The sequence below is a fragment of the Ochrobactrum sp. MYb379 genome (assembly GCF_037479515.1).
In the GTDB taxonomy this organism is placed as follows: Bacteria; Pseudomonadota; Alphaproteobacteria; order Rhizobiales; family Rhizobiaceae; genus Brucella.
In genome coordinates this window covers 113,941-170,459 of sequence record NZ_JBBGYW010000002.1, presented here as the reverse complement: position 1 = coordinate 170,459, position 56,519 = coordinate 113,941, and the positions used below count along the sequence as shown (strand labels likewise).

Here is a 56,519-nt window from a genome sequence, read left to right as displayed (position 1 = left end):
TTAACGCAGTCGAAGAAGCGATGGGATATCAACAGCTTATCGATAATCATGATTATACGCAGAATGATCTCGCACAGGTGATCGGTAAAAGCCGAAGCCATGTTGCCAATACGCTCCGCCTTCTGAAACTGCCGCAACGCGTGCAGGACTTTATCTCGGATGGCGCTCTTTCGGCCGGTCATGCGCGCAGCCTGATCACCATGGAAGATCCGACCGCATTGGCGGAGCGCGTGGTCAAGGAAGGCTTGTCCGTGCGTCAGGTTGAAGCTCTGTCGCAGGCACGCAATGGTGCAGAGCCGAAGCCAAACAAGAGTGCGCCAGTTGAGAAAGATGCTGACACCAAGGCGCTTGAAAAGCTGTTGTCTGATGTTACCGGTATGAAGGTTGAAATCAATCACCGTGAACGCGGTGGCGAAGTGAAGGTGCGCTATAGCTCGTTGGAACAGCTCGATGAGATTTGCCGTCGCTTGCAGAGCTGATCGTTTCTTTTGAGCGTTTGAAATCTGAAGCCGTGGAACAGTGATTTGTTTCACGGCTTTTTCTTTATCGTGTGCGTGCCTTGATGAGCGCGAAGACGACAATGATCATGGTGATAACACCAATGATAGCACCCACCGCACCTCCCCAGAAAGCTCCGTAGTCGCCGCCAATCAGCCAGCCGAGAGTTGCGCTGATCATGATCAGGAGAATAGGAGGGATGCAGCCAATCATGCATTTATTCCAATGGCTTGTATAAAATATTCCTCAGACCAGAGAAGCGGAATAGCGAACCAGAATAAGGGAATTGTCGATTATTACGTTGGCTCTAATATTGCTGAACAGAACTGCAATCTCAAGATCTCGATCACGGTCTCACAGCCTGTTGAACGGGTTCTTGACCTTTGTACTGTGCCTGCTTTTAACGGCTTTTCATCGAAGCGCTAAAAGTCCTATATGATTGAGAGTCAAAGTGCCCGGATCAGAGGGGCGGGGAGAGAGCGCAATTCATGGAACTGCTGACGCAAATCATTATTCACACGCCTGTCTATGTCTGGGGATTGCTTGTCTATCTGATCATAACAGGGATAAAGGGGCGTGAAACACAAACGGTTTCGCTCTGGAGAATGCTTTTTGTGCCGGTTATTTTCATCGGCGTTGGCTTTTTGCACTTTGATGATACGTCGGACCAATTCAGTTCGTTTCTAATCGGCTGGTTTGTAGGGTTGGCACTGTTTACACCGCTGGGTTTTTTGACTGGGCCGCGCATTCTGGCGGTTGATCGTGAAACCAAGCGCATAGAACGCGCAGGCACAACGCTGCCTCTTATTCGCAATGTGATTTTCTTCTGCGCGCAATATGTGCTGGCAGTTCTGAACGCGATTTATCCGCAGGAACACACGACGTTGATGTATGTAACCGCGGTGGTCTCAGGTGCTTCAGCGGGCTATTTCGGCGGCTGGCTCATTTCGCTGTGGCGGAAATATCAGGAAAGCCCGCAGCTTAAGCTGGGCTAGATGTGAAACTATAGCCTATTTGCGCGATAGTTTCACGGCTTCCACCGAGATTGCTAGCAGGCACTGACGGATGATGGGCACTGCCAGAGCTGCATTCTGACGGCTTTCCAGAACTGCGCGTTGCAGGCGTTCCATGACACGCGAAAGGCTTTCTGCAGTCCAGCGACTGACGGCATTTTCAATCAGTTTTTTGCGGTTGAAGAAGACCGGCGGACGCGCAGAGGCGACCACGACAGAGACACTTTTACGCTCGGTATCTGCGATATGACGAAGCGTCTGAATCTGCTGGAACTGACGTGCAGCAGTATTGAGCACTAGGAACGGAGCAGTTCCCGATTTCACAACGCGGTCAAATGTCGTCTCAAAACGGCGCAGATCGCCCGTCAGAACCGCATCCACCACTTCATCGGTCGAAAGCCCTGCTACATCACCCACGGCTTCGCGCACATCGTCTATATCGATGCGTTCTTTGCCACGCGCATAAAGGCAAAGCTTTTCCAGCTCACCACGCGTGGCCAGCCGGTCACCGCCCAGGCTGGCGCGCAGCAGCTGGCGGCCGTCCATGGTGATCTGCATTTTCCACTCGGCCAGCACATCGTCGATGACACCATCAATGCCACGTGCATCGTCTGAATAGCAGGGCAGTGCCATGCCAGCTGGTGCGTTTTCAACGGCACCGCGCAGACCGACACCCTTTTTCAGATCGCCCGCTTCGACCAGAATATATGTTTCACGCGGCGGCTCGGTCGCCAGAAGTTTCACAGCTTCGGCAAGCTTCTTTTGTCCGCCAGCATTCTTGATCCAGATCAGCCGCTCGCCGCCAAACATCGAAATTGTACGCGCTTCATCGGCAAGCTTTGCCGGATCAGCGTCGATCTCATCGGCTTCCATACGAATGACCGCGAAGGGATCATCAAGCGGCAGTTTTGTGGCCTTTGCATAGCGACGTGCGCGTTCGTTCACCAGCCCCTTATCAGGGCCATAGAGCAGCACAACCGGAAACGAGCTGCTCGGTTTGCTGATGAACTGATCTACTTCGTGTGCTTTCTTCTGCGCCATTAGGATATATCCATATTCAGGTTATGTCGGCCTGCAAATGGCGCTTTTCTGCGCTTCCAGTGCTCATGTACTCTTAGTACACTGCGCGCTGGGTCTCGAAAAGACACCATTTTCGGCTGTCCCTAACCTGAATCTGTATAATCCTGCCTATAAACAGAAACAGCCGCCGGTCAAACTGAGCGGCGGCTGTGAAACAAAGCTGTTTGCAACGCTATTCGATCAGCAAAGCATCGTCATCAAGCGTCTGTCCACGCACCTTGCGGAACATTTCGATAAGGTCTTCCACGCTGAGCGTCTTGCGCTTGTCGCCGGTCACGTCGAGCAGAATCTTCCCGCCATGTAGCATGATGGTGCGGTCGCCATAATCCAATGCCTGACGCATCGAGTGTGTGACCATGAGTGCTGTGAGCTTGTTTTCGGTAACAAGATTGCGGGTCAGTTCCATGACAAATTCTGCCATGCCCGGATCAAGCGCTGCGGTATGTTCATCAAGCAGCAGCACTTCTGAACCCGAAAGCGTTGCCATGATCAGCGAAAGCGCCTGGCGCTGACCGCCGGAGAGAAGCTCCATGCGATCCTGCATGCGGTTTTCGAGACCGAGATTAAGGCTTGCCACGCGTTCACGGAACCATTCACGGCGCTTGGAATTGAGCGCATGGGTCAGACCACGGCGTGTTCCACGCGATGCAGCCAGTGCCAGATTTTCCTCAATCGTCAGTGTTCCACAGCTGCCAGCAAGCGGATCCTGAAACACACGCGCCACAAGACCGGCACGGTCTGCGGTTGATTTTCGGGTCACGTCCTGCCCGCTGATCACCACCTTGCCAGCGGTCGGGATGACATCGCCTGCCAGAACGCCGAGCATGGTCGATTTGCCCGCACCATTGGAACCAATCACGGTGACGAACGAACCCTGATCCATTGTCAGGTTGATCTTGTTCAGAACCTGTTTTTCGAGCGGTGTTCCACGACCAAAGATAACTTCAAGATTGGAGACTTCAATCATGATGATGCTCCTCCACGGCGCAGGCGCGGCAGGATAAGCGCGAAGGTCACGAGAAGCGCCGTTGCGATGTTGAGATCGGAAGCCTGAAGCCCAACCATATTGCCGTTGGAAAGTGCGAGCTGGATGGCAATACGGTAGATGATCGAACCAAGCACACAGCCGATCAGGATCACGAGGATCAGACGCGAGCGCAGCAATGTTTCACCGATGATCACGGCGGCAAGGCCAACCACGATTGTACCCACGCCGGAAGTTACGTCAGCAAAGCCGTTTGTCTGGGCGAAAAGCGAGCCACCAAGCGCCACGAGCGCGTTGGAGAGTGCCATGCCTAGATAAATCTGGCGGTCGGTGCGCACGCCCTGCGCACGCGCCATTTTCGGATTGGCACCGGTTGCCCGCATGGCAAGGCCCATGTCGCTTTCGAGAAAGCGCCAGACGAGGAAGACCGTGATCGCAACCAGCACGAAAAGGAAAGCCGGGCGCACATAATATTCAGGAATGCCATGGCCGAAGAACGGCGACAGCATGGTATCCTGATTGATCAGCGCGATATTCGGACGGCCCATAATGCGCAGATTAACCGAGAACAGCGCAATCATCGTCAGAATGGATGCCAGCAGATTAAGGATCTTGAAGCGCACATTCAGCGTTGCGGTGACGAGACCGGCAAGCGAACCGGCAATCATCGCAACACCTGCGGACAGCCATGGGTTCCAGCCAGCAAGGATCAGAACGCCGGTTACAGCTGCACCCAGCGGAAACGAACCATCCACGGTCAGATCGGGGAAATCGAGCACGCGGAAAGCCAGATAGACGCCGATGGCGACAAAAGAGAAGACGAGGCCCAATTCGACCGCACCCCAGAAGGCGATCTGACTCACATTGAGATTCCTTGTTCTTTGCCGTGGCTGAACATGAACATGGCCTTGCGGCAAACACTATTCATTGGCCTTCAAACATGATGACTTCTGCCACTCATGCCCGGAGGACTGTTTCAATCACGACCGGTTTTGATTTGAGTTCGTTTCGTAAGCTTATGCCTTACGAAACCAGTTCCCGGTTTTTCATGCGCAATCGCATCGATTGCGATTGTTCTGGCTAGTTATCTTTTCCGATACAACTCAAAAGTTTCAACGCGCAAGCATTATCGATGAAAAAGCGCTGAAAAGCCGCGTTCTGTGGGCGTGTTACAACATTTGAGGCGCTTATTTCAGCTTACACTTCTCCGCGTGCGCGCCACAACTCCCATGCAAAACGCGCACGAACGCCAATATCAAGGAAAGGGCGTGGCGGAAGTTCGGTTGGGGATCCCAGTTTCAACATGTCATTAATCAGCGAATTGTCGATATCACAGGCCATGTCGGCTGCGAGAATACCGCCGATAGTGCCCTTGGTGATGCCGACACCGTTCTGGCAAAGCGATGTGTAAACATTCTTTGCAATCTGCCCGAACCCCGGAGCGCCATTGCGTGACAGGCAGATAAAACCTGTCCATGTATGTTCCATGTTCACATTAGCCAGCACCGGGAAACGCTCGTCAAACAGGCGTTTGTGTTCACGCTTGATTGTTTCACGGCGCGCATCCGACTGACGCAGCGACGGGCAGAAATGCACATTCTGCCGAACGAGAATACGTCGGTCCGATGTCAGGCGCATGGTGATGCCAGCAAAGGAATTTGCAGGTGTCAGCCCCCACGGAGCGACTTCGCCGATCGCTTTATATTCAGCATCGGTCAGCGTGCGGCTGAGGCTGGCATGTGCTGCGAAATTCAGCAGTTTTCGTCTGAAAAAACCGAACTGTTCGCCAAAGCCATTGACAGTCAGGATCATCGCTGGCGCCTGAATGCTGCCTTTTGCCGTGGTGATGAGAATACGCTCGCCATAATCAATTTTGGTAACAGCCGAATTCTCATAAAGCGTCACATTGTCCGGCAGGCTGTCGGCAAGGCCGCGCACCAGAGCAGCCGGATTTAACAGCGATGTGCCATAAGTGAAAATCGCCGCTTTGAAATGATTTGTTCCGAGTCGTTTGGCCAAAGCATCGCCTTCGAGCCAGTCGAAAGGCTCTTTGAGGCGTTCGAGTTCTTTAACCGTTGGTTCCAGAACTTCACGCATACCCTGATCGGAGACGGCAGCGTGAAACTTGCCATCCTGCCGCCAGTCGCAGTCGATACCATGCTGATCAACCTGCTGTTTCAGATGATCAATCGCTGCACGCGCTAGTGCGCGATAGCTATGAGACTTCGCCAGTTCTTCCATTGAGGAACTGACATTATGCGGCAGATCAATCGCAAAGCCGGCTGCCCGACCTGACGTGCCTTTGCCGACTTCCTGCGCGTCAATCAGTGCTATCTGGTCGTTCGGGCGGTTCTCTGCCAGCCGTCGCGCCGCAGCCACACCTGCATAACCCGCTCCAAGTACAATCCAGTTAGCCTTGATGTCACCTTTCAGCGATGCATTCGGGGCGCGAGGGCTAAGAATTTTGCTCCAGCCATTGGTGTTGTCATCGGCTGGAAGGATGCGTATTGCGGGCATTTCAGAAACTCGACAGGTTTAAAATAAAAAGGCGGGAATTGATCCCGCCCTTCTCATTTACAATATAGATCGCAATCAGTCGATCTTGCTGGTGGCGCGGTCGATGACAGCCTGCGGGAATTCAACGCCCATCTTCTTGGCTGCACCAAGATTGATGACCAGATCGGTACCCTTGGCGATTTCAACCGGAATATCGCCCGGCTTTTCACCCTTCAGAATGGCCACGACCTTTTCGCCGGTCTGCTTGCCAACATCGTAATAGTTGAAGCCGAGAGCTGCAACGGCACCGCGCTTCACGGAATCCGTGTCAGCAGTGAACAGTGGCAACTTGCTTTCTTCCGCCACACCGACAGCGCTTTCAAGCGCTGAAACGATGGTGTTGTCGGTTGGGACATACATTGCATCGGCACGGCCAACGAGCGCACGGGCTGCACCCTGAACTTCTGCTGACTTAGTGGCCGCCGATTCAACGATTTCGATGTTTTCAGCGCTCGCGGCTTCTTTCAGTGCTGCAAGAAGTGAAACCGAGTTTGTTTCGCCGGAATTGTAGAGATAGCCGAGCTTCTTGATGTTCGGCATTACTTCCTTGATGAGCTTGATGTGCTCGACAACCGGCGACATGTCGGAAAGGCCCGTGACGTTGCCGCCCGGCTTTGCCATGTCCTTGACAAGCTGCGCGCCAACCGGATCGGAAACTGCGGTAAAGACAATCGGAATATCACGCGTTGCAGAAACAACAGCCTGAGCCGAAGGTGTCGAAATTGGAACGATGACGTCCGGGCCATCACCAACAAACTGACGTGCGATCTGTGCGGCGGTTGCCGGATTGCCCTGTGCCGACTGATAGACGAAGGTGAGGTTTTCGCCTTCTTTGAAGCCAGCAGCAGCCAGCGCATCTTTAACACCGTCGCGCGCAGCATCGAGTGCCGGATGTTCGACGATAGCAGTGACAGCAACCGTCACATCCTTAGCCTGCGCCGACGTGGCAAGAGCTGTTGCGGCCAGCAAGGCCAGAAGCATAGAACGCATGAAAAATCTCCCCTGTTTTGGTGCGTTGCCTGTGAAGGCATTTTGTTGGCTTACACCCGAATGTTCAACAACGGCTATCTGCCGGAATTGAAGGTTTATCCACCTGATAACAAGGCTTAATCGGGTCCGTATAGACTGTCAACGTGTCCGCATTACCTGTTTTAATACGCCGCTATATTCTGTTTCATGAACACTGTGTTCAGCCCACTTTCAATGGCTATCGTGCAGAGCCATATTCTGCGAGAACACTTTAAAAGTGCCTCCCCACGCACAGGACGGGCGCTCACAGAACGGGCACTTGAGGAAAATGAATATGAAAAAGATAGGTTTCCTTTCATTCGGACATTGGTCGCCTTCGCCACAGTCGGGCACCCGCTCGGCAAGTGATGCGCTTTTGCAGTCGATTGATCTGGCAGTTGCAGCTGAAGAACTGGGCGCAGACGGTGCTTATTTCCGCGTGCATCATTTTGCCCGTCAGCTTGCATCGCCATTTCCGCTGCTGGCAGCTGTTGGTGCAAAAACCAGCAAGATCGAAATTGGCACGGCCGTTATCGACATGCGCTACGAGAATCCGCTTTACATGGCGGAAGATGCGGGTGCCGCCGATCTTATCTCGCAAGGCCGCTTACAGCTTGGTCTGAGCCGTGGCTCGCCAGAGCAGGTGATCGATGGCTGGCGCTATTTCGGCTATGCGCCTGAAGACGGCGCAAGCGATGCGGATATGGGCCGTAAACATGGTGAGGTTTTCTTTGACGCGCTAAAAGGCGAAGGCTTTGCCAAGCCAAACCTGCGTCCGATGTTTCCGAACCCTCCCGGCCTGTTGCGTCTTGAACCGTATTCGGAAGGCTTGCGCGATCGTATCTGGTGGGGTGCCGGTTCCAATGCAACAGCACGCTGGGCTGCAAAGCTTGGTATGAATTTGCAAAGCTCGACGCTGAAAGATGATGAAACGGGCGAGCCGTTCCATGTCCAGCAGGCCGCGCAAATTCGTGCTTATCGTGAAGCTTGGAAAGAGGCCGGGCATACCAGAACGCCACGTGTTTCAGTAAGCCGAAGCATCTTTGCGCTGGTTGATGATCGCGACCGCGACTATTTTGGTGGTGGCAGCAAAGATCAGGACTCTGTCGGCTATATCGATGAGAATACCCGCGCTATCTTTGGTCGCTCCTATGCGGCTGAACCGGATGCGCTGATCAAAGAGCTTGCACAGGACGAAGCGGTTGCTGAAGCCGATACGCTTTTGCTTACTGTGCCAAACCAGCTTGGCGTGGAATACAATGCGCACGTGATTGAGGCGATCCTCAAGCATGTGGCACCCGCTCTCGGCTGGCGCTGAGTTGCTTTATCAGAGCGCATCCCGAAAGCTGTTTCACAGTTTTCGAGACGCACAACCGCCTCGCAGGATAACATTCTGCGAGGCTTTTTATTGGGTGCAAACCTTTGTTCTGACATGTTTAAGAGGATCGTTTAAAACCTGCCAGAAACTCTGGCGGTTGCTCCAAGCGCATTTTCCCGGGTTGCAGTACGAATGAGATAGGGCGTGAATGACAGATCGACTGTGTCATTGATAGCATAGATCAGACTTGTGGATGCCGAACCTCGAGTGTGGGCAAAGTCAGAGCTGAATACCAGTCCGCCGATATAGTCTGCTCTTGCGTTAAACTCCGGATCGTCGTGCGAAAGATCTTGTTCGATTTCGATATTGGCGGACCAGCGAAGCCGGTTGTTGAGCGTTGCCGTATAATTGGCTCCTGCATAAGCAGTCGTGAGCCGATAGGTCATATCGCTATATGTGAACGGAAACTCCGCATTGGTTTCGGTGTAGCCGTCCATGGATACATCGCTATAACGAAGGCCACCATAATAGCCGAAATGCGCATCGTTAAAGTTTAGATTTTCAGTGCGTCCGGCTTCCAGCGTCGTGCTCCAGCCTTGCACGCGGCTTTCGCCGGTTCCGGCTTCGGTATAGTTCAGGCGGGGTCGCATAATATCGGCATCGTAGCGGTTGGCGGCGAGGCTAAAACGCATATACCATTCGCCGGATTTGGTCTTGTCTTGCCACTGCGCATAAGCGCCGCCGCCGAAATTGTCGCTGCCGGAATTATAACCGTCTGGTTGCTGACGCCAGAATGAATGCGCCAGCGTCAAACCAGCTGAGAAGTTTTCTGTAAAGCCATGGCCCAGAGTTAAGCCAGATAAGAGGTCTCGCTGATCGCCAAATCCGCTAAAATCCGTGAATTGCGTGAAACAGGTCTTACCTGCTGCATCTACATTGCAGACCCCTTGCAATTTATTGAGTGTGAGGCGCTGCGCTTCCATTGCGGAGAAACCAATATTGGCCAGCTTAAGAACTGTGGCAACCGTGTGATCGACGTCGATGATCACAGGCGCCTCAATTGATGGTTCAGTTGGCGATGGACTAGCTATGGGGCCAGTGCCGGGATTTTCTTCAGGTGTTGTTCCCTGATCGGTTCCGCCTCCGGTTTCAGGTTTCGGCTCAGCCCCGGGATCAGTTGGCGGGGTTCCAGGGTTGATCACTGGATCAATAGCAGGTTCACGTTTGGGGAATTTCCACAAGGTCGCATGAAGATCGCCATCTGCCGTTTCCGCCATTCCTGCGATGACGCTGCCGTCGTCAGAAATATCCCATGCAACTGCGCTGGTGCCGCCAATGGTTCCAAGGTCGACCATGCCGTCACGTGCGGTCCAGTGGAAGGCATGCATTGCCATAGTGTCTGTATAGCTGTAACCGACCACGGCACTGCCGTCAGCGGACGTGCTCAGAGCCTGAGAAATCCCCCCGCCAAACGAGCCGAGGCTAATCATCCCCGTTTGTGCGGTCCAGCGAAATGCCTGATTAAAGCCGTTATCGAAAATGGCCGCTCCGGCGACAACATTTCCATCGCCAGAAACCAAATCTGCGATGCTTTGTTGAGAACCCAGAAGCGAATGTATATTGACCATTCCGGTCTGCGTCGTCCAACGGAATGCATGCTGTTGGCCGTCGCTGGTATCACTGGTTCCGACGATAACTGATCCGTCGGATGAAACACCCCGGGCTGTTGAGTTATTGCCGCCAAGACTTCCGAGGCTGAACATTCCTGAAGCTTGTGTCCAGCGGAATGCTCTTGTTTCAAAAGTTTCGATTGCTGAATATCCAACAATGGTGCTGCCATCAGCGGACACAGCATTTGCGAAAGATACCTCTCCACCCAGAGTACCAAGACTTAAAATTCCGTCTTGAGGTGTCCATCGAAAAGCAATTGTTGCGTTATTGTTGGTCTGGCTATCTCCCGCAACGACATTTCCGTCTGATGAAATACTGTTGGCATAAGAAGCAGCTCCTCCGAGCGTGCCTATGTCGATCATGCCTGTATCGAATGACCACCAGAAAGCGTGGCTTTCTGTTGCGTTGATATTGCTGATGCCTGTTGCAGCAACCCCGTTTGCCGAGACGGCCATGAGTGCGGTTCCACCAGCGTCGATGAGTGATCCGATATCCGTTATTCCGTCTGGAGTGACGATAAATGATTTGTCGTAAGCGCCACTGGAAGACATACGGCGCACGCCAAATACTTTTCCGTTTGCAGACACACTGACCGCATCAGCACGAGCCCCTCCAAATGAGCCATGAACCTCATAAACAGGAGCTTCTGCAAATGCATAAGAACTCAGTGATACAAGTATTGATGAGTTTAGAATTATCTTATTTACTAACATAAATTTAACTCATCTCTACACAAGACTGTTATAATTTAAATACAACAAACCGATAGTCGTTAGTTTTGATATTTTTGTTTGATTGAAATGTAAAAATCAAGTTAATTTTTACTATTTGAAATATATGTTATTATTATAAATAATTGATATTAAATATGTTATTTGAATAGAGTATATTTGATTTTCATTTTAATTATTGCTTATTAAGAGATGATAAATTTACTTAACATAAATATATATGAATATTATCTTTGCTGGTTTATTTCACACCGTAAATAGCCAGCAGAGTTTTCATCCTGATGATTGCAAGTTCTGGATTATCCAGCACGTGCGCCTGATCTGCGAGGCGAAAAATATCAGCATAATGCAAAATGCCGCGTGCCGATTGCATTCCTGCAGGCATGGTGAAATGGCTTTGGTGCCCGTTGAGCCAGGCGAGAAACACAACGCCTGCCTTGTAATATTGCGTTGGTGCTTCAAAGATTTTGCGTGACAGAGGCACTGTTGGCTCGATGATTGCGCGGAAGCGGGCATTGTCGCTATCGGCAAGAGCGGCGAGAGCGCTTGAAGCCTGTGGTGCTACGGCGTCGAAAATGCCAAGCAGCGCATGGCTGTGCTTGTTGCCATCGCCTTCGATCAGCGGTGCATAGTTGAAATCATCGCCCGTGAAACAGAGGACGTCATCAGGGAGCCGGTTGCGCAGTGCGATCTCGTAGCGCTCTTCGAGCAGTGAAATCTTGATGCCTTCAACCTTGTCGCGATTGGCCTCTATAATGCTGATGACCGTATCAAGCGCGTCTTCAAACTTGTCTGAACCCCAGTAACCTTTGAGTTGTGGGTCGAACATGTCGCCCAGCCAGTGCAGTACGACCTTGTCGCGGGCATTGGAGAGAATATGCCCGTAAACTTTTGCGTAATCATCAGGTGATTTTGCAATGCGGGCGAGCGCGCGGCTGGCCATCAGAATGAAACGACCACCGTGTTTTTCGATGAATTCAGCCTGAGTTTCGTAGGCCTTGATCACGTCATCAAGGCTTTTTGCCTCAGACGGATCAAGATGGTCGGTGCCAGCGCCAGAGGCCAGATCAGCGCCTGCTACGGTTTTGCTTTCTGCTAGTGAGCGGCGGATCAATTCCTGAGCGCCAGCCCAGTTGAGACCCATGCCGCGCTGCGAGGTGTCCATCGCTTCCGCAATCTGAAAGCCGAGGCTCCAGAGATGATGCCGGAAGGCCATGGTCGCATCCCAGTCAATCGCTGGGTCGTTCCATGGATTACGGTCTCTAAGGGGATCTGACACAACATGCGCGGCTGCATAGGCAATGCGGTTAAAACGCGGAGGAGATGCAGGGCGCGGCGTCGGGGTGCCAATCAAGCGATAGGGTTTTATACCACCATCTGCGAATGGCAGGCTCAGCATATTTTCCGACGATGCATACATGTCAGTCCTCCAACTCCACGACGACATGAATAATTTAGATCGTTCCAAATTTCAAGAAGATGCTTAAAAAATGCGATTCCAGAGCCTGATTTTTCATTTTAGCATTGCAAAATGCTTCAAAAATTAAGGCAAGCTGATGTTAACAATATGGCAATTCCGTGTTTACTAAAAAAGTTGACAAATTTGGATCGTTCCAATTAACTTAAGGGAACAGGAGACGGATATGAGCAAGAGCAGCATCACGGTCATCGATATCGCACGCGAAGCAGGCGTGTCGAAGTCGACTGTATCGCTTGTTCTGCGCGATAGTCCTCTGGTTCATGCCGAGACCCGGGCTAAGGTTCAGGAAGCGATTGAGAAGCTCGGCTATGTCTATAATCGCTCAGCCGCCAATCTCAGGCAGTCGAAATCGAAGATCATCGGGCTTGTGGTCAATGATCTGACAAACAGCTTCTTTGCCGAGCTTGCCGTAGGTGTTGATCGTGTCATGCAGTCGGCAGGTTATGTGCAGTTTCTCGCTAATACAGCGGAAAGCATTGATCGCCAGCGTGAGGTGATTGCTTCGATGCGTGAGCATGGCATTGCAGGGCTGATTGTTTCGCCGGCGCGTGGCACCGAGGCTAGTGATCTGAAACCATTAGCAAAAAGTGGCCTGCCAGTTGTTCAGATGGTGCGTGATGTGCCGGGATCGGGTGTGTCGTCCATTGTTTCAGACAATCGCGGCGGCGTGGCAAAGGCAGTTGAGCATTTGGTGTCGCTGGGGCATCGCGTAATCGCTTTCATGGGCGGCTATGCTGATACCGCTGTTTTTGCTGAACGCGTTGCGGGCTATCGTGCGGGGCTTGAGCAGGCGGACATCGCGTTTGATGATGCGCTGGTCTTCACGTCTGCGCCTTCACGCGCAGGCGGTGTTGAAGCAGTTGAGCGCATGTTGCGGCACGGCATGAAGCCGACGGCAGCAGTGTGCTTCAATGATGCTGTGGCTTTTGGAGTCTGCGATGGTTTGCGCGCTGCAAATCTGGAACCAGGCCGGGATTTCGCAGTGGTCGGTTTTGACGATGTGATCGAAGCAAAGACCGCTGTTCCGGCACTGACAACTGTGGCTGTTGATCCGCAAGGTTTGGGAGAACGTGCGGCGCAGCTTTTGCTTAAACAAATCAATTCGGAACGGGTGGAGGCGGAGGCGCAGCGCTTGGCGGTGCGTCTTGCGGTGCGTGCAAGTTGTGGTGCGCAATCTAAAAAGGAGGAGAAATTCGCATGGCAAAGTGGGGCCTTATAGGCGCAAGCACCATTGCAAAAGAATGGGTGATCGGTGCCATTCGCGCCACTGGCGGCGAAGTCGTTTCCGTCTACAGCACCAATGCTGAGCGTGGCGAAACCTATGCACGCGAGAACGGTATTGGCCGCTCGGTGACAAGCCTTGATGCGCTGTTGTCTGATCCGGAAATCGACGCTGTCTATATCTCCACCACCAATGAACTGCACCGCGATCAGGCGATTGCTGCCGCCAAAGCAGGCAAGCACATCCTCTGTGAAAAGCCGCTGGCGCTGACGATTGGCGATGCCCACGAAATGCTGAAAGCAGTGCGTGAAGCGGGCGTTGTGGCGGGCACCAACCATCACTTGCGCAATGCTGCAAGCCACCTCGCCATGCGTGATGCGATCTCTCAAGGCAGGATCGGCAAGGTGCTGGGCGCGCGGGTTTTTCATGCGGTTTATCTGCCGCCCCATTTGCAAGGCTGGCGCATTGAACGCCCTGATGCGGGCGGTGGTGTGATCCTCGATATTACAGTGCATGATGCTGACACATTGCGCTTTGTGCTGGGTGAAGACCCGGTCGAAGCTGTGGCTTTCAGCCAGCAGGGTGGCTTAAGCGGCGCAGGGCTGGAAGACGGTGTGATGGGTGTGCTGCGCTTCTCCTCCGGCGCGATTGCTCAGTTCCACGATGCGTTCACCACCAAATATGCGGAAACCGGTTTTGAAGTGCATGGGCGTGAAGGCTCGCTCATTGCACGCAATGTCATGACGCAGAAGCCCGTGGGAACCGTCATTCTGCGTGACAAGGATGGCGAGCACGAATTGCCGCTCGACCAGAAGAATCTCTACGAAACCGCCTTGCTGGCCTTCCATAATGCGATTGCGGGCAAAGGCCAGCCATCAGCCACACTGGAGGATGGCATCTGGTCGCTGGCGACCGGGCTTGCCGTGCTTGAGGCTGCAAAGACCGGCAAGGCCCCGACCGTTCATTCAGGACTGTGAACATAATGAGCAAACATATTTCATTTGCTGAAGCAGCCGCACTCATCCCCGACAATGCTGTTGTTTCGGTTTCTTCATCGAGCGGTCTTGGCTGTCCAGATATGATGCTGAAAGCCATTGGCGAACGGTTTGATGAAACCGGTCATCCCCAGAATATCACCACGCTGCACCCAATTGCTGCGGGCGATATGAGCGGCATTAAGGGCGTTGATTACATCGCCAAAAAGGGGCTTCTTAAAAAGATCATCGGTGGTTCTTATCCGTCAGGGCCATCAAGTTCTGAGCCGCCGCTGATCTGGCAGATGATCACCAATAACGAGATTCCGGCCTATAATATACCGTCTGGTATTCTGTTCGACATGCATCGTGAGGCAGCTGCTAAGCGTCCCGGTGTACTGACCAAAGTGGGGCTTGATACTTTCGTTGATCCCAAGCGTCAGGGATCGGCAATGAACGACAAGGCGCGTGAGGAGCCGGTCGTCAAGCGGGTCAGTTTTGAAGGTGAGGACTGGCTCTATTTCCCCAATATCGTGCCGCATGTGACGATCATCCGCGCCACCACTGCCGATGAACGCGGCAATCTCACTTATGAACATGAGGGTGCTTATCTTGGTGGGCTGGATCAGGCGCTGGCTGCGCGCAACAATGGCGGCATCGTCATTGCGCAGGTGAAGCGCATTGCCAAGGAAGGCACGCTGAAACCGCATGATGTGCGCGTTCCGGGCGTTCTGGTTGACTATATTGTCGTTGATCCTGATCAGAAACAGACAACGCAGACACTTTACGATCCGGCAATTTCCGGCGAGATTTTCCGTCCGCTTGATACGTTCCGCTTGCCTGAATTTAATATTCAAAAGGCGATTGCGCGGCGTGTCGCACAGGAGTTGCAAGCGGGAAGTGCTGTCAATCTTGGCTTCGGTATTTCCGCCAATGTGCCGCGCATTTTGCTGGAAGAAGGTCTGCATGGGGCCGTAACATGGGTGATTGAGCAGGGTGCAGTTGGCGGCGTGCCACTTCTCGATTTTGCCTTTGGCTGTGCGTCGAATGCCGATGCTTATATGCCGTCACCCTATCAGTTCACTTATTTTCAGGGCGCAGGCTTCGACGCCTCGCTTCTGTCCTTCCTTGAGATCGGACGCGACGGCTCGGTCAATGTGTCGAAGCTGTCATTCCGTCCGCATGTGACGGCTGGTGCTGGCGGTTTTGTTGATATTACTGCAAGGGCCAAGAAGATCGTTTTCTCCGGCATGTTCAATGCAGGGGCGAAATTGTCGGTCGCTGACGGTAAGCTGGTGATCGAGAAGGAAGGCAAGCTTAAAAAGCTCGTAAATGAAGTTGAGCATGTCACCTTCTCCGGTCCGCGTGGCGTCGAGCAGGGACAGGATATCACCTATGTCACCGAACGCGCCGTCTTGAAGCTGACGCCAGAGGGCATTGTGCTCACAGAGATTGCGCCGGGTGTGGATTTGCAGACGCATATTCTGGACCAGGCCGAGTTTCCGCTGATTGTTTCGGACCAGCTTAAACTCATGGATGAGGCACTGTTCCGTGACGAGCCGATCGGGCTTGAATTGCAGCAAAAGCCTGCGCGAAAGCTGGAGGCATAAATGGCTCAACGGATAGATATCTCGATCGAGAACCACATCGCCGTCATGACCATCAAGCGGCCCGAAAAGCTCAATGCGTTTGATATCGAGCTTTTGCAGGAATTGTCTGCGGCCTGTGATCGGGTGGAAGCGGAGTGCACCGTGCGCGTTGCGATCCTGACTGGCGAAGGCAAGGCTTTTTCCGCAGGCGGCGACATCAAGGCCTGGGGCGGCATGGAACCGGCAGAATTCGGCCATGCCTGGGTGCGCTACGGTCATCGTGTGTTCGAGCGGCTTGCGACTTTGCGTGTGCCGCTAATCGCAGCGATGAATGGTCATGCTTTGGGTGGTGGTCTGGAACTGGCAGGTGCCGCCGATATCCGCATTGTAGAGCGACAAGCAAAAATCGGCCTGCCGGAAACATCGCTTGGTATGATCCCCGGCTGGTCGGGCACGCAGCGTCTTGTGCGCCGTTTCGGTGCGCAGATCGTGCGCCGCATGGTGCTGGGTGGCGAAATGTTTACCGCAGACGAAGCGCTGTCGCATGGGTTGGTCGATCATGTGGTGGAGACGGGTGCAGCTCTGCAAGCCGCGCAGGACTGTGCGTTGCGGGTGGCCAAGCGCGGACCGGCTGCGCTTGAGATTTCCAAACTGATGCTGTCGGTCGCCAATGGCGAGGATAATGGCAGCGCAGTCGAGGCGCTAGGTTCCATCCTCGTCGCCAAGACCGGCGATCTGAACGAAGGCGTGCGCTCGTTTACCGAAAAGCGCGAAGCGAATTTTGAAGGAAAATGGTAATGAGCATTGTCGTAAAGCCACAGCCGCTGAATGGGTTGGAAGTCCGTGAATTCTCCATGCTGATTGATGGCAAATGGGTTGGAAGCCAGAGCGGTGAGACAATCGAGCGTGTGGCTCCCGGCCATGGCGTTACCGTGAGCCGCTATCCTGCTGGCAATAAAGCCGATGTGGAGCGCGCGGTTGCGAGCGCGCGTAAGGCTTTCGATGACGGGCGCTGGTCGTCTAAAACGGCTTCGCAGCGTTCGCTGATTTTGCTCAAAGCTGCCGATCTGATCGAAGCGCGGGCCGAAGAGCTGGCCTATCTCGATGCAATTGAAGCGGGTAAGCCGATTTCTCAGGTGCGTGGTGAGATTGCAGGATCAGTTGATATTTGGCGCTATGCGGCAGCACTGGCGCGCGATCTGCATGGCGAGAGCTACAATAATCTGGGCGATGGGACGCTCGGCGTCGTGCTGCGCGAGGCAATTGGCGTTGTGTCGATCATTACGCCGTGGAATTTCCCGTTCCTGATCGTGGGCCAAAAGCTGCCATTCGCACTCGCTGCGGGTTGTACGGCAGTCGTTAAGCCTTCGGAGCTGACTTCCGGATCAACATTGTTACTCGGCGAAATTCTGGCTGAAGCAGGCGTCCCTGACGGTGTCGTCAACATCATCACCGGGACCGGTGCGGACGTTGGCCAGCATATGAGCACGCATCCGGATGTGGACATGGTATCGTTCACCGGCTCGACTGGTGTGGGCAAGCTCACCATGGCCAATGCGGCGCAGACGCTGAAGAAAGTGTCGCTGGAACTTGGCGGAAAGAATCCGCAAATCCTGTTTCCGGATGCGGATATGGATGCCTTTATCGATGCTGCCGTGTTCGGCGCATGGTTCAATGCGGGCGAGTGCTGCAATGCCGGTTCGCGGCTGATCGTGCATCGCTCGATTGTCGATGAGATTGTTGGGCGCGTCGCTGATCTGTCGAAGACAGTGATCGTCGGCGATCCGCTCGATGTCAGCACGCAAGTGGGCGCGATCATTACGCCACAGCATTTGAGCAAGGTCGGCGCTTATGTGGATCAGGCGAAAAAGGCAGGTGCAGCAATTGCCCATGGTGGTGATGTGCTGGATCTCGGTCTTGGCCAATATATGGGACCGACCATTATTGCAGGTGTGAAAGCCGACATGGCCGTTGCGCGTGAAGAAGTGTTCGGGCCGGTTCTGTCGGTGCTGTCTTTTGATACAGTGGATGAGGCGATCTCCATTGCCAATGCGGTTGATTATGGCCTGTCGGCCGGCGTGTGGAGCCGCGATTTCGACACTTGCATGAACATTGGCCGCAAGGTGCGGGCTGGCACTGTCTGGATGAACACCTTCATGGACGGCACGCCGGAACTGCCGTTTGGTGGTTATCGCCAGTCGGGTCTGGGCCGCGAATTGGGTCGTCATGCGGTGGAGGATTATACCGAGACCAAGACGCTCAACATGCATATCGGTGCGCGCACCGGCTGGTGGATGCCGCAAGCAAAATAAAGGAGTGACGGCTTTGGGAGGACAGCCGGATATCGTCATCATCGGATCGGGTATCGGTGGCGCAACAATGGCCGCTGGTCTGGCCACATCACGTGCGGAGATTCTTATTCTTGAGGCAGGTGAGCATCTGGCTGACAGGCCGGAAAACCGTGACCCTCGGGCCATTTTCCAGCGAGGTTTCTTTCGCCCCAAAGAGCTTTGGTATGAGACCAATGGCACGCCGTTCAATCCCGGCAATTATTATAATGTCGGGGGCAATTCCAAATTCTATGGCGCCGTGCTGGTGCGCTATCGGCGTGAGGATTTTGACGAGCTTGCGCATCTCGAAGGCGTGTCTCCGGCGTGGCCTTTTGGCTATGACGAGCTTGAGCCGTGGTATTGCAAGGCGGAAGAGCTTTTTCAGGTTCGCGGTGAATTGGGCGATGATCCGACCGAACCGCATCATTCAAAACCTTATTCTTATCCGGCCATCCGTGATGAAAGCCCGATTGCTGATGTGCGGGCACGGCTGAAGAAGGCGGGGCTGCATCCGGCTTCCCTGCCGCTTGGCGTTGATATTGAGCGCTGGCTGGCGAAGGCAAAAACGCCGTGGGACGCGCATCCCAACAGCAATGATGGCAAGATGGATGCGGAGACTTGTCCCTTAGCACTTGCGCTCAAACATCCGAATGTCAGTCTTGAAACTCAAGCGCGGGTGACGAAGTTGGAAACCGGGCCGGATGGCAAAACCATTACGGCAGTTCATTATGTGAAGAACGGCGAGGCGCTGGTCCTGCGTCCAAAGATGGTCATTCTGTCCGCGGGAGCGGTGCAGTCAGCAGCACTTTTGTTGCGTTCTGGACTGGCGAACCGTTCCGATCAGGTGGGCCGCAATTTCATGAACCACAATGCCAGTGCGGTGATCGGGTTTGATCCGCGTTATCGCAATGACAGCGTTTACCAGAAGACTTTTGGCTTTAACGATTACTATCTCAGCGACGGAGCAGGCGGGCCGCCACTCGGCAATGTGCAATTGCTGGGGCGGGTGTCGGGTGCAGTCTTGAAATCGAGCATGCTGCGTGTGCCGGAATGGTTTTTGAACCGCATTGCCGGGCATACGATTGATTTTTACGCGATGAGCGAAGATCTGCCATCGCCGGAAAGTCGCGTGAGCGTGGATGGTGAACGCATCACGCTTCATTGGGTGCGGACCAATTGGAAAGCGCATCTGATGCTGGTTGATAAGCTGAAATGCGCGTTGCGACAGGCAGGATTTCCAATCGTGCTGTCGCGCGCTTTTGATCGCCGAACACCATCGCATCAATGCGGCACCGTGCGTATTGGTCATGATGGAGCAACAGCGCCGCTTGACCCCTACTGCCGCGCTTATGATCACCCCAATCTCTTTGTTGTCGATGCGTCGTTTCTGCCGACTTCGGCAGCGGTCAATCCCGCACTGACCATTGCGGCGCAAGCTCTGCGCGTATCCGACCATATTCAAAGGGAGATACTGGCATGAACCGTCAAAGACCTGTGGCACTGGTGACTGGTGGGCGGCGTGGTATCGGGCTTGGCATAGCGCGCGCTTTGGCCGCCAAAGGGTTTGATCTGGCGATTACCGACCGTGAACGTGATGAGGCGGTTGTCCATGAATTGCGCGGGCTTGGGGGAAAGGTGGCTTTCTTTGAAAGCGATCTGGCGTCTATCGAAACGCATGAAGCGACGGTTGCAGCCGTTGTGAATGAACTTGGGGGCATCGATTGTCTGGTCAACAATGCAGGTATGGGTTCGGTTGAGCGCGGTGATTTTATTGGGCTGAAACCTGAGAATTTTGACACGATTATTGATGTGAACCTGCGCGGTACGGTGTTTTTTACGCAAGCGGTGGTGAAATCCATGCTGGCGGTGACGGATGTGCGGTTTCCGCGCAGTATCGTGACGATCAGTTCGGTTTCCTCTGTGATGACGTCGCCCGAAAGGCTTGATTACTGCATCAGCAAAGCGGGTCTGACAGCCTTTGTGCAGGGGCTTGCTCTGCGCCTCGCAGAAGCACGGATCGGTGTGTTCGAGGTGCGTCCCGGTATCATCCGCACGGATATGACAGCGCGTGTTGCCGAACGTTATGATGGACTGATCGAAGGTGGTCTGGTGCCGATGAAACGCTGGGGCGAGGCAGGCGATGTCGGCGCTATTGTGGCCGGGCTTGCAGGTGGTGACTTCATTTTTGCGACGGGCTCGGCGATCAATGCCGATGGTGGCCTGTCGATTGCGAAGCTTTAGTTTCTCGGGAGGAGAAACGCATGAAGTATGACTATATTATTGTTGGCGGCGGTCCTGCCGGTTGCGTTCTCGCCAATCGTCTGAGCGAAGACGCAGCGATAAAAGTGCTGCTGCTGGAAGCAGGTGGAAGCGACTGGAATCCGCTGTTTCACATGCCTGCCGGTTTTGCAAAGATGACCAAAGGCGTGGCCAGCTGGGGCTGGGAAACCGTTCCGCAGAAGCATCTCAAAAACCGTGTGTTGCGCTATACGCAGGCGAAAGTTATCGGCGGCGGCTCCAGCATCAATGCGCAGATTTACACACGCGGCAATGCAGCCGATTATGATCTATGGGCTGGTGAAGACGGCTGTACCGGCTGGGATTATCGCCATGTGCTGCCCTATTTCAAACGCGCCGAAGACAATCAGCGTTTTAACGATGATTTTCATTCCTATGGCGGACCGCTGGGTGTTTCGATGCCGTCTGCGCCATTGCCGATTTGCGACGCCTATATCCGCGCCGGTCAAGAACTCGGCATTCCGTATAATCCTGATTTCAATGGTCGTGAGCAGGCAGGTGTCGGCTTTTATCAGCTTACTCAACGCAACCGCCGCCGTTCATCGGCGTCACTTGCGTACCTCTCCACTATCAAGAACCGTAAAAATCTCACCGTGCGGATGAATGCGCCGGTGCGCAGTATCGATCTGGAAAAGACCCAAGTCACCGGCGTAACGCTGATGAGCGGCGAGGTCTTGCGCGCAAACCGCGAGGTGATTGTCTCGTCCGGCGCTATCGGCTCACCGAAGCTTCTGCTGCAATCGGGCATTGGTCCTGCCGATCATCTTAAAAAGGCTGGCGTTAATGTGAAGCATGATCTGCCGGGTGTGGGTGAGAACATGCAGGATCACCTCGATCTGTTTGTCATTGCCGAATGTACGGGCGATCACACCTATGATGGCGTGGCAAAGCTGCATCGGACTCTGGGCGCTGGCCTGCAATATATGTTTCTGCGCTCTGGTCCGGTGGCGTCCAGCCTCTTTGAAACGGGCGGCTTCTGGTATGCGGACCCGGATGCCCGCTCACCGGATATTCAGTTTCATCTGGGGCTTGGTTCGGGCATTGAAGCTGGCGTCGAGAAGCTTAAGAATGCAGGCGTGACGCTTAATTCTGCCTATCTACATCCGCGCTCGCGTGGAACCGTGCGGCTGGCTTCCAATGATCCGGCTGCAGCACCCCTGATTGATCCGAATTACTGGAGTGATCCGCATGATCGCAAAATGTCGCTTGAAGGTCTGAAGATCGCGCGCGAAATTATGCAGCAGGACGCGCTAAAGCCCTATGTCATGGCGGAGCGTCTGCCGGGGCCAAAGGTCGTCAGTGATGATGATCTGTTTGATTATGCCTGTGCCAATGCCAAGACCGATCACCATCCTGTCGGCACCTGCAGGATGGGGACGGATGCGATGGCCGTTGTCGATCTGGAACTCAAAGTGCGCGGTCTGGAAGGTCTGCGCGTTTGTGACAGCTCCATCATGCCACGCGTTCCGTCATGCAACACCAATGCACCGACCATCATGGTCGGCGAAAAGGGTGCGGATATTATTCGTGGTCTCGACCCGCTACTGCCCACTGTGTTTTCATGGGAGAAAAACGAACACAAGCGGCGCGCGCGCGGTTAGTCTTCGTTGACCTCAAAACGCAGATAGCCAGCAATGCCTGAACCCTTGTGGTTCGGATTGTCGGATGGGTGGTTCACGCCGTCATTGACCGGAATGACCTTGAAGTCGAAAGGTGAGACGCCTTCGAGACAGGCGACATTCACGCCAAACTGATGCGGGCTGGATCTGCGTTGGTGAAACGTATAAATTCCGCATTTCGAGCAGAAATAATGCTTCGCCGCGCCCGTATTGAATGTGTAGAGCGTCAGCGCATCTTCGCCTTCCAGAACTTCAACACCGTTGAGATCTGCGGAAACAGCGACAGCACCACGCATTCGGCAATAGGAACAGGTGCAGCGGCGCGCAGTGTGAAGTCCATCGGATAGTTTGACGCGAAAGCGCACGGTTCCGCAGTGGCAGGCACCATTGGCAGTTTGAATATCAAGATTCATTTGCAACTCCTCTTTCGCCAGAATCTTATTTCGGTCTTTCTGGCTTTACCATTGGAAAAACTCAACTAAAGTCTCACTCACAAGATTTTGGGAGGGGTTGAATGAGTGGATTTGCGGTCGTCACAGGCGGTAGCACCGGTATCGGCCGACATTTGGTTCTGGCTTTTGCGGAAGCCGGATATGCCGTTGCTTTCAGCTTCAAAGGCGATGAAGAGCCCTCAAACACACTTATGGAAGAGGTGGAGGCACAAGGCGGTCAGGCGCTCGGGATCGAGTGCGATGTTGGTTCCGCTGCCGAAGTGGATGAGTTTTTTGATGAGGTTTGCAGCTGGTATGGTGATGCGCCGGACGTGCTCATCAACAATGCCGGTATTCAGGCCTGGGCACCTTTGCTGGAACTTTCCGAAGATGATTGGGACGATGTTATTCGTACCAATATGAAAGGCTGCTTCCTGAACACGCAGGCGGCAGCCAGACGCATGGTTGATGTCGGTAAAGCTGGTTCGATCATCAATATTGGCTCGGGCTGCAATAAGCTGGCTTTTCCCAATCTGGTTTCTTATACGGCCTCAAAAGGTGGGATTGAACAATTCACCAAGGTTTCGGCGGTAGAACTTGGACCCAAGGGCATCCGGGTCAATTGTGTGGCACCGGGCGCTATTCTCAACGAGCGCACGATGCAAGAACAGCCAGATTATGCGGCAAGCTGGAGCCGGATCACCCCGTTGCGCCGCGTTGGTTCTGCCGAAGATATTTCAGGGCCGGTACTTTTTCTGGCATCGGATGCTGCATGTTTCGTGACAGGTCAGACACTCTGGGTTGATGGCGGGGTATTCTCGCAAGCCAGTTGGCCTGTCTGAGCCTCGTGCTATATAACATCACAAAATTGATAGTGCTTTGTTTCAGATAAAGCAGGCTCAACAAGGAATGAATTACATGAATCCTGTCTGGAAAAAATGGATTATCAGTCTTGTTTTCGGCGTGATAATTGCTCGCGCTGGATCCACTCTTTTCGTGCCAGCAATATTGTCTCAGTTTGGTGGAGCAGGATCGGATTCAGGTAATGTTGACGCGATTATTATCGCCAGCCTGTTGGTTCAATTGATTATTATCGCCGCAGTGACGTTTTTTCTGTTGCGACTTGCAGATACGAGACTGCGTTTGGGCTGGGGCTGTTTGATACTTGGGCTGGTTGTTCTTGGTGGATTGATCGCTACTGTGGTCAGCTCTGACATAAATATATTTGAGCTTATGAAAAGCAATGCATCCGGACGCAATGATGAGATGACTGCATTCATCTTCTGGCTGATGGTGCTGGTGTTGCCGTTTGCAATCGGAGGTCTTGTGCTGACTGTTATGGGATGGTTTTTGATCTCAAGAAACGGTCAAAAGAAGATCATCTGAGGTAGCTCTCTGTCTCAAACTCTGAGTGAAGTGCAGATCGGCAGCGTGATGGTGATCCCGACTGGATTCGAACCAGTGGCCTCAAGATTAGGAATCTTGCGCTCTATCCTACTGAGCTACGGGACCAGCACTATCAATACTCCAGCCTAAGCTGTGTATTTTCCGACACATACTGTTTTTCATGGCTTTCGCCAACCCCGCAAAAAGCGGGGTGGGCGCATTTATTTGTTTATTGGGTTTCAGGCGGCGAGGGCAGTTTCAATCACAGACACAAAATAGCTCACGCCATAAGGAATAGCTTCGTCGTTGAAGTCATAGGCTGGATGATGCAGGCCCGGTGTGTCGCCATTGCCAAGGAAGATATAAGCGCCGGGGCGCGCTTCGAGCATGTAGGAAAAATCCTCTGCCGCCATCATCGGCGCTACATCGGTTTTCACCTTGCCTTCGCCAGCGACATTTTTTGCAACGCGGGCGGCAAAATCGGTCTGGTCATCATGGTTATAGGTCACTGGATAATTGTTCTTATAACGAACGCTGATTTCCGCACCTGTTACAGCGGCAATACCAGCCGCTGCATCGCGAATGCGCTTTTCGGCATAGGCGCGCGTTTCTTTGCTCAATGTGCGCACCGTGCCCGAAAGCTTCGCCGTTTCCGGAATGACGTTATAGGCTTCTCCAGCATTGAACTTTGTGATCGAAATCACGAGCGAATCCAGCGGATCGATATTGCGTGAAACGATGCTTTGAATGGCGATATGCAGTTGTGAACCGGCAAGGATCGGGTCAATCGTGCGGTGCGGCTGTGCTGCATGACCGCCACGCCCTTTGATGGAAAGATCGAATTCGTCAGTTGCTGCCATGATCGGGCCTTTGCACATGGCAAATTGGCCAACAGGCAGGCTTGGAAGATTATGCACGCCATAGACTTCCGCAATGCCGAAACGGTCCATCACGCCATCCTGAACCATGGCAAGTGCGCCTGCGCCACCTTCTTCGGCTGGCTGGAAAAGCAGAACTGCTGAGCCGCGGAAGTTGCGGGTTTCTGCGAGATATTGCGCAGCTCCGAGCAGCATTGCCGTGTGACCATCATGGCCGCATGAATGCGCTTTGCCCGGATTTGTCGAGCTCCATTCGACGCCGCTGGTCTCGGTAATCGGCAGCGCATCCATATCGGCGCGCAGTCCGATCGCCGGTCCATCCCCGTGACGACCTTTGATGACGGCGACAACACCGCTGCGGCCAACGCCGGTTTCGACCAGATCGCAACCAAAAGATTTCAGCTTTTCTTCGACAAATCGCGCCGTGTCGTGAACGTCATAAAGCAGTTCAGGGTTCTGATGCAGATGACGACGCCATGCGGCGATCTCCGCTTGGGTTTCGACGACACGATTAAGCACTGGCATTTCGAAAATATCCTGAGATTCTTTATGTACAGAAGTTGTCAGGATATGACGTTTCGGTGAAAGCGGGCAATCCCAAAAGCGCTTTGCGCTTTAAGTTATTGGTTTTACGCATGCATTATCGGATCGAAGCAGGATCGGAAATCAGTCCAGTGAACTGATTTCCCTGCGAAGACGGTTCCCACTTTTCTGGGCATGCTCTATTTGCCTTTTGGTTGCCACATGGCATAGATAACAGAGAGTTAATTCTCCTTTTTGACTGATGTATTTGCAAGCGGTTATCGCTTTTGCTGATTGGAACTACGAATGATCTCGAAGTCGTTGAAAATCCTCTGTGCAGCCGCGGCTCTTTCAGCCCTGACTTTGTCGAGTGCTCTGGCGAACCCATCGATTGCTGTCGATGTGGCAACCGGTAAGGTTTATTCGGCCCAAGATCCGTTCCAGCGCTGGTATCCGGCTTCGCTCACCAAAATGATGACGGCTTATGTTACGTTCAGGGCGCTTCAGTCGGGACAGTTGACGCTAGGGTCACCGGTCAAGATGACCGTCAATGCCTCCAAAGAGCCGCCGAGCAAGATGGGCTATCGCCCGGGTTCGGTGTTGACGCTTGATAACGCGCTGAAAATTATGCTGGTGAAGTCAGCCAATGACGTTTCGGTTGCCGTTGCAGAGGCTGTTGGTGGTAGCGAGGCTGCTTTCGTCAAGCGCATGAATGCGGAAGCTCAGCGCATCGGCATGAGCGGATCGCGTTTCGCTAATCCAAACGGTCTGCATGATCCGAATAATTATTCGACCGCGCATGATCTGGCAGTGCTTGGCGTGCAGTTGCGTCGCGAATTCCCGCAATATGCGCATTATTTTAATACCGAAGCGATTGACGCAGGCGACGGCAAGAAGCCACAGGCCAATTACAACATTCTGCTGGGTCGTTTTGACGGCGCCGACGGCATGAAAACCGGCTTCGTTTGTGCGTCTGGCTTTAATCTCGCCAGTTCCGCAACCCGTCAGGGTCGGACAATTCTGGCCGTGGTTCTGGGTTCTGATCGTCAGGAAGCGCGTGCGGTGCAGGCGGCACAGCTGATGACCGATGCATTCCGCTCCAATGGTGCGGGCGTGCCAACGCTTGGGACCATGGTTCCGCCTGCAAGCAGCGCGGTTAATCAGGCCGTCGATATGCGCAAAGCGATTTGCAATCAGCAGGCTATGGCTGATCGCTGGGATGGTCGCGATGTTGAAGGGCGTTTGCAGCTGAACTCACCTTATATTCACGCGATGACCCGCGAGCCGGTGCCGGTTCAGGTCGGACTTGTTTCTGCGCCACCAGCGAAGATAACACGCGTTGGTCAGCTCGATATTTCGCAGGTTCCTGTTCCAATGCCACGTCCGCAGCGCACTTCCGCTTCAATCAATTAAGATAGTACCATGGCGCATCCAATTCCTGTTTCCGTGCTGACCGGCTTTCTTGGCTCGGGCAAGACCACGCTGCTAAATCGCTTGCTCAAAGACCCGGCGCTGACCGATACGGCTGTCATCATCAATGAGTTTGGTGAAGTCAGCATCGATCATCTGCTGGTTGAAGAAGCCAGTGAAGGCGTGATTGAGCTTGCCGATGGTTGCCTGTGCTGCACCGTGCGCGGCGAGTTGGTTGATACGCTGGCCGATTTGATTGACCGTCTTCAGACGGGCAAGATCAAGGCGTTGAAGCGGATAATCATTGAAACCACCGGTCTTGCAGATCCGGCACCCGTGCTGCATTCGATCATGGGGCATCCTGTTCTGATGCAGGCGCTGCGACTTGATGGTGTGCTGGCAACGGTTGATGCCGTCAATGGCATGACGACGCTCGATAATCATGAGGAAGCGGTCAAGCAGGCAGCAATGGCTGATCGTATTATCATCACCAAAGCGGATATGCCGGAAGCGCAGGCAGGGATTGGAGCGCTTAAAGCACGTTTGAAACTGCTTAATCCGGGCGCGGACATTCTGGAAGCGTCGGATACGCGCACGGGCTATGCGGCTCTGTTTGAATGCGGGCTTTATAATCCTGAGACCAAGACGGCAGATGTGCAGCACTGGCTGAACGCTGAAGCCTATGAAGATGATCATCATCACGATCATTCGCACCACGACCATGATCATGAGCATGTGTGTGGCCCTGATTGTGATCATGAACACCACCATCACCACCACCACCATCATCATCATCACGATGATGCGATCCGCTCTTTCTCGCTGCGCCACAAGGAACCGATTCCGTTCTCAACGTTCGAGATGTTTCTTGATCTGCTGCGCTCGACCCACGGCGAGAAGCTGTTGCGCGTGAAAGGCATTGTGCAGATTGCCGAAGACCCGGATCGTCCGCTGGTCATTCATGGTGTGCAGAAGATTTTCCATCCGCCCGCACGCCTGCCAAAATGGCCCAAAGACGAGCGTGAAACGCTTCTTGTGATGATCGTCAAGGATTTGCCGGAAGCCTATGTGCGCGAGCTTTTCGACGCATTTCTCGGCAAAGCGGGGATTGATCGTCCGGACCGTGCGGCGATGATGGACAATCCGCTGGCTATTCCCGGATTTTCTACGCGATAATTATTTTTTCTGAATGAGAAAACGGTGAAGGTTTTCATGGCGCTCTTGCGAAAGCAGAGCGTGTCCTTCCTGCGCGCAGAAATGTGGAAGATCAATGCCCGACAGCGGGTCGGTTGCTTCCACCCAAAGAAGCGCACCGGCTGGCATATCTTTCAGACGATTGCGCGTTTTCAAAACGGGAAGAGGGCATTTAAGCCCTCTTAGATCATAGACGGGAATGTCTTCACGCATTGCGTCTTAGTTTCCGCCGAGCTTCCACCATGCCTTTTTCTTTTCAGGCGCGGGTGCTGGCACAGTTTCTGCAACTGTGTTTGCCGTGGTCATGGGAGAGACCACAGCCGGGTTCTGTTGCGGAACAGGAACGGAAGCTGTCTGTGTCGCATCAACGACCGCTGGTGTTGCTGCAATTGCGGTGGCTGGCTGCACCGAGATCGGTGTTGCCGCAGGCGCAATATCTGGAGCATTTGGCGTTTCAGCCGATGTTGGCGAAAGCGACGGCGGTTCACGCGTTACTTTTTCGCCACGCGCACGTGCTGCACTCCATGCCGAGACGAGCTTGGCTTCCGAGATGCCCTGAATGGATGGCGAAGGCTTCTTCTGTGCTGCACTGAAAGCCGACTGGAAGGTCTTTTCATACGATGTTGTATAGGCCATCGATTCAGCATTGGCCGAAGGCGGGCAGGCATCGGTTGCCGAAAGCGGCTGGCCATCCGGCGTTGGTACGTTGAAGACATAACGCTTTTCGCAGACGTCAACTTTCGGCGGTACCTTGGTCGCTTCAAAAGTGTCGTAGCCCTGCTTAAGCATTTTCCAGAAGCCGTAATTCGGATCGCTCTTATAGCGTGACATATTGGCTGCTGTCATGCGGAACGGGAAAGCCTGAATCTGGAAATCACGCTGGCCACCCTTGAAGGCGTCACGCCCAAAGGCATAAATCTCGCTCACGCTTTCATCGGTCATAGAATAGCAGCCCGACGACGAACAAGCGCCATGGACCATCAGATTCTGTCCGGTGCGGTTGTGGGCGCGATCATAGGCATTCGGGAAGCCGATGTTGAAGGCGAGGTGATATTGCGAATTCGGGTTCATCTGGCCGGGGCGAACGTTATAGAAGCCCTCTGGCGCCTGACGATCACCCTCTACGAATTTCGGACCAAGTTTACCGGACCATTTGCAAATCTCATAAGATGCAATCTGATCGTACTTACCGTTATTCTTCTGCTTCCAGACTTCGAGGACGCCTTCTTCCTTGAAAATACGAACCATGACCGGCGATGTGCGCGTCATGCCCTTCGTCTTCATCTTGGCGACAATTTTCTCGGAAAGTGGCTTTTCAGCCCGCAGGCTGAGATCGGAAACGGACGAACCCTGACAACCCGCAAGCAAAGCGGAGGCCATGAGAGTTGCAAAAAGTGCGGTTCTGATCTTCATATCGCATCAAGCCTGTTTCGAAATCTGAATTTTCAGTATTCGTTTATTAACAACAAAACCTTTCGGTATCGTTGATAATTCCTTGCTCAAATACCTAAAAAACAGCGTGTCCGCAATATGGCGGAAATGGCGACATGATGCAAATCCGGCGCAGTTTGAGCTGCGCCGGGGCAAGTTTTTGAATTTTATAGTTAATTGAAGCTTAATCCGACCGGAGCGAAACTAGGATCGATAAGATTATGCTTGGAGTAAAAAAGTTTAGAGCGCCGATCTGACTAAATCAGATCGGAACAGGCTCTAAATATTTCTGCCGATCTCTAGGAATTTCTGGCGACGCTCTTGCTTGAGTGTTTCACCATCAACATCCTTCATCGAGCGCAGCGAGGCGGTGATGATGTCGCCAGCTGCCGCAATGGTCGATTCCTTGCCACGATGGGCGCCGCCGAGCGGTTCAGGAATAATGCCGTCGATGACCTTGAGGTCAAACAGATCCTGCGCAGTAATGCGCATATTGGATGCTGCATCCTTAGCGCGCGTAGAATCGTGCCAGAGGATCGATGCCGCACCTTCCGGCGAAATCACCGAATAGATCGAATGTTCAAGCATATAGACGCGGTTTGCCACGGCAATCGCAATCGCGCCGCCGGAGCCACCTTCACCGATGATGATCGAAATGACAGGCACACGCAGCTTGAGGCATTCGGCGGTGGAGCGTGCAATGGCTTCTGCCTGACCGCGTTCTTCCGCGCTCACGCCCGGATAAGCACCGGCGGTATCGACAAAAGTGATCAGCGGCAGCTGGAAACGGTCAGCCATTTCCATGATGCGCACGGCTTTGCGGTAACCTTCAGGACGGGCAGAGCCGAAATTGTGTTTAAGGCGCGTCTTGGTGTCCGAGCCTTTTTCCTGACCGAGAATTGCAACAGCCTGACCATTGAAGCGGGCAAAGCCGCCCTGAATGGCTTCGTCATTGGCAAACTGGCGGTCACCGGCCAAAGGCGTGAATTCGGTAAAAAGCGTGTTGATATATTCAAGGCAGTGCGGACGATCCGGGTGGCGGGCGATCTGCGCCTTCTGCCAAGGGGTCAGCTTGCGATAGATATCCTTGAGCGCATCGGCCGAGCGTTTCTCGAGACGGCTGATCTCGTCGCTCATCTCAACACTGCCCTGTTCCTGAGCGAGCTTTTTCAGCTCAAGGATCTGGCCTTCAAGGTCTGCGACGGGTTTTTCAAAATCGAGATAGTTATACATCGGGCCTGACTATTGTGCGTTTCCGGAGATGTTGGCCATAGAACAAGCCAGATAAAGGCTGTTTTACGGCGTCTTACATATTTACTTCGAGCGCATCTTGCAAATTTTTCTGAAATTCTCTTAAACGCCGCGCGCTTAATCGGCAAGCGGATGATGTTCACTTACCAGCTTATGCAGTCTTTCTTCCAGAACATGCGTATAAATTTGTGTCGTCGAAATGTCGGAGTGACCGAGCAATTGCTGCACAGTTCTCAGATCTGCGCCGTTCTGTAATAGATGGCTGGCAAAGGCGTGACGCAGCACATGCGGCGATATGGATGCGCTTGAAAGCCCAGCACGCGCTGCCAAAATTTTAAGCTCTCGGCCAAAAACCTGTCGTGCCAGATGCCCGCTTTCTGAATAAGCGGGAAACAGCCAAGGATTGTCATCGCTGCCGGACAAGGCATCGCGGACCACAATAAAGGCTTGCAGTGCTTCGCGCGCTTTGGGCGACAAAGGCACCATACGGTCTTTTGAGCCTTTGCCGCGTACAATCAGAAAACGATGGTCAGTGCGGGCGACACTGACAGGCAGCCCGACAAGCTCCGAGACACGCAAGCCAGTTGCATAAAGCGTTTCGAGAAGCGCATGAAGACGCAGAGCCTTGAAACGCTCTGCTGGCTCCGTTGCTTCTTGTGCTTCCAGCGCTGCGCGGTCCAGAAGACGGCCAACATTCTCGACGCTCATGATTTTTGGCAGTGGCTTTTGCTTTTTCGGTGCGTCAATGACGCTGGTCGGGTCATCCTGCCGAAAGCCTTCCGCATAGAGAAAGCGATAAAATTGTCTGAGTGCAGACAGGCGCCGTGCCTGTGATGTGGCGGCGAAGCCTTCATCGGCCATGCTATCGAGAACACGGCGAATATCATCGGTCTTTGCTTCAGCGAGATTGGTGCCGCGCGCTGTGAGTATATCGGCTGCCGCTTCCAGATCACGTTGATAGGATTCCAGCGTATTATGCGCTGCACCGCGTTCTGCACTCATCATTTCGAGGAAATTTTCAATCGCCAGTGATGCCCGCATGTCTATTCCTGACTATCCGTGTTGTCTTCCACCACTGGTGCTGGTTGTGGTGCTGGTTTTGACGGGGGGGCAATGACGGTCTGCTTCAACTTTGATGATGGAATCTCGACGGTGATTTCATGGGTGGTGGGTTTCACGAAACTGGCGAGTGAGAACATTGCGCCATAAATAATGGCAGCAATCACAGCGAGCAGAAGAAGAATGCGCGTCAGCGTGGGCATGAAGCGTTTATGCTGTGCTATTGAGACGAAAGCAAGGACTGCCCGCGCTTGGCACTAAAAAGCCGTAATTGGTTCAGTTTTGTGGATGAAAGCGATTGACGCCGCATGGTTTTTCCTATGGAACCGGAGGAAATGGATGAGGTCTATGAGCAGTACAGCAAAACAAACAGATTTTAACGACAAGGCGGACATGGTCCGCCAGCTTCTTGGCGCGAAAGTGGTTGTTCTTGTTGGGCTGATGGGTGCAGGCAAATCGACGGTTGGCCGCAAAGTGGCAACGATGCTCAATCTGCCGTTTAAAGACGCTGATAACGAAATCGAGTCGGCTGCCCGCATGAGTGTCCCGGAATTGTTCGACGCTTATGGCGAGGCAGAATTTCGTGATCTTGAACGACGTGTGATCCTACGTTTGCTTGAAGACGGTCCAATGGTACTCGCTACTGGTGGTGGCGCTTATATGAACGCTGAAACCCGTGAGGCGATTGCCGCAAACGGCGTTTCGATCTGGCTCAATGCTGAGCTGGATGTGTTGATGGACCGCGTTTCGCGTCGTCAAAACCGTCCGCTTCTGAAAAATGATGATCCGCGCGGCGTGATGCAGCGGCTGATGAATGAGCGCTATCCGATTTATGCGCTGGCTGATGTGCATGCCATGACTCGCGACGACAAAAAAGAAGTGATTGCCGGAGAGCTGATCGACGTTTTGATCGCGCATCTGGATAAAAGTCTGCCCGAGGGCGAAGCCTGATACTGATTTAGGAGACGATTTAAATGAATGCCCCTTTGAGTACCGACAGTGTAACAGTTCCGGTTTCGCTGGGGGACCGATCTTATGAAATCCTGATCGGCAAGGGGCTGGTTGCACGCGCTGGCGAAGAAGTTGCCAAGCGTCTGCCGGGCATTCGTGTAGCAATCGTCACCGATGAGAATGTCGCCAAAGCGCATCTTGAAGCACTCACAGAGAGTTTTGCCCGCGCTGGTATCGAATCAACGCCGGTTATCGTTGCTCCGGGCGAGAAGTCGAAGTCGTTTTCCGTGCTTGAAAGTGTCACCAATGCCGTGCTTGCAGCGCGTCTTGAGCGTGGTGACGCGGTGGTTGCTTTTGGCGGCGGCGTAGTCGGCGATTTGTCGGGCTTTGTTGCTGGGATCGTGCGTCGCGGCATGAATTTCGTGCAGATGCCAACCTCGCTGCTGGCGCAAGTGGATTCGTCCGTTGGCGGCAAGACCGGCATCAACACACAATATGGCAAGAACCTCGTTGGCGTTTTCTATCAGCCGCAGCTGGTGCTGGCGGATACCGATGTGCTCGACACGTTAAGCCCGCGCGAATTCCGTGCAGGCTATGCCGAAGTCGCAAAATACGGTCTGATTGATCGCCCGGATTTCTTTGCATGGCTTGAGAAAAACTGGGAAGCGGTTTTTGCAGGCGGTGCAGAACGTACACAAGCCATTGCTGAATCATGCCGCTCAAAGGCCGCAGTCGTCGCACGCGATGAGCATGAAAATGGTGATCGTGCGCTGCTAAATCTCGGTCATACATTTGGCCATGCGCTGGAAACAGCGACCGGATATGATTCAAGCCGTCTGGTGCATGGCGAAGGCGTTGCGATTGGTATGGCGCTTGCGCATCGTTTTTCGGTGAAGATGAATCTTTGCGGCATTGAAGACGCGGAACGCGTCGAGGCGCATCTGAAGACTGTTGGTCTGCCGACATCGCTAAATGATGTGCCGGGTGGTCTGCCGGACGCTGAAAAGCTGATGGACTACATTGCACAAGACAAAAAAGTCTCCCGCGGGGCGCTGACATTCATTCTGACACGCGGCATAGGCCAGTCATTCATTGCTAAGGATGTGCCGCCAGTGGCAGTGCTTGAGTTTCTTAAAGAACGGCTGATCGCCTGATGGCTGTTCCCGCAAACAAACAGGAATTGCTTGCGGCGATTGAAACCAATTATGCACGGCTGGCGCTTGATCTGCGTCGGGTGTCGCCTGAACAATACGCGCTCAAAACCATGGAAGGCCATGCCAAAGGCACGCTGATGAGCGTGCATGATCTGGTTGCCTATTTGGTTGGCTGGAACGAGCTGGTGCTGAAATGGTGCGAGCGCAAGGATCAGGGGCTTGCTGTTGATTTCCCGGAAACGGGTTTCAAATGGAATGAACTTGGTGCGCTCGCAGCCAAGTTTTATAGCGATTATGAAGATGTGCCGTTTGCCGAGCTTCTGTCACGCTTTGAAAGCGCGAAGAATGCGCTGGTCGCATTGATTACTGTGCGCACCGATGCAGAGCTTTATGGTGTTCAATGGTATGAGAAATATACGCTCGGGCGCATGATCCAGTTCAATACGTCCTCGCCCTATGCCAATGCGCGAGGCCGTCTGCGCAAATGGCTTAGAGCGCCGTGCGCCCTATCGGACGCACAAAGGACGCTCTAAATTATTAAAACTACGCATCGTGCTTTCCAAAAATCGATTCCGATTTTTGGGCCGATGCTGAAGGCTCAAGCGTAAGTAAAATCAGCGGCGGGTTGCTTCGCCGGGTGCGGAAGGCTCAAGTGCTAGGGCATGAACGCCGGTGTTGAGTTCATCTTTCAGCAGATCATTGATCGCGCGATGACGCGCAATGCGGCTTAAGCCTGTGAAAGCGTCAGACACGATGCGCACGCGAAAATGTGTTTCGCCGGTGCCGTCATAGACCTCATGTTCGCCACGATCTTCGTGATGATGGCCGGCATGGAGATGGCTTTCATTAATGATTTCAAGTTTTTCGGGGGCAAAAGCTGCTTGCAGTTTTGCTTCCATCGAAGATTGTTTGCTATTGTGAATGGACATTTGGGCCAGTTCTCCCCATATAGACGCTGTGCTTCATATAGACGTCGCCCCGGCGACAATCGGTGGGGCAAATCCGCACAGGAATTGTAATCTGCATTAAATTTTCGCCCTGACCTTGTGGCCAAAACCATTCAGGACGAAAAGTCAATTCTTGTTTCGTCACTCTTATTCCGCATAATCCGATTCGATGACAACGAACTCAAAATTTTTCGACAGCATCCGTATCCGTCCTAAGAAGGAAACGGAAAAGAAGTCCAGTGGTCCCTGCTGCCAATGGGATGGTTGCGACAAGCCTGGTACGCATCGTGCACCGGTTGGGCGTGAGCGTGAGGGCGAGTATCTGCATTTCTGCGTGGATCACGTCCGCGAATATAATAAGAATTTCAATTATTTCTCCGGTCTGAACGACGGCGATATTTCGAAATTCCAGAAGGATGCGATTACCGGCAATCGTCCGACATGGTCGACGACCTCCAATCCGACAGCATCGACACGCACGTCGCCCGATATGGCGAAACGGCGTTCGGGTTCTGCCGCCTATCAGAACCGCATGCGCGATCCGTTTGCCTTCGTGAATGATGCGAAAAGCAATCCCGGTACAGCCAAAGCTGTGCAGCGCAAACCGCGTACTTTGGAAATAAAGGCGCTTGCTACACTGGGTCTTGATGCGAATTCGACTAGCGATATGATTAAGTCGCGCTATAAAGAACTTGTGAAGCAACACCATCCCGATGCAAATGGTGGTGACCGCGGGTCTGAAGAAAGATTTCGCGACGTCATTCAGGCTTATCAATTGCTCAAGACGGCAGGTTTTTGCTAAAGCCTGTCTGGGCTTTGTGAAGTCGAGTATCAGGGCATTCTTTGCCCTGACGGACATTCATCTACTGCGCTTACGTGCAGATGCGATTACGGATGCCCGCAACTGAACTCAAGGGGCGCCATCCGGCTCGCCGGAAATCGGCCTCCTGATTGAATTTGAATGTCGCGGCAGGACAGTCCTGTCGCTCTGGAGGCATGATGAACAAGGTTGAGCGGGATATAGCCAATTTGCCGGATACCACGGTTTCGGTGCGCGAAGTGTTCGGAATTGATTCCGACATGCGTGTGCCAGCCTATGCGGCAGGCGATTCCTATGTGCCGGAAAAAGACCCGGATTATATTTTTGACCGCACCACGACGCTCGCGATCCTCGCAGGATTTGCCTATAATCGTCGCGTGATGGTTTCGGGTTATCACGGTACGGGTAAATCGACCCATATCGAACAGGTCGCAGCCCGCCTCAACTGGCCTTGTGTCCGTATCAATCTCGACAGCCATGTCAGCCGTATCGATCTCGTCGGTAAAGATGCAATCGTCGTCAAGGACGGGATGCAGGTTACCGAATTTAAAGACGGCATTCTGCCTTGGGCCTATCAGCACAATGTTGCGCTGGTTTTCGATGAATATGATGCCGGTCGCCCGGACGTTATGTTCGTGATCCAGCGCGTTCTGGAAACCTCGGGCCGTCTGACGCTTCTCGATCAGAGCCGCGTAATCCGTCCGCATCCGGCGTTCCGCCTGTTTGCGACCGCCAACACCGTTGGTCTTGGCGATACGACTGGCCTTTATCATGGCACGCAGCAGATCAATCAGGCACAGATGGACCGCTGGTCGATCGTGACGACGCTGAATTATCTGCCGCACGACAATGAAGTGAACATCATTCTCGCCAAGGCTAAGCATTATCAGAATGCTGAAGGTCGCGAGATCGTCAATAAGATGGTTCGCGTTGCCGACATGACTCGTCAGGCTTTCATCAATGGCGATCTTTCGACCGTGATGAGCCCGCGTACCGTCATTACCTGGTCTGAAAATGCCGCGATCTTCAACGATGTCGGCTTTGCATTCCGCCTGACCTTCCTCAACAAGTGCGATGAACTTGAGCGCCAGACTGTGGCTGAGTTCTATCAGCGTGCTTTCGGTGAGGAACTTCCAGAATCGGCTGCCAATATCGTTTTGGCATAAGACTGGATGATGCCTGCCGCTCATTAAGAGCGGCAGCGTTATATACAAAGGCAGGATAGGCAGATGTCGGGCCAGAAGTCAGGAATTGGCGATAATTCGCGCGAGCGCAAAAACGGACCCGTGGATTCGGAGCCGTTCAAGCGGGCGATGACCGTTACCATGCGCGCCATTTCCGGTGAGAACGAACTGGAAGTAGCTTTCAGCAATGATCGCCCAGCGCTGACGGGAAACCGTGCCCGCCTGCCTGATCTGCCAAAACGCCCGACTGCCCATGATGTTGCCGTCACACGCGGCCTTGGTGATTCCATGGCACTGCGTCAGGCTCGCCATAATGCCCGTATTCATGCAAGCCTTGCGCCGGAAGGCAAGCAGGCGCGTGCGATCTATGATGCGGTTGAGCAGGCGCGTGTCGAATCTATCGGTGCGCGCGCCATGGCAGGTGTTGCCGAAAATCTCTCAGTAATGCTGGCTGACAAATATGCCCGCGCCAATTTTTCCGCAGTGACTGACAAAGAAGATGCACCGCTTGAAGAAGCCGTGTCGCTACTGTTGCGTGAAAAACTGACCGGACGCAAAGCACCCGCTGAAGCTGGTCCTGTGCTTGATCTCTGGCGCGAATGGATCGAGCAGAAGGCTGGTCCTGAGCTCGCACGTCTTGGCGATAATCTCGAAGACCAGCAGGCTTTTGCGCGTACCGTGCGCGATATGCTGGCCTCGATGGATATGGCTGAGGAGCTTTCGCAGGAACAGCAGAGCGACGAGCAGGACGAGGATAACGAGCAGACGCCGGAGCAGGACGAAAACGAAGAAGGCGGCGAGGAAAATCAGGAAGGTTCTGATTCCGCTGAAAGCGACGAATCGGACAATTCCAGTGAAGAAGGCGAACAGGGCGAAATGGAAGCCACTGACGCCGCTTCCGATGATATGGATGACAGCGAGGATGTCGACGCGGAAACGCCGGGCGACACACGCCGTCAGAACCAGCCTTTCGCCAATTTCGCCGAGCATGTCGATTACAACGTCTTCACGCATGAATTTGATGAAGAGGTTGAGGCCGCGGATCTTTGTGATGAGGCGGAACTTGCTCGTCTGCGTGGCTTTCTCGACAAGCAACTGGCCAATCTTCAAGGCGTGGTTGGCAGGCTTGCTAACCGTTTGCAGCGTCGCCTGATGGCGCAGCAAAACCGCTCTTGGGACTTTGATCTGGAAGAGGGGTATCTCGATAGTGCGCGTCTGGTGCGTATCGTTATCGACCCAACGCAGCCGCTTTCCTATAAGATGGAGCGTGATACGGATTTCCGCGATACGGTTGTGACGCTGGTCATTGATAATTCTGGCTCCATGCGCGGTCGCCCAATTACAGTTGCGGCAACTTGCGCCGATATTCTGGCACGCACGCTCGAGCGTTGCGGCGTGAAGGTCGAAATTTTGGGCTTCACCACGAAGGCTTGGAAGGGCGGGCAATCACGCGAGGCATGGCTTGGCCGTGGTAAACCATCCAATCCGGGTCGCCTGAATGATTTGCGCCATATCGTTTATAAGCGCGCAGATGCGCCGTGGCGCCGTGCACGCAACAATCTCGGCCTGATGATGCGCGAAGGCCTGCTCAAGGAAAATATCGACGGCGAAGCGCTGATCTGGGCGCATCAGCGTCTGCTGGCACGTCCTGAACAGCGTAAGATCATGATGATGATTTCTGACGGTGCGCCGGTCGATGATTCCACGCTTTCGGTTAATCCGGGCAATTATCTTGAACGTCATTTGCGTGCGGTGATCGAAGAGATCGAAAATCGCTCACCGGTTGAGCTGATTGCCATTGGTATCGGCCATGATGTGACGCGCTATTATCAGCGCGCTGTGACCATTGTGGATGCTGAGGAGCTTGCCGGTGCGATGACTGAGCAGCTCGCATCGCTGTTTGAAGAACAGGGTGCAGGCGGGGCAGGGCGGGGACGCCGTGCCGGTAAACGCTAACGAAAAAAGGGGCTGTTTCAGCCCCCTTTTCTTATGCTTGCTGGCGTGTCGCTGCCAACACGATTTCGCGAATGCATACGCCCTGTGGCTGGTCGTAGGCATAGAGGATAGCGCGAGCAACATCGTCAGCTGCCAGCACAGGCGCGCCCATGCTCTTCTTCCAGTCCTCATAGCCAGCCTTGATGCTTGCATCATTGGTGTGGCTGAGAAGTTCGGTTTCAACGGCTCCCGGCGCAATCGTCACAACGCGCACGTCATGCGGTGAGAGTTCTTCGCGCAGATTTTCGGAAAGGCCGTGGACGGCGAATTTCGTGGCCGTATAAGCAACGTGATTGGCGAATGTCTTGCGGCCAGCCACCGAGCTGATGTTTATAATGGTGCCGCGCTTGCGTGCGACCATGCCAGCGGAGACAGCATGAATGCCGTTGAGCAAGCCCTTGACGTTGACCTCAAGCATTTTGTCCCATTCGTCCGGGTGCTGCTTGGTTGCATCGCCCAGCAGCATGACGCCGGCATTGTTGACGATCACATCGGCAGGGCCAAATTTCGCTTCAGCTTCGTGAACGGCAGCAAGCAGCGCTTTGCGATCCGTCACATCGACAGACTTGCACAATGTGTTTGGCAGATTGAGCTTTTCCATCGCGTCGAGACGACGTGCCAACAGCAGCTGTGGATGACCACGATCAGCAAACATCTTCGCTGTGGCGACGCCAATACCTGAACTCGCGCCGGTAATGATGACGAGCGGCAGCTTTCCCTTATTATCGGACATCTAATAAACCTCTATCTAAATATAAATATCTTCAGAAAAGCACAAAAGCCGAGGGCGAAATAAATCCACACAGCCTTTGCTAATTATAAACAATATAGAAACCGAGTCCGATAATTTATTCAGGATAGTTAATCATTAAAATTATCGGAGCGCGGTACATAAAGCTTACCGCGCTCTGAGGAAACTGAATTTTATTCAGATAAATGGATTGTGATTGCAGATCTATTTCGCACGATCCGGCGCATAAAGGCGTGGTGCAAAGACCGCCAGAATGGCGCCGTAAGGCACAAGCATCAGTGTTCCCATCACAACCTTCACAAAGAAGTCACCGATAGCCAGCGAAGCCCAGAGAGGCATTCCAAGGCCAAGGAAAGCGGCGGGATCGGTCAGGGATGAGTCGGGCAGGCCAGTTATGGCATCGAGCCATGCAAATTGCGCAGCGAAGGCGATGGAGAAGAACAATACCGTATCGACAATCGAGCCGAACATTGCTGCTGCAAAAGGTGCTTTCCACCATGTCTTCTTGCGTAGGCCATTGAAGACCGTAATGTCCATCAATTGCGCAATCAGAAATGCCGAGCCGGACGCAATAGCGATACGTGGTGTTGCCAGCCAGATCGACATTAATACGCCAAGCACAAAACCCGCATAGACAACTTTGCGCGCGGCAGCAGGGCCAAAGCGACGATTTGTCAGGTCATTGACGAGGAAGGCAAAAGGATAGGTGAAAGCGCCGTAAGTGAGCATTTCGCCGAGGCCAAAATGTTCAAACGGATATTGCACAAAGATATTGGAAGCGGCGACAGCCGCGCACATGCACAATATGGCCGGCAAAAGCCGGGACAAAGCAGGGCTTGTATTAAACATTTTTTTATCCTGGGTGATGTCACCAGTAAAAAAGGCTGACGCAAGTCAGCCTTTTTTGTCAAAACTTAAAAAGCTGATTGCTTATGCAGCAACTTCAGCCTGCTTCTTCGCGATCTGACGCTTCAGCAGGCGAGCGCGCTGCGAAAGTTCTTTGTCGTCTGACTTTGCGAGGAAAGCGTCGAGGCCACCGCGATGCTCAACTGAACGCAGAGCAGAAGCGGAAACGCGAAGACGGTAGCTCTGGCCGAGTACTTCGGACATAAGCGTTACATTGCAGAGGTTCGGCAGGAAGCGGCGACGCGTACGGTTGTTCGCGTGGCTGACATTGTTGCCGTACTGGACCGAGGTGCCGGTCAATTCACAAGCGCGGGACATTTTGGTCTCACCTTCAAATTTTTGTTTCTCAGGCCCCGACTCGAATGTCCGAATTCAACGCAATCATAGCAGTATTTCTGCTGCTGGCGCGCGATCTCGGACAGGCGGCCTATTGGGAAAGTCGCGTTTCTATAGTGAGACTAGCGATTACAGTCAAGATAGATTCCGTCAGCGTGACCTAAAGGCGCGCAATTCCGGCAGTTTTCAGCCCAGACCATGCCATCCGATCATAACTTTGCCAGCTTTTTCTGTTCGACACAGCATATCAATTAGAAATCTGGCGCAGATTTTGAGTTATTGATAGTCGAAAGCTTAAACGCAAGACACAGCATCTGTCGAGAAAGAGAATCGGTTACAGGTGAAGTTCATGGGTCGAGTGGCCGGGCATCATTCTTGCGAGGGGATTGATGCGACGCTGATAAGACGAAAGGAAAGTCTGGCATGATCATGCAATCGTATTTCCAGCAACCGGTTAACAAGCGGGTCATCAAGCGAAGACTTGCATTTCTTACCGGACTGACGATTGCGAGCATGTCGGTGATGAGTTCCGCTCAGGCAGATGATCTCTATCGGACCGAATACGATATTTCCATGTTTGCGCTTTCTATTGCGCGCTCTGCGATTGAGACGGTGGTTAAAGGTGCCAATTACGGCGTTAATGGCCGCTTTAAGACTTCCGGCATTGCTCGCATTTTTGATGATACCGATGGTACTGTTTATGTGGGCGGCAGTTCGACCCAGAGTAAGGTGACGCCGTCCGCCTTTGATCTCGCTTATAAGCATGGGCGAAAGAACAAGAGCACGACCATTCGCTTCTCTGGAGGAAATGTGACCTCTTCTGAGAATGTGCCGCCAGTCAAAAAACGCGATCCATGGGTGGAGATAACCCCGCAGGACCTTGTTAATGTCAGTGATCCGCTCAGCGCGCTGATGATTCCGACCAAAGACCCGAAGGCCGTCTGCAACCGCACACTTCGCGTTTTCGATGGTCAGACCCGCGCTGATATAATTTTGAGTTTTAACGGCACCGAATCCTTCACTACCAAAGGCTTTACCGGCGAATCGGTGATTTGCTCGGCAAAATTTGTGCCGCTTGCTGGTTATCAAAAGGGCAAGAAGGCCATTGATTATCTTGCCAATCGCAGCAAGATCACGATCTCGTTTGCTTCGCTTGGCAATTCAGGCATCTATGCTCCGGTGGTGGCGCGCATTGGTACCCAGCTCGGAACGCTGAAAATCGAAGCAACGCGGTTCGAGAAAATTCAGCAATAAGTTTGAATTTCAATGCTTCGGATGCAGGCATTCGTCGTGATTGCCGAGAATTTCGATAACCCGGCACTGGTCAATGCGGCCATGTGCCGTGCAGTCGAGCATCCGCAAAAGCTCCGTTTTCAATGATGTCAGTTTCGCGATGCGATGTTCAACATCGATCAGACGTGCGCGCGCAATAGAATCAGCCGCAGAGCAGGACTGGTCGGGGTTGTCCTGAAGGTCCAAAAGCGTGCGGATTGCATCGACCTCAAAACCCAAATCGCGCGCATGGCGGATGAAAAGCAGCCGCTGAATATCGGCATTGTCATAAAGGCGGCGATTGCCTTCCGTGCGTGGTGGCACTGGCAGCAGCCCGATTTGCTCGTAATAACGAATGGTTGGCACTTTCACACCGCTGGCTTTTGATGCCTCGCCAATCGGAACATTAGTGATCATTTTTTCTCTTGCTCCTCTAGTCACTAGAGGATGTAAACCTTGTTTCAGGGAATTCAAGAGAGAAGCCGTGCCAGACCATTTCTGGGCAATTTTCTGGGGCAGATGATGAGCCATACCGAACGTACAAAACATCACGACCACGATCATGAACATAGCCATGATCATGCTGGCTGTAGCGGCCATCATCACGACCATGATCATGAGCATGATGAAACCGAAGCAAAGCCGATTGCAGCCAGTGCTGATAGTCTTCGTTTTAGCATTGAAGGCATGGATTGTGCGTCCTGCGCGACGAAGATCGATACGGCTGTGCGCCGTGTTGGTGGCGTACAGGATGTTTCGGTTTCTGTGACCAATGGTACTATGACCGTCAATCATGACGGTTCAGTCAGCCTTGATGAGATCGCTGCGAAGGTTACATCTCTGGGCTATAAGGCCAGCGCGCAATCACCTGCTCATGCGACACCGAAGCCAACCGCTCGCGCAAAGCCGAAGCGGTGGTGGCAAACTGACAAGGGTCAGATGATGCTTGCCTGTGGTGGCGGTCTGGTGCTGGCTTATATTGTGGGCCATCTTTATCCGCCGATTGCGTTGTGGGCGTTCACAGCAGCTATGCTGATCGGCTTGATACCGATTGCAAAACGCGCTTATTCGGCTGCGATTAATGGCACGCCGTTTTCCATAGAAATGCTGATGACGATTGCTGCTATCGGCGCGGTTATCATTGGTGCGACAGAAGAAGCGGCAGCTGTCGTATTCCTGTTTCTGGTTGGCGAATTGCTGGAAGGTGTGGCTGCTGGCAAAGCGCGTGACAGTATTCAATCGCTGACTGCCCTTGTGCCGAAGACCGCTTTTCTCGAAAGCAATGGCACAACGAAAGAAGTGCCAGCGGAAGAACTCAAAGTTGGCGATGTGATTGCCGTGCGTCCGGGCGACCGTATGCCTGCCGATGGCGAGATTATTTCTGGCGAAAGTGCTATCGATGAAGCGCCGGTGACAGGCGAAAGCACGCCGGTTGGCAAAGCCGTCGGTGACAGCGTGTTTGCCGGAACGATCAATGGCGATGGTGTGCTGCGTGTGAAAGTGACGGCGTTAGCACAGGATAACACCATTGCGCGTGTTGTTCGGCTTGTTGAAGAAGCACAGGAAGCCAAAGCACCCACAGAGCGTTTCATCAATCGCTTCTCGACCTATTATACGCCGGGTGTGGTGGTGGTTGCAGCTCTCGTTGCCATTCTGCCGCCGCTTGTGGCAGGTGCTGAATGGGGCGAGTGGATTTACAAGGGGCTGGCTATTCTGCTGATTGGCTGCCCCTGTGCGCTGGTCATTTCGACCCCTGCGGCCATTGCAGCTTCGCTATCATCTGGTGCGCGTCGCGGGCTATTGCTGAAGGGTGGCGCGGTTCTGGAGACTATCGGAAAGATCACGACCGCTTGTTTCGACAAGACCGGCACGCTTACCGAAGGTAAGCCTCAAGTGACCGATGTTCTCTCTGGCGCACTTTCAGAAGATGAAGTGCTGCGTCTTTCTGCATCGCTCGATGCAGGTTCCAGTCATCCGCTGGCATTGGCGATTGTTTCGGCATCGGATGCGCGTGGTCTGAAAATCTCGGCAGTTTCGACCGGCAAGGCACATGGCGGCAAGGGCGTGTCGGGTACGGCAGACGGGATTGAGCTGTTTCTTGGTTCGCGCAAAGCTGCCAATGAAATCTCTGCCATTCCGGACGAACTTGCTGCCCGCATTGCAGCCTGCAACGATGAAGGCAAGACGGTTTCGGTTCTGGTGGCGGATGGCAAAATCGCGGGCGCTATCGCTATGCGCGATGAGCCTCGCGCCGATGCGATTGCAGGGCTAAAGACGCTGAAAGCTGCCGGTATTCGCACTGTTATGCTGACCGGCGATAATCGTCGCACAGCAGAAGCCATCGGCAAGGATCTTGATATTGAGGTGCGTGCCGAACTTCTGCCAGAAGACAAACAGCGTATTGTCGGTGAGTTCCGCAATGAAGGTCAGATTGTTGCAAAGGTCGGCGACGGTATCAATGATGCGCCAGCACTTGCAGCGGCTGATGTTGGCATCGCCATGGGTGGCGGTACTGATGTTGCGCTGGAAACGGCGGACGCGGCCGTGCTGCACGGACGTGTAGGCGATGTGGCCGCAATGGTCGATCTCTCCAAGCGGACAATGCGCAACATTCATCAGAACATTGCAATCGCGCTTGGGCTGAAAGCTGTGTTTCTCGTGACGACAGTGCTGGGTATTACTGGCCTCTGGCCAGCCATTCTGGCTGATACGGGCGCAACCGTTCTGGTCACGATCAATGCGCTGCGGCTTTTGCGGCAACCGTCTTAAAGGAAAAACCGGCGAAGTCTCCTTCGCCGGTTTTTTAAAACCTATTCGCCAATCAGTTCGCGGATACGATCACCATTTTGCTTGGCAAAGGTGACATGCTCCGGATTGATTTGTTTCACTTCATCAACAAGCTGGTCTTCTTCTTCGGCATCCGCTGCTGCAAGCCCACTCATCATCGCGAAATAGGCGAGCAGATAATCCCGGGGTGCGATGTTCTCCGCCTTCATCACTTCCACGACCTGTGGGCGCGACTCAATGCTTTTGACCATGGAATCCATCGACGGTCGCGCATCCAGACCTTCTTCAGCGGTCGGTGAAAGCTGCATATCTTCAAGCTTGTTATGGATTTTCAACATACGGTCCAGCAGGTCTTCGCTGAGCTTGAAATTGTTGATTTCTGCTGGTGTTTGCAAAGGTGTCGCAATCGCGAGAATGTCTTCCGCAAAAGCTGTTTTGACGGTTTGCGGCACGATCACAAGCGAGAGGCCGAGAAGAGCTGCTGTCTGGAAGCGTTTAATTGGGAAAATCTTTGTCATGATAGAATCCTAGAATAAATCCTTGCGCTTACGGATTTCCGCAAAAACAGCTTCATCAGTTGCATTCTGCATCCCAAGACGGGTGCGAATGCGGGCATCGTGCCAGCGCAGAAACGGATTGGTTGCCATTTCAAGCGCTATGCTGGTGGGTAGCGTCATCTTATCAGCCGCACGCAGCCGCGCAATCTCTGCTGAACGCTCTTTTAAAGCCGAATTGTCAGGATCGATGGTGAGGGCAAAACGCGCATTGCTTTGCGTATATTCATGGCCGCAATAGACTTGTGTGTCGCCGGGTAGCGCCACAAGCTTTTGCAACGACTGGAACATCGTACCGGGTGTGCCTTCCAGCAGCCGTCCACAGCCCAGCGCGAAAAGCGTATCACCAGTGAACACTATTTTTGCTTCCGGTAGGTAGAAGGAAATCTCGCCTGCCGTGTGGCCGGGTGTGGAGATTACTTTGACCTTGAAAAGTCCGAAGGTGAACTCGTCGCCATCTTGCACGGTGCGGTCGAGTGTCGGAATTTTATCGGCCTCAGCCTTTGGGCCGATGATGCTAACGCCGAACTTGGCCTTGAGTGCTGTATTGCCTTCTACATGGTCGAGGTGATGATGCGTTGTAAAGATGAAATCGAGCGTCCAGCCCCGGCGCTTGAGAGCGCTTTCAACGGCTGCCGCGTCGGGCGCATCAATTGCCGCCGTCAGATCGCTTTCTGGATCGTGGATGAGAACGCCATAATTATCGCTGCGGCAGATGAATTGTTCAATGTCCAGCCTTTTGTCGATTTGGGACATGGCGTCCTCCTTGATGACTTTTAGTCTTTACGGGCTTCGGGCAAAGTGTGCTTCTGGATAAGCGGCATTTGTAAAAGTGTGAAGACAACGGTGATCGGCATGATGCCCCAGACCTTGAAGGAAACCCAGGCATCGGTCGAAAAATTGCGCCAGACCACTTCATTCACCACCGCGAGGAAGATGAAGAACAGCCCCCAGCGGAAAGTGAGCTTCCGCCAGCCTTCGGCATCGAGCTTGAAAGCCGAATCAAACACATAGCCGAGCAGGGATTTGCCGAAGAACAGTCCGCCGAGCAGGATCGCACCAAACAGCGTATTGACGATGGTCGGCTTCATCTTGATGAAGGTGTCATTGTGCAGCCAGAGCGTCAGCGCGCCAAACACCAGAACCACAATGCCGGAAATAAGCGGCATCATCGGCAACGTGCGTGTCAGCGACCATGAAACCGCAAGCGCGATAACCGTCGCAACCATGAAGAGCGCTGTTGCCAGAAAGATCGGTTCACCGATCTTGGCGAGTATTGGAAAGCTCTCGATCAGATTTTCGCCGCGTGCATTGGCGAAAAAGAAAACCAGCAGCGGTCCGAGTTCCAGCGCAAGCTTGAGCAGCGGTGCGATTTCCTTGCGTTCGGCTTCGGTCTTTTGTGAAGGATCGCGCTCAAAAACCGGGTGTTGCATCAGGCTGTTCCTGCGATAGCGCGGGCAAAATCATTGGCCGCAAAGGGTTCCAGATCGTCGACACCTTCGCCGACGCCAATGAAATAGATCGGTAGTTTGTGTTTGGCCGAAATCGCCACCAGAATGCCGCCGCGTGCCGTGCCGTCCAGTTTGGTCATGACAAGGCCGTTGACGCCAGCGATATTCTTGAAAATCTCAACCTGATTGAGCGCATTCTGGCCGGTAGTGGCATCTAGCGTTTGCAGAACGGTATGCGGCGCTTCCGGATCATGCTTGCCAAGAACGCGAACGATCTTTGCAAGTTCATCCATAAGCTCGGCTTTGTTCTGCAAACGGCCAGCCGTATCGATGATGAGAACGTCGCTGCCCGCGTCTTTTGCCTGCTGCCATGCGTCATAGGCGAGACCTGCCGCGTCCGCTCCGAGCTTGCTCGAAACAACCGGCGAGCCGGTGCGCTCACCCCAAATATGAAGCTGTTCAATGGCGGCGGCACGGAATGTATCGCCCGCTGCAAGCATGACCTTAAGGCCGCCAGCGGTCAGTTTTGCGGCAAGTTTGCCGATGGTTGTGGTTTTGCCCGTGCCGTTAACACCGACAACCAGAATGACATGCGGCTTATGCGAAAGATCAAGTTCCAGCGGCTTTGCGACCGGACCAAGCACTTTCTCGATTTCCGCGCTCATGATGTTGCGGACTTCTTCGCCGGTCACGTCCTTGCCGTAGCGGCCAGACGAGAGCGCATCAGTTACGCGCATAGCGGTTTCAAGTCCGAGATCGGCCTGAATGAGCACGTCTTCCAAATCCTGTAACGTGTCTTCATCCAGCTTGCGCTTGGTGAAAATGCCGCTGATGGAATCACTTAGTGAATTGGAAGAGCGCAGCAGACCACGACGCAGACGCTCGAACCACGAAAGCTTTGGCTCAGGTGCAGCCTCAACCGGCGTTTCGTCCTGATGTTCTTCAACGGCCTTTGCGACCTTGACCTTTTTAGGCTTAACCGGCTCTGGCTGCGGTGCGACTTCAACCACTTCCACGACTGGAGCGTCAGAAGCTTCCGCGATTTCCGGCTGTTCGGGTTCGACAACGACTTCCGGCTCCGGCTTCACAACAGGTTCCGGCGCTGGCGTTTCCACCACGATTGGTTCCATAACGGGAGGCTGCTCAATCGGAATTTCGATCTCGGCAACCGGATGTTCGATCACAGCGACGGGTTCTTCAACCGGCTCTGGCTCTGGAACGACTTGAGGTGCTTCAGGTTCGGCGACGACCACTTCGGCAGCAGGAATTTCAGCTTTTTCAGATACTTCGACGGCTTCCGGAAGCGCTGCTTCCACAGCATCGGGAGCCGATTGTTCGACCGGCTTTTCCTCGACCTCCTTCTTGCCGAAGGAGAACATTTTCTTAATGAAACCCATTGCCATGAATTTTGATGCCTTGTCTAAGCCGCTTTGTGCTCTGCCTGACGGGTGAGAAGTTTTTCACCGTCATGCCCCGTCACAATTCGTTCGATAATTTCGCCAGCATTACCCTGATCCACCGCGGCAAGCGTAAAGCCTTCCGTGCGGGCAATGCCTTCCTTCTCGATCAACAGGCGCTGCGCGGTGCCGTTGAGAGAGGTGAGGTGTTTTTCATAAGCCTGATCGCCGACAGAACGCAGCCTTTTGGCGCGTTCCTTCACGATTTCGCGCCTGACCTGTAGCATGCGCGCAGCCGGTGTGCCTTCGCGTGCGCTGTATGGAAAGACGTGCAAATGCGTTAGCCCGCATTCCTCAACGATCTTCATTGAGTTTGCGAACATCTCTTCGGTTTCGGTCGGGAAACCAGCAATGATGTCGGCACCGAATACGATGTCGGGGCGAAGCGCGCGTACATCTTCGCAGAAGCGGATTGAATCATCGCGCAAATGGCGACGCTTCATGCGCTTTAAAATCATGTCGTCACCTGCCTGAAGCGACAGATGCAGATGTGGCATCAGACGCTTTTCATTGGCGATGCTCTCCATCAGGTCTTCGTCGGCTTCGATGGAATCAATGGATGACAGGCGCAGGCGCTGCAAATCCGGCACCTGACTGAGAACGGTTTTCACCAGCTTGCCAAGGCGTAAGCTTCCCGGCAGATCAGGACCATAAGAGGTCATGTCCACGCCTGTCAGCACCACTTCGGCATAACCATTATCGACGAGGCGTTTGACCTGATCGACCACGCCACCCATCGGCACCGAGCGCGAATTGCCGCGACCATAAGGGATAATGCAAAAGGTGCAGCGATGATCGCAGCCATTTTGCACCTGAACGAATGCGCGGGCGCGGCCCTCAATGGCATCGACCATATGGCTTGCGGTTTCGCGCACTTCCATAATGTCGTTGACGCGGACCTTTTCAAACTGGTTCACGCCGAAATCTGGCAGCATGCGGTAGGAGTTGGATTTCAACTTTTCCTCATTACCGAGAATGAGGTCAACTTCATCCATGGCCTCGAATTTGGCCGATTCTGTTTGCGCGGCACAGCCCGTCACAATGATACGGGCTTGCGGATTATCGCGGCGGGCTTTGCGGATCGCCTGACGCGCCTGACGCACGGCTTCCGATGTAACGGCACAGGTGTTGAAGATGATCGCGCCATCTTTGAGTTCGCCAAGGCCAGCACTATCGGCTTCGCGTTTCATCACCTCGGATTCATAGGTGTTGAGGCGGCATCCGAAGGTTACAACTTCCACAGCCATCAGGCAGCTCCCCGGCTGGTCTTTGGGGCGTACTCCCATGCGCCGGTTGCAGGATCAAATGTGCCGTCAAATTCCCATTCGGCAGGGCCGGTCATCATGACGTGATCATCCTCGCGCCATTCGATTTTAAGCGGACCACCGGGGACATTCACGGTGACATTGCGTTCGGTGCGGCCCGTGCGTGCGCCTGAAACAGCCGCAGCGCAGGCAGCAGAGCCGCAAGCGCGGGTCAAGCCCGCACCACGTTCCCATGTGCGCAGGTTCATGCTGTCGCGCGATGTGACCTGAGCGATGGAGATATTGGCGCGTTCCGGGAAGATCGGATCATGTTCCAGCCCCGGCCCATATTGATCGAGCGCATAGGACCAGACGTCGTTTTCAACCCAGAAGATCGCATGCGGGTTGCCCATCGATGCAATCGACGGCGATCGCAGAACAGGTGCATCGGCAGGGCCAGCAGACAGATCGATGGCGTGTGTGTCGGCGACTTCATGGGCGAGGGGGATTTCCTTCCAGCCAAAATGCGGCTTACCCATATCGACCGTGATCAACCCGTCTTCATGTTCATTGGCGGTCAGAATACCTGCCAATGTCTGGAAGATGTAATCCTGTTTGCCACTTTCATTGGAAAGCCACTGCACAACGCAGCGCGTGCCGTTGCCACAAGCTTGCGCCTGTGTGCCATCACAATTGATGATCTCGATATAATGATCGGTGCCGGGGGTTTTTGGATCATGGATCGCCATGATTTGATCGAATGAGGTGGCTTCGTCACCGGCCAAACGGATTGCAGCGCTCGGTGCGATATGATCGCCGCGCCCGCGCATATCGGCAACAATGATCTTGTTGCCTAGTCCGTTCATTTTGGCGAAGATAGCCTTACTCATTGATGGTTCCGGATCCCGTATATTCTGGAAAGGTTCTGGAGCGTGTTTCGATCTGATTTGATCAGATCTGCGCTCCAACTTATTTATTTTAAGCCGCATCTTAGTCCGAAAACCGTTTCACACTTTTCGGGATGCGCCTTATATGGCGGAAAAGCCCACAAATTGCCAGTACCGGCGCGCTATTGGCCGCACCGTCCTCTGATGACATTCATTATTGATAGCAATTTCTTCAAAAACTGTGTCCTTCCTGCGCCATTTCAAAAATTTCTAAGCTATTTCAAGCCTCTTCGGCTCATTTTGCATAAATTCGCCATAGCCCACTGTTGATTTTTTAACCATATCGCCATTTTATCGGTGCAATATTGTTTTAGCTCGAGCTTTCAAACTCGACGGTGCGAGGGGCGCTCCCCCGAATAGTCAGCCCCACGAACACGCCTGAACTTAAGGCGGAATTGGAGAACCAGATGGGAATTTCAAAAGCAAGTTTGCTCAGCATTGCTGCAGCGGGCGCAATTCTGGCTGGTTGTCAGAGCTCCCGGGTTGGTGGCTTTGACAATACGGTATCGCCGCCGCCACCTGCACCGCTGCGCTCTGCTCCTGTAAGTTCCGTACAGTCTGGAAATCTGAATGCGCCAACCTCGTTCCCGACCGCGCCAGCAACGGACATGTCGCAGCCAGAAGCTGGCACACAGGTTGCAAGCCTTCCGCCCGAATCAGCGCCTGATCTGACACCGGGCAAGGTTGCTGGTGTGTGGAATGCTTCACTTGCCGGTCAGCAGTGTAAGATTGCAACGCCGCAGACCAAATATGGTCAGGGTTTCCGCGCTGGTCCGCTGCGCTGCCCGGGTGAACTGGGAAGCCTCGCTTCATGGGCTGTCAGCGGCAAGCAGCTTTCGCTCTATGATGCCAATGGTGGCACGGTCGCGACACTTTATTCTTCCGGTCAGGGCCGCTTCGATGGCCAGACCACAAGCGGCCAGACTGTTTCGCTGTCGCGCTGATCAGGCAATTGAGTTAAAGACAGGCGGAGCAGTCGCGAGACGCTCCGCCTTTTCTACAATTAGGCGGTTGGACAAGCAATCATGTCTTTCGACGGTAATCTGAAAGCGTTCCCATCGGTTCGTGAGCATTATGATGCGCTGGTAAGGGCAGGCGAGGTTGATTCCGATCCCGCACAGCTTGAGCTGACTGAGCGTTATGACCGCCTCATTGAGGAGATTTGCACCAAGCGTCTGTCGCGCAAATCGAGCGCTTTGGGCTGGCTGTTTGGTAAGCGCAAGGAAATTGCCACAGTCAAAGGACTTTATGTTCACGGTGAAGTTGGCCGCGGTAAGACCATGCTGATGGATATGTTCCTTCAGCTTTTGCCGATTGAACGCAAGCGCCGTGCGCATTTCAATGATTTTATGGCGGATGCGCATGAGCGCATTAATGCACATCGTCAGGCTTTGAAGCGCGGCGAAACCAAGCAAGAAGACCCGATACCGCCGGTGGCTGAGGCTCTTGCTCAACAGGCATGGGTGCTGTGCTTCGACGAATTCACCGTCACTGATATTGCCGATGCGATGATCCTGTCGCGCCTGTTCAGCGCCTTGTTTGAACGCGGCGTGGTGCTGATTGCCACCTCGAATGTTGCGCCAGACAATCTCTATCGCGATGGGCTGAACCGTCAGCTATTTTTGCCATTCGTTGATATTCTCAAAAAGCATGTCGATGTGATCAATCTCGATTCACGCACCGATTACCGTTTGGAAAAGCTTGATCGTCAGCCGGTTTATCTGACGCCGCTTAATTCCGAGACGACCAAGCGCATGGATGCCGCATGGACCGCCCATAAGGACGGTCAGCAAGAAAAGCCTGATGTCGTCCATATCAAGGGCCGCGATATTCCGGTGCGTCAGGCGGTGCCGGGCGCCGCGCGCTTCACTTTCGACGAGCTGTGCGCACAGCCGCTTGCAGCAAATGACTATATTGCCATTGTTTCACGCTACCAGACGCTGTTCATCGATGATGTGCCGGTGCTTGACCATTCGCGCCGCAATGAGGCAAAGCGCTTCATTCTGCTGATCGACGTTCTTTATGATCATCACGCGCGGCTTTTTGTTTCTGCCGAAGCGCAGCCTGAAAAGCTCTATCAGGCAAAGCAGGGTGTCGAAGCTTTCGAGTTTGATCGTACTGCATCGCGCCTGTTTGAAATGCAGAGCGCTGAATATCTGGATGCATTTTCTGAAAAAGCAGCACAGTAAAATGCGGGCGTATTGCCCCTTTACCATCATCTAACTGCCACAGACTCGACTTATAGCATCCGCAGGCTATGTTATCTGGACATGGCTTGGGTGTAGCACGGTTTTCTTTTAATCGGTTCTGCTCACCAATGGAATTTATTTGCGGACGCGCTGTCTTGTTTCAAGAGATGCAAAACAGCCGGACGAAGAGACTCAATTGCCTTCATTTTGCTAAAATATCTTACGTTTACGTAAGAACATATAATTCTAACCGATTGAAAACATTGGTCGCAAAATAATGAGTTGAGTTTTTTTTGAAAGAGTCCTATCGAACCCTCGCAGCGCAGACGCGTTTTCCGGGAGGAAACCGGATAGCTTCATGCGTTTCTGGATCAAACTTGAGGAAAGAAACAACATGGCACGCAACAAGATTGCCCTCATCGGCTCCGGTATGATTGGCGGCACGCTCGCTCATCTTGCTGGTCTGAAGGAACTCGGCGACGTCGTCCTTTTCGACATTGCGGAAGGTACTCCGCAGGGTAAGGGACTGGATATCGCAGAATCTTCACCGGTTGACGGTTTTGATGCGAAGTTCACCGGTGCAAACGACTATGCCGCAATCGAAGGCTCAGACGTTGTCATCGTCACCGCAGGCGTGCCGCGTAAGCCGGGCATGAGCCGCGACGATCTTCTGGGTATCAACCTGAAGGTCATGGAACAGGTCGGCGCAGGCATCAAGAAATACGCTCCTGAAGCTTTCGTTATCTGCATCACCAACCCGCTTGATGCGATGGTTTGGGCCTTGCAGAAATTCTCCGGTCTGCCAGCGCACAAGGTTGTCGGCATGGCTGGCGTTCTCGATAGCGCCCGTTTCCGCTACTTCCTGTCGGAAGAATTCAACGTGTCGGTTGAAGACGTCACTGCATTCGTGCTTGGCGGCCACGGCGACAGCATGGTTCCGCTGGCTCGTTATTCGACTGTTGCCGGTATCCCGCTTCCAGACCTCGTCAAGATGGGCTGGACCACACAGGAAAAGCTCGACAAGATCATTCAGCGCACCCGTGATGGCGGCGCAGAAATCGTCGGTCTGCTCAAGACCGGTTCTGCTTTTTACGCACCGGCAGCTTCGGCCATTCAGATGGCTGAATCCTACCTCAAGGACAAGAAGCGCGTTCTGCCAGTGGCAGCACAGCTGACTGGCCAGTATGGCGTCAAAGACATGTATGTCGGCGTTCCAACCGTAATCGGTGCCAATGGCGTTGAACGTATTATCGAGATCGATCTCGATAAGGACGAAAAGGCCGAGTTCGAAAAGTCGGTCGCTTCTGTAGCCGGTCTTTGTGAAGCTTGCGTCGGTATCGCACCGTCACTGAAATAAGTTCCAGACAAGGCCGGATCGCTCTTGAAAGCGTTCCGGCCTTGTCCGGCTGTTAATCCGCAGAGGACAACCAGATGAATATTCACGAATATCAGGCTAAGCGCCTGCTCCACACTTATGGCGCACCAATCGCCAATGGTGTGGCTGTTTATTCCGTCGAACAGGCGGAAGAATGGGCAAAGACGCTTCCAGGCCCGCTTTATGTCGTCAAGAGCCAGATCCATGCTGGTGGACGCGGCAAGGGCAAATTCAAGGAACTCGGTCCTGATGCAAAGGGCGGCGTTCGCCTTGCAAAGTCGATCGAAGAAGTTGTTTCCCACGCCAAGGAAATGCTCGGCAACACGCTCGTGACCAAGCAGACCGGCGACGCTGGCAAGCAGGTCAACCGTCTTTACATCGAAGATGGTGCAGATATTGAGCGTGAGCTTTATCTCTCGATCCTCATCGACCGCACCGTTGGACGTCCTGCTTTCGTCGTTTCGACCGAAGGCGGCATGGACATTGAAGCTGTTGCTGAAGAAACACCTGAGAAGATCATCACCGTTGCTATCGATCCTGCCAAGGGCGTGACCGATGAAGACGCCAACAAGCTCGCCGACGCGCTGAAGCTTGAAGGTGCAGCGCGTGAAGACGGCCTCAAGCTGTTCCCGATCCTCTACAAGGCTTATACCGATAAGGACATGAGCCTTCTGGAAATCAACCCGCTGATCGTCATGACCGATGGCCGCGTGCGCGTTCTCGATGCCAAGGTATCGTTCGACGGCAATGCACTGTTCCGTCATCCAGACATTCAGGAACTGCGCGATCTGTCGGAAGAAGACGAAAAGGAAATCGAAGCTTCCAAGCACGATCTCGCTTACGTCGCTCTTGATGGCAACATCGGCTGCATGGTCAACGGCGCTGGCCTTGCCATGGCAACCATGGACATCATCAAGCTTTACGGTGCTGAGCCAGCTAACTTCCTCGACGTTGGTGGCGGCGCTACCAAGGAGAAGGTAACGTCTGCGTTCAAGATCATCACCGCTGATCCAGCTGTTCAGGGCATTCTGGTCAACATCTTCGGTGGTATCATGAAGTGTGACGTGATCGCTGAAGGCGTTATCGCTGCGGTCAAGGAAGTCGGTCTCAAGGTTCCATTGGTTGTCCGTCTTGAAGGCACAAATGTTGAACTTGGCAAGAAGATCATCAACGAGAGCGGCCTGAATGTTATTTCGGCTGACGATCTCGACGATGCGGCGCAGAAAATCGTCGCTGCAGTGAAGGGAAACTAAGGCATGTCCATTCTCGTTAACAAGGACACCAAGGTTCTCGTACAGGGCCTGACCGGCAAGACCGGAACATTCCACACCGAACAGGCGCTTGCTTATTACGGCACGCAGATGGTCGGCGGTATCAACCCTAAGAAGGGTGGCGAAACCTGGGAAGGTTCCAAGGGCGAACAGCTTCCAATCTTCGCAACTGTTGCAGAAGCTAAGGAACGCACAGGTGCAGACGCATCGGTGATCTACGTTCCGCCAGCAGGTGCTGCGGCTGCAATCATTGAAGCAATCGAAGCCGAAGTCAGCTTCATTGTTTGCATCACCGAAGGCATTCCTGTCATGGACATGGTTCGCGTCAAGGAGCGTCTCGAACGCTCGAAGTCGCGCCTGCTCGGACCAAACTGCCCAGGCATCCTGACCCCTGAAGAATGCAAGATCGGCATTATGCCGGGCAATATCTTCAAGAAGGGTTCTGTGGGTGTTGTTTCGCGCTCCGGCACACTTACCTATGAAGCAGTGTTCCAGACTTCGAACGAAGGCCTCGGCCAGACCACTGCTGTTGGTATCGGCGGTGATCCGGTTAAGGGCACTGAGTTCATCGACGTGCTGGAAATGTTCCTGGCAGACGATGAAACCAAGTCGATTGTCATGATCGGTGAAATTGGTGGCTCTGCTGAAGAAGATGCAGCGCAGTTCATCAAGGACGAAGCAAAGCGCGGTCGCTCGAAGCCAATGGTTGGCTTTATCGCTGGCCGTACTGCTCCTGCCGGACGCACCATGGGCCATGCAGGCGCTGTGATCTCGGGTGGCAAGGGCGGCGCAGAAGACAAGATTGCAGCCATGGAATCGGCTGGCATTCGCGTGTCTCCTTCGCCAGCACAGCTCGGCAAGACGCTGGTTGAAGTCCTCAAGGGCTGAGACTGCGTCGTTGATTGAAATGATCCGGCAGCGGCGAAAGTTGCTGCCGGGACAAGCGCATCCCAAAAAGTGTGAAGCGGTTTTTGGATAAGATGCGCGCAAAAAT

At 53.5% G+C, this 56,519-nt stretch carries 55 protein-coding genes and 1 tRNA gene (1 of these 56 running past the window's edge); 29 read left to right on the top strand and 27 right to left on the bottom strand.

The features are described from left to right. A protein-coding gene (locus WH356_RS04925) for a ParB/RepB/Spo0J family partition protein (RefSeq protein WP_339509083.1) crosses the window boundary here: on the top strand, positions 1–479 show its 3' portion. It extends 397 nt beyond the left edge of the window; the window shows 479 of its 876 coding nt (coding positions 398–876); the start codon falls outside the window, past its left edge; it ends in the stop codon at positions 477–479. A 64-nt stretch (positions 480–543) separates the two neighbouring features. Here the strand turns inward: WH356_RS04925 and WH356_RS04920 are convergent, their stop codons facing one another. Continuing rightward, positions 544–711, bottom strand: a complete 168-nt coding sequence (locus WH356_RS04920; protein ID WP_339509082.1) for a hypothetical protein — start codon at positions 709–711, stop codon at positions 544–546. Between the two features lie 275 nt (positions 712–986). On the opposite strand from WH356_RS04920, the gene WH356_RS04915 reads away from it, so the two are divergent. Next, on the top strand, positions 987–1,493 hold the full coding sequence (locus WH356_RS04915; RefSeq protein ID WP_339509081.1) for a hypothetical protein: 507 nt from the start codon (positions 987–989) through the stop codon (positions 1,491–1,493). A gap of 15 nt (positions 1,494–1,508) precedes the next feature. On the opposite strand, the gene holA is transcribed toward WH356_RS04915, so the two are convergent. The 5 genes from holA to WH356_RS04890 form a co-directional block, all read right to left on the bottom strand. Then, positions 1,509–2,552 carry a DNA polymerase III subunit delta gene (gene holA, locus WH356_RS04910; RefSeq protein ID WP_339509080.1) on the bottom strand — a complete coding sequence of 348 codons (1,044 nt, stop codon included), beginning with the start codon at positions 2,550–2,552 and terminating at the stop codon, positions 1,509–1,511. Between the two features lie 211 nt (positions 2,553–2,763). Then, the gene (locus WH356_RS04905) at positions 2,764–3,558 is read right to left on the bottom strand and encodes an ABC transporter ATP-binding protein (RefSeq protein ID WP_339509079.1); all 795 of its coding nucleotides are present in this window, start codon (positions 3,556–3,558) and stop codon (positions 2,764–2,766) included. Then, complete coding sequence (locus WH356_RS04900; RefSeq protein ID WP_339509078.1) at positions 3,555–4,439, bottom strand: ABC transporter permease; 885 nt, start codon at positions 4,437–4,439, stop codon at positions 3,555–3,557. The genes WH356_RS04905 and WH356_RS04900 overlap by 4 nt, the downstream gene beginning before the upstream one ends. A 334-nt stretch (positions 4,440–4,773) precedes the next feature. Then, complete coding sequence (locus tag WH356_RS04895; RefSeq protein WP_339509077.1) at positions 4,774–6,093, bottom strand: NAD(P)/FAD-dependent oxidoreductase; 1,320 nt, start codon at positions 6,091–6,093, stop codon at positions 4,774–4,776. 75 nt (positions 6,094–6,168) lie between these two features. Further along, entirely contained in the window at positions 6,169–7,122 is a 954-nt protein-coding gene (locus WH356_RS04890; RefSeq protein WP_339509076.1) for an ABC transporter substrate-binding protein, read from the bottom strand. Between the two features lie 313 nt (positions 7,123–7,435). On the opposite strand from WH356_RS04890, the gene WH356_RS04885 reads away from it, so the two are divergent. After that, entirely contained in the window at positions 7,436–8,458 is a 1,023-nt protein-coding gene (locus tag WH356_RS04885; protein ID WP_339509075.1) for an LLM class flavin-dependent oxidoreductase, read from the top strand. A 131-nt stretch (positions 8,459–8,589) separates the two neighbouring features. Here the strand turns inward: WH356_RS04885 and WH356_RS04880 are convergent, their stop codons facing one another. Beyond that, entirely contained in the window at positions 8,590–10,842 is a 2,253-nt protein-coding gene (locus tag WH356_RS04880) for an autotransporter domain-containing protein (RefSeq protein ID WP_339509074.1), read from the bottom strand. A gap of 259 nt (positions 10,843–11,101) precedes the next feature. After that, positions 11,102–12,280, bottom strand: a complete 1,179-nt coding sequence (locus WH356_RS04875) for a dihydrodipicolinate synthase family protein (RefSeq protein ID WP_339509073.1) — start codon at positions 12,278–12,280, stop codon at positions 11,102–11,104. Between the two features lie 223 nt (positions 12,281–12,503). Between WH356_RS04875 and WH356_RS04870 the strand changes: the two genes are divergently transcribed. The 8 genes from WH356_RS04870 to WH356_RS04835 are packed head-to-tail and all read left to right on the top strand — an operon-like array spanning position 12,504 to position 22,354. Further along, positions 12,504–13,559 carry a LacI family DNA-binding transcriptional regulator gene (locus WH356_RS04870; protein ID WP_339509072.1) on the top strand — a complete coding sequence of 352 codons (1,056 nt, stop codon included), beginning with the start codon at positions 12,504–12,506 and terminating at the stop codon, positions 13,557–13,559. Continuing rightward, positions 13,538–14,539, top strand: a complete 1,002-nt coding sequence (locus WH356_RS04865) for a Gfo/Idh/MocA family protein (protein ID WP_339509071.1) — start codon at positions 13,538–13,540, stop codon at positions 14,537–14,539. Before WH356_RS04870 ends, WH356_RS04865 begins: the two co-directional genes overlap by 22 nt. A 5-nt stretch (positions 14,540–14,544) precedes the next feature. Next, on the top strand, positions 14,545–16,146 hold the full coding sequence (locus WH356_RS04860) for an acyl CoA:acetate/3-ketoacid CoA transferase (protein WP_339509070.1): 1,602 nt from the start codon (positions 14,545–14,547) through the stop codon (positions 16,144–16,146). Next, positions 16,147–16,923: an enoyl-CoA hydratase/isomerase family protein gene (locus tag WH356_RS04855; RefSeq protein ID WP_339509069.1), complete on the top strand. Its 777-nt coding sequence runs from the start codon at positions 16,147–16,149 to the stop codon at positions 16,921–16,923. It abuts the gene before it with no gap. Next, on the top strand, positions 16,917–18,437 hold the full coding sequence (locus tag WH356_RS04850) for an aldehyde dehydrogenase family protein (protein ID WP_339509068.1): 1,521 nt from the start codon (positions 16,917–16,919) through the stop codon (positions 18,435–18,437). The genes WH356_RS04855 and WH356_RS04850 overlap by 7 nt, the downstream gene beginning before the upstream one ends. Before the next feature lie 13 nt (positions 18,438–18,450). Further along, positions 18,451–19,935, top strand: coding sequence for a GMC family oxidoreductase (locus tag WH356_RS04845; protein ID WP_339509067.1), 1,485 nt, complete (start codon positions 18,451–18,453; stop codon positions 19,933–19,935). Then, entirely contained in the window at positions 19,932–20,696 is a 765-nt protein-coding gene (locus WH356_RS04840) for a 3-ketoacyl-ACP reductase (protein ID WP_339509066.1), read from the top strand. The genes WH356_RS04845 and WH356_RS04840 overlap by 4 nt, the downstream gene beginning before the upstream one ends. A 20-nt stretch (positions 20,697–20,716) precedes the next feature. Beyond that, positions 20,717–22,354 (top strand): GMC family oxidoreductase, encoded by a 1,638-nt coding sequence (locus WH356_RS04835; protein WP_339509065.1) that lies wholly within the window; start codon positions 20,717–20,719, stop codon positions 22,352–22,354. Here the strand turns inward: WH356_RS04835 and WH356_RS04830 are convergent. Then, complete coding sequence (locus WH356_RS04830) at positions 22,351–22,785, bottom strand: GFA family protein (RefSeq protein WP_339509064.1); 435 nt, start codon at positions 22,783–22,785, stop codon at positions 22,351–22,353. The genes WH356_RS04835 and WH356_RS04830 overlap by 4 nt on opposite strands. A gap of 101 nt (positions 22,786–22,886) precedes the next feature. Between WH356_RS04830 and WH356_RS04825 the strand changes: the two genes are divergently transcribed. Both WH356_RS04825 and WH356_RS04820 read left to right on the top strand, forming a co-directional pair. Beyond that, positions 22,887–23,645, top strand: coding sequence for an SDR family NAD(P)-dependent oxidoreductase (locus WH356_RS04825; protein ID WP_339509063.1), 759 nt, complete (start codon positions 22,887–22,889; stop codon positions 23,643–23,645). A 76-nt stretch (positions 23,646–23,721) separates the two neighbouring features. Continuing rightward, complete coding sequence (locus WH356_RS04820; RefSeq protein WP_339509062.1) at positions 23,722–24,189, top strand: hypothetical protein; 468 nt, start codon at positions 23,722–23,724, stop codon at positions 24,187–24,189. Positions 24,190–24,238: 49 nt separating this feature from the next. Here WH356_RS04820 and WH356_RS04815 read toward each other — a convergent pair. Together WH356_RS04815 and WH356_RS04810 are read right to left on the bottom strand one after the other, a co-directional pair. After that, a tRNA-Arg gene (locus tag WH356_RS04815) sits at positions 24,239–24,315 on the bottom strand. Positions 24,316–24,428: 113 nt separating this feature from the next. Next, positions 24,429–25,592: a M20 aminoacylase family protein gene (locus tag WH356_RS04810; RefSeq protein WP_339509061.1), complete on the bottom strand. Its 1,164-nt coding sequence runs from the start codon at positions 25,590–25,592 to the stop codon at positions 24,429–24,431. A 303-nt stretch (positions 25,593–25,895) separates the two neighbouring features. Between WH356_RS04810 and WH356_RS04805 the strand changes: the two genes are divergently transcribed. Next, a complete protein-coding gene (locus tag WH356_RS04805) occupies positions 25,896–27,002 on the top strand; it encodes a D-alanyl-D-alanine carboxypeptidase family protein (protein ID WP_339509060.1) in 1,107 nt (368 codons plus the stop codon). Positions 27,003–27,011: 9 nt separating this feature from the next. Continuing rightward, entirely contained in the window at positions 27,012–28,175 is a 1,164-nt protein-coding gene (locus WH356_RS04800) for a CobW family GTP-binding protein (protein WP_339509059.1), read from the top strand. Here the strand turns inward: WH356_RS04800 and WH356_RS04795 are convergent, their stop codons facing one another. The 5 genes from WH356_RS04795 to WH356_RS04775 form a co-directional block, all read right to left on the bottom strand. Continuing rightward, positions 28,176–28,406: a sulfurtransferase TusA family protein gene (locus WH356_RS04795; protein ID WP_339509058.1), complete on the bottom strand. Its 231-nt coding sequence runs from the start codon at positions 28,404–28,406 to the stop codon at positions 28,176–28,178. Between the two features lie 6 nt (positions 28,407–28,412). After that, positions 28,413–29,606, bottom strand: coding sequence for a hypothetical protein (locus WH356_RS04790; protein ID WP_339509057.1), 1,194 nt, complete (start codon positions 29,604–29,606; stop codon positions 28,413–28,415). Positions 29,607–29,903: 297 nt separating this feature from the next. Beyond that, a complete protein-coding gene (locus WH356_RS04785) occupies positions 29,904–30,857 on the bottom strand; it encodes an acetyl-CoA carboxylase carboxyltransferase subunit alpha (RefSeq protein ID WP_339509056.1) in 954 nt (317 codons plus the stop codon). 135 nt (positions 30,858–30,992) lie between these two features. Further along, complete coding sequence (gene xerD / locus WH356_RS04780; RefSeq protein ID WP_339509055.1) at positions 30,993–31,916, bottom strand: site-specific tyrosine recombinase XerD; 924 nt, start codon at positions 31,914–31,916, stop codon at positions 30,993–30,995. 2 nt (positions 31,917–31,918) lie between these two features. After that, complete coding sequence (locus WH356_RS04775) at positions 31,919–32,137, bottom strand: hypothetical protein (protein ID WP_339509054.1); 219 nt, start codon at positions 32,135–32,137, stop codon at positions 31,919–31,921. Positions 32,138–32,282: 145 nt separating this feature from the next. Here WH356_RS04775 and WH356_RS04770 point away from each other — a divergent pair, with 145 nt between their 5' ends. The 3 genes from WH356_RS04770 to WH356_RS04760 are packed head-to-tail and all read left to right on the top strand — an operon-like array spanning position 32,283 to position 34,572. Continuing rightward, positions 32,283–32,885 carry a shikimate kinase gene (locus WH356_RS04770; RefSeq protein ID WP_339509053.1) on the top strand — a complete coding sequence of 201 codons (603 nt, stop codon included), beginning with the start codon at positions 32,283–32,285 and terminating at the stop codon, positions 32,883–32,885. A gap of 23 nt (positions 32,886–32,908) precedes the next feature. Then, positions 32,909–34,039 carry a 3-dehydroquinate synthase gene (aroB, locus tag WH356_RS04765; RefSeq protein ID WP_339509052.1) on the top strand — a complete coding sequence of 377 codons (1,131 nt, stop codon included), beginning with the start codon at positions 32,909–32,911 and terminating at the stop codon, positions 34,037–34,039. Further along, on the top strand, positions 34,039–34,572 hold the full coding sequence (locus WH356_RS04760) for a ClbS/DfsB family four-helix bundle protein (RefSeq protein WP_339509051.1): 534 nt from the start codon (positions 34,039–34,041) through the stop codon (positions 34,570–34,572). Before aroB ends, WH356_RS04760 begins: the two co-directional genes overlap by 1 nt. Before the next feature lie 81 nt (positions 34,573–34,653). Here the strand turns inward: WH356_RS04760 and WH356_RS04755 are convergent, their stop codons facing one another. Beyond that, entirely contained in the window at positions 34,654–34,968 is a 315-nt protein-coding gene (locus WH356_RS04755) for a BolA family protein (protein WP_339509050.1), read from the bottom strand. Positions 34,969–35,155: 187 nt separating this feature from the next. Between WH356_RS04755 and WH356_RS04750 the strand changes: the two genes are divergently transcribed. From WH356_RS04750 to cobT, 3 genes are all read left to right on the top strand, one after another. Further along, complete coding sequence (locus WH356_RS04750) at positions 35,156–35,788, top strand: J domain-containing protein (RefSeq protein WP_339509049.1); 633 nt, start codon at positions 35,156–35,158, stop codon at positions 35,786–35,788. A 197-nt stretch (positions 35,789–35,985) separates the two neighbouring features. After that, positions 35,986–36,972: a cobaltochelatase subunit CobS gene (cobS, locus tag WH356_RS04745; RefSeq protein ID WP_094505818.1), complete on the top strand. Its 987-nt coding sequence runs from the start codon at positions 35,986–35,988 to the stop codon at positions 36,970–36,972. 63 nt (positions 36,973–37,035) lie between these two features. Next, positions 37,036–38,946 carry a cobaltochelatase subunit CobT gene (cobT, locus tag WH356_RS04740; RefSeq protein ID WP_339509048.1) on the top strand — a complete coding sequence of 637 codons (1,911 nt, stop codon included), beginning with the start codon at positions 37,036–37,038 and terminating at the stop codon, positions 38,944–38,946. A 31-nt stretch (positions 38,947–38,977) separates the two neighbouring features. On the opposite strand, the gene WH356_RS04735 is transcribed toward cobT, so the two are convergent. From WH356_RS04735 to rpmB, 3 genes are all read right to left on the bottom strand, one after another. Beyond that, positions 38,978–39,718 (bottom strand): SDR family oxidoreductase, encoded by a 741-nt coding sequence (locus tag WH356_RS04735; protein WP_339509047.1) that lies wholly within the window; start codon positions 39,716–39,718, stop codon positions 38,978–38,980. 222 nt (positions 39,719–39,940) lie between these two features. After that, complete coding sequence (locus WH356_RS04730; RefSeq protein ID WP_339509046.1) at positions 39,941–40,585, bottom strand: queuosine precursor transporter; 645 nt, start codon at positions 40,583–40,585, stop codon at positions 39,941–39,943. An 81-nt stretch (positions 40,586–40,666) separates the two neighbouring features. Further along, positions 40,667–40,960: a 50S ribosomal protein L28 gene (gene rpmB, locus WH356_RS04725; protein ID WP_094578447.1), complete on the bottom strand. Its 294-nt coding sequence runs from the start codon at positions 40,958–40,960 to the stop codon at positions 40,667–40,669. Positions 40,961–41,004: 44 nt separating this feature from the next. On the opposite strand from rpmB, the gene WH356_RS04720 reads away from it, so the two are divergent. Continuing rightward, on the top strand, positions 41,005–41,142 hold the full coding sequence (locus WH356_RS04720; RefSeq protein ID WP_339509045.1) for a hypothetical protein: 138 nt from the start codon (positions 41,005–41,007) through the stop codon (positions 41,140–41,142). Between the two features lie 265 nt (positions 41,143–41,407). Beyond that, a complete protein-coding gene (locus tag WH356_RS04715; RefSeq protein ID WP_421565399.1) occupies positions 41,408–42,232 on the top strand; it encodes a DUF3108 domain-containing protein in 825 nt (274 codons plus the stop codon). Between the two features lie 9 nt (positions 42,233–42,241). Here WH356_RS04715 and WH356_RS04710 read toward each other — a convergent pair whose 3' ends face one another. Beyond that, positions 42,242–42,664, bottom strand: coding sequence for a MerR family transcriptional regulator (locus WH356_RS04710; RefSeq protein WP_339509505.1), 423 nt, complete (start codon positions 42,662–42,664; stop codon positions 42,242–42,244). 108 nt (positions 42,665–42,772) lie between these two features. On the opposite strand from WH356_RS04710, the gene WH356_RS04705 reads away from it, so the two are divergent. Continuing rightward, positions 42,773–45,019, top strand: coding sequence for a heavy metal translocating P-type ATPase (locus WH356_RS04705; protein WP_339509043.1), 2,247 nt, complete (start codon positions 42,773–42,775; stop codon positions 45,017–45,019). 41 nt (positions 45,020–45,060) lie between these two features. Here the strand turns inward: WH356_RS04705 and WH356_RS04700 are convergent, their stop codons facing one another. Genes WH356_RS04700 through dapF form a run of 6 tightly spaced genes read right to left on the bottom strand, consistent with a single transcriptional unit; the run spans position 45,061 to position 50,633 of the window. Further along, a complete protein-coding gene (locus tag WH356_RS04700) occupies positions 45,061–45,555 on the bottom strand; it encodes a hypothetical protein (protein WP_339509042.1) in 495 nt (164 codons plus the stop codon). Between the two features lie 9 nt (positions 45,556–45,564). Next, positions 45,565–46,347, bottom strand: a complete 783-nt coding sequence (gene gloB / locus WH356_RS04695; protein ID WP_339509041.1) for a hydroxyacylglutathione hydrolase — start codon at positions 46,345–46,347, stop codon at positions 45,565–45,567. Between the two features lie 20 nt (positions 46,348–46,367). After that, positions 46,368–47,024 (bottom strand): septation protein A, encoded by a 657-nt coding sequence (locus tag WH356_RS04690; RefSeq protein ID WP_339509040.1) that lies wholly within the window; start codon positions 47,022–47,024, stop codon positions 46,368–46,370. Further along, the gene (ftsY, locus tag WH356_RS04685; protein WP_339509039.1) at positions 47,024–48,445 is read right to left on the bottom strand and encodes a signal recognition particle-docking protein FtsY; all 1,422 of its coding nucleotides are present in this window, start codon (positions 48,443–48,445) and stop codon (positions 47,024–47,026) included. Before ftsY ends, WH356_RS04690 begins: the two co-directional genes overlap by 1 nt. A gap of 17 nt (positions 48,446–48,462) precedes the next feature. Next, positions 48,463–49,746 carry a tRNA (N(6)-L-threonylcarbamoyladenosine(37)-C(2))-methylthiotransferase MtaB gene (mtaB, locus tag WH356_RS04680; protein WP_339509038.1) on the bottom strand — a complete coding sequence of 428 codons (1,284 nt, stop codon included), beginning with the start codon at positions 49,744–49,746 and terminating at the stop codon, positions 48,463–48,465. After that, complete coding sequence (gene dapF / locus WH356_RS04675; protein WP_339509037.1) at positions 49,746–50,633, bottom strand: diaminopimelate epimerase; 888 nt, start codon at positions 50,631–50,633, stop codon at positions 49,746–49,748. The genes mtaB and dapF overlap by 1 nt, the downstream gene beginning before the upstream one ends. A 464-nt stretch (positions 50,634–51,097) precedes the next feature. Here dapF and WH356_RS04670 point away from each other — a divergent pair, with 464 nt between their 5' ends. The 5 genes from WH356_RS04670 to sucD all read left to right on the top strand — a co-directional run bounded on the left by WH356_RS04670 (position 51,098) and on the right by sucD (position 56,413). Continuing rightward, positions 51,098–51,634 carry a protease inhibitor Inh/omp19 family protein gene (locus WH356_RS04670; RefSeq protein ID WP_339509036.1) on the top strand — a complete coding sequence of 179 codons (537 nt, stop codon included), beginning with the start codon at positions 51,098–51,100 and terminating at the stop codon, positions 51,632–51,634. 81 nt (positions 51,635–51,715) lie between these two features. Then, positions 51,716–52,879, top strand: a complete 1,164-nt coding sequence (gene zapE, locus WH356_RS04665) for a cell division protein ZapE (RefSeq protein WP_339509035.1) — start codon at positions 51,716–51,718, stop codon at positions 52,877–52,879. 394 nt (positions 52,880–53,273) lie between these two features. Then, a complete protein-coding gene (mdh, locus tag WH356_RS04660; protein ID WP_339509034.1) occupies positions 53,274–54,236 on the top strand; it encodes a malate dehydrogenase in 963 nt (320 codons plus the stop codon). A gap of 74 nt (positions 54,237–54,310) precedes the next feature. Then, the gene (sucC, locus tag WH356_RS04655) at positions 54,311–55,507 is read left to right on the top strand and encodes an ADP-forming succinate--CoA ligase subunit beta (RefSeq protein WP_339509033.1); all 1,197 of its coding nucleotides are present in this window, start codon (positions 54,311–54,313) and stop codon (positions 55,505–55,507) included. A 3-nt stretch (positions 55,508–55,510) separates the two neighbouring features. Further along, positions 55,511–56,413: a succinate--CoA ligase subunit alpha gene (gene sucD / locus WH356_RS04650; protein WP_339509032.1), complete on the top strand. Its 903-nt coding sequence runs from the start codon at positions 55,511–55,513 to the stop codon at positions 56,411–56,413. The last annotated feature ends 106 nt before the right edge of the window (positions 56,414–56,519 follow it).

Bases quoted from the DNA above. Each gene is read 5' to 3' on its own strand.
- WH356_RS04920 (WP_339509082.1), bottom strand. From the start codon at position 711: ATGATTGGCTGCATCCCTCCTATTCTCCTGATCATGATCAGCGCAACT.
- WH356_RS04915 (WP_339509081.1), top strand. From the start codon at position 987: ATGGAACTGCTGACGCAAATCATTATTCACACGCCTGTCTATGTCTGG.
- holA (WP_339509080.1), bottom strand. From the start codon at position 2,552: ATGGCGCAGAAGAAAGCACACGAAGTAGATCAGTTCATCAGCAAACCG.
- WH356_RS04905 (WP_339509079.1), bottom strand. From the start codon at position 3,558: ATGATTGAAGTCTCCAATCTTGAAGTTATCTTTGGTCGTGGAACACCG.
- WH356_RS04895 (WP_339509077.1), bottom strand. From the start codon at position 6,093: ATGCCCGCAATACGCATCCTTCCAGCCGATGACAACACCAATGGCTGG.
- WH356_RS04890 (WP_339509076.1), bottom strand. From the start codon at position 7,122: ATGCGTTCTATGCTTCTGGCCTTGCTGGCCGCAACAGCTCTTGCCACG.
- WH356_RS04885 (WP_339509075.1), top strand. From the start codon at position 7,436: ATGAAAAAGATAGGTTTCCTTTCATTCGGACATTGGTCGCCTTCGCCA.
- WH356_RS04880 (WP_339509074.1), bottom strand. From the start codon at position 10,842: ATGTTAGTAAATAAGATAATTCTAAACTCATCAATACTTGTATCACTG.
- WH356_RS04875 (WP_339509073.1), bottom strand. From the start codon at position 12,280: ATGTATGCATCGTCGGAAAATATGCTGAGCCTGCCATTCGCAGATGGT.
- WH356_RS04870 (WP_339509072.1), top strand. From the start codon at position 12,504: ATGAGCAAGAGCAGCATCACGGTCATCGATATCGCACGCGAAGCAGGC.
- WH356_RS04865 (WP_339509071.1), top strand. From the start codon at position 13,538: ATGGCAAAGTGGGGCCTTATAGGCGCAAGCACCATTGCAAAAGAATGG.
- WH356_RS04860 (WP_339509070.1), top strand. From the start codon at position 14,545: ATGAGCAAACATATTTCATTTGCTGAAGCAGCCGCACTCATCCCCGAC.
- WH356_RS04855 (WP_339509069.1), top strand. From the start codon at position 16,147: ATGGCTCAACGGATAGATATCTCGATCGAGAACCACATCGCCGTCATG.
- WH356_RS04850 (WP_339509068.1), top strand. From the start codon at position 16,917: ATGGTAATGAGCATTGTCGTAAAGCCACAGCCGCTGAATGGGTTGGAA.
- WH356_RS04840 (WP_339509066.1), top strand. From the start codon at position 19,932: ATGAACCGTCAAAGACCTGTGGCACTGGTGACTGGTGGGCGGCGTGGT.
- WH356_RS04835 (WP_339509065.1), top strand. From the start codon at position 20,717: ATGAAGTATGACTATATTATTGTTGGCGGCGGTCCTGCCGGTTGCGTT.
- WH356_RS04830 (WP_339509064.1), bottom strand. From the start codon at position 22,785: ATGAATCTTGATATTCAAACTGCCAATGGTGCCTGCCACTGCGGAACC.
- WH356_RS04825 (WP_339509063.1), top strand. From the start codon at position 22,887: ATGAGTGGATTTGCGGTCGTCACAGGCGGTAGCACCGGTATCGGCCGA.
- WH356_RS04820 (WP_339509062.1), top strand. From the start codon at position 23,722: ATGAATCCTGTCTGGAAAAAATGGATTATCAGTCTTGTTTTCGGCGTG.
- WH356_RS04810 (WP_339509061.1), bottom strand. From the start codon at position 25,592: ATGCCAGTGCTTAATCGTGTCGTCGAAACCCAAGCGGAGATCGCCGCA.
- WH356_RS04805 (WP_339509060.1), top strand. From the start codon at position 25,896: ATGATCTCGAAGTCGTTGAAAATCCTCTGTGCAGCCGCGGCTCTTTCA.
- WH356_RS04800 (WP_339509059.1), top strand. From the start codon at position 27,012: ATGGCGCATCCAATTCCTGTTTCCGTGCTGACCGGCTTTCTTGGCTCG.
- WH356_RS04795 (WP_339509058.1), bottom strand. From the start codon at position 28,406: ATGCGTGAAGACATTCCCGTCTATGATCTAAGAGGGCTTAAATGCCCT.
- WH356_RS04790 (WP_339509057.1), bottom strand. From the start codon at position 29,606: ATGAAGATCAGAACCGCACTTTTTGCAACTCTCATGGCCTCCGCTTTG.
- WH356_RS04785 (WP_339509056.1), bottom strand. From the start codon at position 30,857: ATGTATAACTATCTCGATTTTGAAAAACCCGTCGCAGACCTTGAAGGC.
- xerD (WP_339509055.1), bottom strand. From the start codon at position 31,916: ATGCGGGCATCACTGGCGATTGAAAATTTCCTCGAAATGATGAGTGCA.
- WH356_RS04775 (WP_339509054.1), bottom strand. From the start codon at position 32,137: ATGCCCACGCTGACGCGCATTCTTCTTCTGCTCGCTGTGATTGCTGCC.
- WH356_RS04770 (WP_339509053.1), top strand. From the start codon at position 32,283: ATGAGCAGTACAGCAAAACAAACAGATTTTAACGACAAGGCGGACATG.
- aroB (WP_339509052.1), top strand. From the start codon at position 32,909: ATGAATGCCCCTTTGAGTACCGACAGTGTAACAGTTCCGGTTTCGCTG.
- WH356_RS04760 (WP_339509051.1), top strand. From the start codon at position 34,039: ATGGCTGTTCCCGCAAACAAACAGGAATTGCTTGCGGCGATTGAAACC.
- WH356_RS04755 (WP_339509050.1), bottom strand. From the start codon at position 34,968: ATGTCCATTCACAATAGCAAACAATCTTCGATGGAAGCAAAACTGCAA.
- WH356_RS04750 (WP_339509049.1), top strand. From the start codon at position 35,156: ATGACAACGAACTCAAAATTTTTCGACAGCATCCGTATCCGTCCTAAG.
- cobS (WP_094505818.1), top strand. From the start codon at position 35,986: ATGAACAAGGTTGAGCGGGATATAGCCAATTTGCCGGATACCACGGTT.
- cobT (WP_339509048.1), top strand. From the start codon at position 37,036: ATGTCGGGCCAGAAGTCAGGAATTGGCGATAATTCGCGCGAGCGCAAA.
- WH356_RS04735 (WP_339509047.1), bottom strand. From the start codon at position 39,718: ATGTCCGATAATAAGGGAAAGCTGCCGCTCGTCATCATTACCGGCGCG.
- WH356_RS04730 (WP_339509046.1), bottom strand. From the start codon at position 40,585: ATGTTTAATACAAGCCCTGCTTTGTCCCGGCTTTTGCCGGCCATATTG.
- rpmB (WP_094578447.1), bottom strand. From the start codon at position 40,960: ATGTCCCGCGCTTGTGAATTGACCGGCACCTCGGTCCAGTACGGCAAC.
- WH356_RS04720 (WP_339509045.1), top strand. From the start codon at position 41,005: ATGTCCGAATTCAACGCAATCATAGCAGTATTTCTGCTGCTGGCGCGC.
- WH356_RS04715 (WP_421565399.1), top strand. From the start codon at position 41,408: ATGCAATCGTATTTCCAGCAACCGGTTAACAAGCGGGTCATCAAGCGA.
- WH356_RS04705 (WP_339509043.1), top strand. From the start codon at position 42,773: ATGAGCCATACCGAACGTACAAAACATCACGACCACGATCATGAACAT.
- WH356_RS04700 (WP_339509042.1), bottom strand. From the start codon at position 45,555: ATGACAAAGATTTTCCCAATTAAACGCTTCCAGACAGCAGCTCTTCTC.
- gloB (WP_339509041.1), bottom strand. From the start codon at position 46,347: ATGTCCCAAATCGACAAAAGGCTGGACATTGAACAATTCATCTGCCGC.
- WH356_RS04690 (WP_339509040.1), bottom strand. From the start codon at position 47,024: ATGCAACACCCGGTTTTTGAGCGCGATCCTTCACAAAAGACCGAAGCC.
- ftsY (WP_339509039.1), bottom strand. From the start codon at position 48,445: ATGGCAATGGGTTTCATTAAGAAAATGTTCTCCTTCGGCAAGAAGGAG.
- mtaB (WP_339509038.1), bottom strand. From the start codon at position 49,746: ATGGCTGTGGAAGTTGTAACCTTCGGATGCCGCCTCAACACCTATGAA.
- dapF (WP_339509037.1), bottom strand. From the start codon at position 50,633: ATGAGTAAGGCTATCTTCGCCAAAATGAACGGACTAGGCAACAAGATC.
- WH356_RS04670 (WP_339509036.1), top strand. From the start codon at position 51,098: ATGGGAATTTCAAAAGCAAGTTTGCTCAGCATTGCTGCAGCGGGCGCA.
- zapE (WP_339509035.1), top strand. From the start codon at position 51,716: ATGTCTTTCGACGGTAATCTGAAAGCGTTCCCATCGGTTCGTGAGCAT.
- mdh (WP_339509034.1), top strand. From the start codon at position 53,274: ATGGCACGCAACAAGATTGCCCTCATCGGCTCCGGTATGATTGGCGGC.
- sucC (WP_339509033.1), top strand. From the start codon at position 54,311: ATGAATATTCACGAATATCAGGCTAAGCGCCTGCTCCACACTTATGGC.
- sucD (WP_339509032.1), top strand. From the start codon at position 55,511: ATGTCCATTCTCGTTAACAAGGACACCAAGGTTCTCGTACAGGGCCTG.